This is a genomic window from Pseudomonas sp. Leaf48 (genome assembly GCF_001421885.1).
GTDB lineage: Bacteria > Pseudomonadota > Gammaproteobacteria > Pseudomonadales > Pseudomonadaceae > Aquipseudomonas.
In genome coordinates this window covers 346,030-400,252 of sequence record NZ_LMLH01000023.1, presented here as the reverse complement: position 1 = coordinate 400,252, position 54,223 = coordinate 346,030, and the positions used below count along the sequence as shown (strand labels likewise).

General features: G+C 60.7%; 34 protein-coding genes and 1 pseudogene (1 of these 35 cut by a window edge). 17 read left to right on the top strand and 18 right to left on the bottom strand.

Going from position 1 to position 54,223, the window contains the following annotated elements:
* From ASE98_RS15855 to acuI, 3 genes and pseudogenes are all read left to right on the top strand, one after another.
* Positions 1-2,051: pseudogene (locus tag ASE98_RS15855) on the top strand (ImcF-related family protein); the annotation flags it as partial.
* Between the two features lies 1 nt (position 2,052).
* On the top strand, positions 2,053-2,334 hold a 282-nt coding region (locus ASE98_RS27275), incomplete at its 5' end, for a type VI secretion IcmF C-terminal domain-containing protein (RefSeq protein ID WP_330219612.1).
* 107 nt (positions 2,335-2,441) lie between these two features.
* Complete coding sequence (gene acuI, locus ASE98_RS15850) at positions 2,442-3,425, top strand: acrylyl-CoA reductase (NADPH) (RefSeq protein ID WP_060542280.1); 984 nt, start codon at positions 2,442-2,444, stop codon at positions 3,423-3,425.
* Between the two features lie 32 nt (positions 3,426-3,457).
* On the opposite strand, the gene ASE98_RS15845 is transcribed toward acuI, so the two are convergent.
* The 7 genes from ASE98_RS15845 to ASE98_RS15815 all read right to left on the bottom strand — a co-directional run bounded on the left by ASE98_RS15845 (position 3,458) and on the right by ASE98_RS15815 (position 10,955).
* Entirely contained in the window at positions 3,458-5,110 is a 1,653-nt protein-coding gene (locus ASE98_RS15845) for a BatD family protein (RefSeq protein WP_060542279.1), read from the bottom strand.
* Positions 5,107-6,843, bottom strand: a complete 1,737-nt coding sequence (locus tag ASE98_RS15840; RefSeq protein ID WP_060542278.1) for a tetratricopeptide repeat protein — start codon at positions 6,841-6,843, stop codon at positions 5,107-5,109. Before ASE98_RS15840 ends, ASE98_RS15845 begins: the two co-directional genes overlap by 4 nt.
* Positions 6,840-7,922 carry a vWA domain-containing protein gene (locus ASE98_RS15835; RefSeq protein WP_060542277.1) on the bottom strand — a complete coding sequence of 361 codons (1,083 nt, stop codon included), beginning with the start codon at positions 7,920-7,922 and terminating at the stop codon, positions 6,840-6,842. The genes ASE98_RS15840 and ASE98_RS15835 overlap by 4 nt, the downstream gene beginning before the upstream one ends.
* Positions 7,915-8,409: a DUF4381 domain-containing protein gene (locus tag ASE98_RS15830; RefSeq protein WP_060542276.1), complete on the bottom strand. Its 495-nt coding sequence runs from the start codon at positions 8,407-8,409 to the stop codon at positions 7,915-7,917. The genes ASE98_RS15835 and ASE98_RS15830 overlap by 8 nt, the downstream gene beginning before the upstream one ends.
* On the bottom strand, positions 8,406-9,350 hold the full coding sequence (locus ASE98_RS15825; RefSeq protein ID WP_060542275.1) for a DUF58 domain-containing protein: 945 nt from the start codon (positions 9,348-9,350) through the stop codon (positions 8,406-8,408). Before ASE98_RS15825 ends, ASE98_RS15830 begins: the two co-directional genes overlap by 4 nt.
* A 5-nt stretch (positions 9,351-9,355) precedes the next feature.
* The gene (locus ASE98_RS15820) at positions 9,356-10,315 is read right to left on the bottom strand and encodes an AAA family ATPase (RefSeq protein WP_060542274.1); all 960 of its coding nucleotides are present in this window, start codon (positions 10,313-10,315) and stop codon (positions 9,356-9,358) included.
* 286 nt (positions 10,316-10,601) lie between these two features.
* Positions 10,602-10,955, bottom strand: coding sequence for a hypothetical protein (locus tag ASE98_RS15815; RefSeq protein ID WP_060542273.1), 354 nt, complete (start codon positions 10,953-10,955; stop codon positions 10,602-10,604).
* Positions 10,956-11,458: 503 nt separating this feature from the next.
* On the opposite strand from ASE98_RS15815, the gene ASE98_RS15805 reads away from it, so the two are divergent.
* From ASE98_RS15805 to ASE98_RS15795, 3 genes are all read left to right on the top strand, one after another.
* Positions 11,459-16,354, top strand: a complete 4,896-nt coding sequence (locus ASE98_RS15805; RefSeq protein ID WP_060542271.1) for an NAD-glutamate dehydrogenase — start codon at positions 11,459-11,461, stop codon at positions 16,352-16,354.
* 294 nt (positions 16,355-16,648) lie between these two features.
* Complete coding sequence (locus ASE98_RS15800) at positions 16,649-17,170, top strand: GNAT family N-acetyltransferase (protein WP_060542270.1); 522 nt, start codon at positions 16,649-16,651, stop codon at positions 17,168-17,170.
* 182 nt (positions 17,171-17,352) lie between these two features.
* Positions 17,353-17,847, top strand: coding sequence for a hypothetical protein (locus ASE98_RS15795; protein ID WP_060542269.1), 495 nt, complete (start codon positions 17,353-17,355; stop codon positions 17,845-17,847).
* A gap of 157 nt (positions 17,848-18,004) precedes the next feature.
* On the opposite strand, the gene ASE98_RS15790 is transcribed toward ASE98_RS15795, so the two are convergent.
* Entirely contained in the window at positions 18,005-18,430 is a 426-nt protein-coding gene (locus ASE98_RS15790) for a YciI family protein (RefSeq protein ID WP_060542268.1), read from the bottom strand.
* 362 nt (positions 18,431-18,792) lie between these two features.
* Here ASE98_RS15790 and tpx point away from each other — a divergent pair, with 362 nt between their 5' ends.
* The 7 genes from tpx to ASE98_RS15755 all read left to right on the top strand — a co-directional run bounded on the left by tpx (position 18,793) and on the right by ASE98_RS15755 (position 31,873).
* Complete coding sequence (gene tpx / locus ASE98_RS15785) at positions 18,793-19,293, top strand: thiol peroxidase (RefSeq protein ID WP_060542267.1); 501 nt, start codon at positions 18,793-18,795, stop codon at positions 19,291-19,293.
* 178 nt (positions 19,294-19,471) lie between these two features.
* Positions 19,472-20,788, top strand: coding sequence for an MdtA/MuxA family multidrug efflux RND transporter periplasmic adaptor subunit (locus ASE98_RS15780; protein WP_060542266.1), 1,317 nt, complete (start codon positions 19,472-19,474; stop codon positions 20,786-20,788).
* Complete coding sequence (locus ASE98_RS15775) at positions 20,785-23,889, top strand: MdtB/MuxB family multidrug efflux RND transporter permease subunit (protein WP_060542265.1); 3,105 nt, start codon at positions 20,785-20,787, stop codon at positions 23,887-23,889. Before ASE98_RS15780 ends, ASE98_RS15775 begins: the two co-directional genes overlap by 4 nt.
* Positions 23,886-26,993: an efflux RND transporter permease subunit gene (locus tag ASE98_RS15770; RefSeq protein ID WP_060542264.1), complete on the top strand. Its 3,108-nt coding sequence runs from the start codon at positions 23,886-23,888 to the stop codon at positions 26,991-26,993. Before ASE98_RS15775 ends, ASE98_RS15770 begins: the two co-directional genes overlap by 4 nt.
* On the top strand, positions 26,990-28,471 hold the full coding sequence (locus ASE98_RS15765; RefSeq protein WP_060542263.1) for an efflux transporter outer membrane subunit: 1,482 nt from the start codon (positions 26,990-26,992) through the stop codon (positions 28,469-28,471). The genes ASE98_RS15770 and ASE98_RS15765 overlap by 4 nt, the downstream gene beginning before the upstream one ends.
* Positions 28,472-28,757: 286 nt before the next feature.
* Positions 28,758-30,836 carry a putative bifunctional diguanylate cyclase/phosphodiesterase gene (locus ASE98_RS15760; RefSeq protein WP_060542262.1) on the top strand — a complete coding sequence of 693 codons (2,079 nt, stop codon included), beginning with the start codon at positions 28,758-28,760 and terminating at the stop codon, positions 30,834-30,836.
* A gap of 290 nt (positions 30,837-31,126) precedes the next feature.
* Positions 31,127-31,873 carry an SDR family oxidoreductase gene (locus ASE98_RS15755; RefSeq protein WP_060542261.1) on the top strand — a complete coding sequence of 249 codons (747 nt, stop codon included), beginning with the start codon at positions 31,127-31,129 and terminating at the stop codon, positions 31,871-31,873.
* An 18-nt stretch (positions 31,874-31,891) separates the two neighbouring features.
* On the opposite strand, the gene mapR is transcribed toward ASE98_RS15755, so the two are convergent.
* From mapR to ASE98_RS15740, 3 genes are all read right to left on the bottom strand, one after another.
* On the bottom strand, positions 31,892-33,301 hold the full coding sequence (gene mapR, locus ASE98_RS15750) for a GntR family transcriptional regulator MpaR (protein WP_060542260.1): 1,410 nt from the start codon (positions 33,299-33,301) through the stop codon (positions 31,892-31,894).
* Between the two features lie 534 nt (positions 33,302-33,835).
* Positions 33,836-35,248, bottom strand: coding sequence for a cytochrome c oxidase accessory protein CcoG (gene ccoG, locus ASE98_RS15745; protein ID WP_060542259.1), 1,413 nt, complete (start codon positions 35,246-35,248; stop codon positions 33,836-33,838).
* Positions 35,249-35,443: 195 nt separating this feature from the next.
* A complete protein-coding gene (locus ASE98_RS15740) occupies positions 35,444-35,677 on the bottom strand; it encodes a DUF3203 family protein (protein WP_060542258.1) in 234 nt (77 codons plus the stop codon).
* A 132-nt stretch (positions 35,678-35,809) separates the two neighbouring features.
* Here ASE98_RS15740 and ASE98_RS15735 point away from each other — a divergent pair, with 132 nt between their 5' ends.
* Positions 35,810-36,310, top strand: coding sequence for an MgtC/SapB family protein (locus tag ASE98_RS15735; protein ID WP_060542257.1), 501 nt, complete (start codon positions 35,810-35,812; stop codon positions 36,308-36,310).
* Between the two features lie 43 nt (positions 36,311-36,353).
* Here ASE98_RS15735 and ASE98_RS26640 read toward each other — a convergent pair whose 3' ends face one another.
* Together ASE98_RS26640 and ASE98_RS26960 are read right to left on the bottom strand one after the other, a co-directional pair.
* A complete protein-coding gene (locus ASE98_RS26640; RefSeq protein WP_156465516.1) occupies positions 36,354-37,235 on the bottom strand; it encodes an ABC transporter permease in 882 nt (293 codons plus the stop codon).
* A gap of 409 nt (positions 37,236-37,644) precedes the next feature.
* Positions 37,645-37,812, bottom strand: coding sequence for a hypothetical protein (locus ASE98_RS26960; protein WP_177336977.1), 168 nt, complete (start codon positions 37,810-37,812; stop codon positions 37,645-37,647).
* A 202-nt stretch (positions 37,813-38,014) separates the two neighbouring features.
* On the opposite strand from ASE98_RS26960, the gene ASE98_RS15720 reads away from it, so the two are divergent.
* The 3 genes from ASE98_RS15720 (at position 38,015) to glgB (ending at position 45,738) form a co-directional block, all read left to right on the top strand.
* Complete coding sequence (locus ASE98_RS15720; RefSeq protein WP_060542254.1) at positions 38,015-40,009, top strand: alpha-1,4-glucan--maltose-1-phosphate maltosyltransferase; 1,995 nt, start codon at positions 38,015-38,017, stop codon at positions 40,007-40,009.
* A 153-nt stretch (positions 40,010-40,162) separates the two neighbouring features.
* The gene (treS, locus tag ASE98_RS15715) at positions 40,163-43,504 is read left to right on the top strand and encodes a maltose alpha-D-glucosyltransferase (protein WP_060542253.1); all 3,342 of its coding nucleotides are present in this window, start codon (positions 40,163-40,165) and stop codon (positions 43,502-43,504) included.
* 2 nt (positions 43,505-43,506) lie between these two features.
* Positions 43,507-45,738: a 1,4-alpha-glucan branching protein GlgB gene (gene glgB, locus ASE98_RS15710; RefSeq protein WP_060542252.1), complete on the top strand. Its 2,232-nt coding sequence runs from the start codon at positions 43,507-43,509 to the stop codon at positions 45,736-45,738.
* Between the two features lie 106 nt (positions 45,739-45,844).
* Here the strand turns inward: glgB and ASE98_RS15705 are convergent, their stop codons facing one another.
* From ASE98_RS15705 to ASE98_RS15685, 5 genes are all read right to left on the bottom strand, one after another.
* Positions 45,845-48,436: an autotransporter family protein gene (locus ASE98_RS15705; protein WP_060542287.1), complete on the bottom strand. Its 2,592-nt coding sequence runs from the start codon at positions 48,434-48,436 to the stop codon at positions 45,845-45,847.
* Between the two features lie 274 nt (positions 48,437-48,710).
* The gene (locus ASE98_RS15700; protein ID WP_060542251.1) at positions 48,711-49,511 is read right to left on the bottom strand and encodes an endonuclease/exonuclease/phosphatase family protein; all 801 of its coding nucleotides are present in this window, start codon (positions 49,509-49,511) and stop codon (positions 48,711-48,713) included.
* Positions 49,512-49,754: 243 nt separating this feature from the next.
* Positions 49,755-51,914 carry a glycogen debranching protein GlgX gene (gene glgX / locus ASE98_RS15695; protein ID WP_060542250.1) on the bottom strand — a complete coding sequence of 720 codons (2,160 nt, stop codon included), beginning with the start codon at positions 51,912-51,914 and terminating at the stop codon, positions 49,755-49,757.
* Between the two features lie 90 nt (positions 51,915-52,004).
* Positions 52,005-52,352, bottom strand: coding sequence for a DUF2934 domain-containing protein (locus ASE98_RS15690; RefSeq protein ID WP_060542249.1), 348 nt, complete (start codon positions 52,350-52,352; stop codon positions 52,005-52,007).
* 21 nt (positions 52,353-52,373) lie between these two features.
* On the bottom strand, positions 52,374-54,223 hold the 3' portion of the coding sequence (locus tag ASE98_RS15685; protein WP_060542248.1) for a malto-oligosyltrehalose synthase. The gene runs 946 nt beyond the window's last position; the window shows 1,850 of its 2,796 coding nt (coding positions 947-2,796); the start codon falls outside the window, past its right edge — the gene reads right to left on this strand; the stop codon is at positions 52,374-52,376.

Sequence of the window (54,223 nt, the reverse complement as noted above, 5' to 3'; positions counted from 1 at the left end):
CCCTGGTCTGGGGCGCCGGCCTGCTGCTGTCGTTCATCAGCAACCGCGTGCAGATCAACCATTTGCAGACCTCACTCAGCGCCCTGCAGCAAGCCGCCCCCGGCGACGCGCAATTGAGCGCCCTCAACGAACTGACCCGCGAACTCGGCCGCCTGGACTACCGCGCCACCCACGGCACCCCGTGGTACCAACGTTTCGGCCTGAACCAGAACGATGCACTACTGGCCACGCTATGGCCGCGTTACGTCGAAGCCAACCAGCGCCTGCTGCGTGACCCGGCGGCAGCCACTCTCAAGGCCCGGCTCAACGCCTTGGTCAAGCTGCCCCCGGACAGCCCCGAACGCGCCAAGCGCGCCCAATCCGCCTACGCGCAACTCAAGGCCTACCTGATGCTGGCCCGCCCGGAAAAAACCGATCCAGCCTTCCTCGCCAAGGGCCTGACCGACGCCGAACCACAACGCGCGGACTTTTCCCCTGGCCTTTGGCAAGCACTGGCGCCAGCCCTGTGGCAGTTCTATGCCGAACAATTGGCCGCCCACCCAGAGTGGCGCATCGACGCCGATCCCAAGCTGGTGGCCCAGGTCCGCCAGGTGCTGATCAGCCAGCTAGGCCAGCGCAACGGCGAAGCGACCCTGTACCAAACCGTGCTCGACAACGCAGCCAATCACGCCCCGGCCCTGGGGCTGGCGCAGATGGTCGGCGACACCGAGGCGGCGGGGCTGTTTGCCACGTCGGCGCAGGTGCCCGGCGTGTTCACCCGTCAGGCCTGGGAAGGGCAGGTGCGCCCGGCCATCGAGGCCATCGCCGAGGCGCGGCGCGAGGAGATTGACTGGGTGCTCAGCGACAACCCGGGGCGTCTCGCCGCCGACCTCAGCCCGGAGCAGCTCAAGCAGCGCCTGACCGACCGTTACTTCCAGGACTACGCCCATGCCTGGCTGGATTTTCTCAACCAGCTGCGCTGGCAACCGGTCGACAGCCTCGGCGAGGTGATCGACCAGTTGGCGCTGATGAGCGATGTGCGCCAGTCGCCGCTGATCGCGCTGATGAACACCTTGGCCTATCAGGGCCAGGCCGGCACTCGTCGCCAGGCGCTTGGCGACTCCCTGGTGSAGTCGGCGCAGCAACTGCTCGGCAAAGAACCTACACCGCTGATCGAACAGGGCGTGCCTGGTACTGGCAGCCCGCTGGATGCCACCTTCGGGCCACTGCTGACCCTGCTCGGCAAAGACGCCGACAACCAAAGCGACAGCGAACGCCTGAGCCTGCAAGCCTTCCTCAATCGCGTCACCCGGGTGCGCCTGAAGCTGCAACAAGTGAGYAACGCACCCAACCCGCAGGCGATGACCCAGGCTCTGGCGCAAAGCGTGTTCCAGGGGCACAGCGTCGACCTCACCGACACCCAATCCTACGGCAGCCTGCTCGCCGCCAGCCTCGGYGCCGAGTGGGACGGCATCGGCCAGACGCTGTTCGTGCAGCCGCTGGAGCAGGCCTGGCARCGRGTSCTGCAACCCTCGGTGGCCGGCCTCAACAGCCAGTGGCAGCGGGCRATCGTGCGTGACTGGCAGGGCGCGTTTGCCGGGCGCTAYCCCTTTGCCGCCGCCGGCAGCGATGCCTCGTTGCCGATGCTCGGGCAGATGATCCGTGCCGACGCCGGGCGCATCGACCAGTTCCTCCAGCAGCAACTGGGTGGCGTGCTGCGCAAGGAAGGCAGCCGCTGGGTGCCCGACGCGCGGCACAGCCAGGGCCTGCACTTCAATCCGCAGTTCCTCGCGGCGRTCAACCAGCTCAGCCAMCTCGCCGACGTGCTCTACACCGATGGCGGCATGGGCCTGAGCTTCGAGTTGCGCGGCAAACCGGTGCGCGACGTGGTSCAGACCACCTTCATCCTCAACGGCGAAAAGCATGAATACTTCAACCAGAAGGAAAGCTGGCAGCGCTTCAGCTGGCCGGGTTTCAGCCATCACCCGGGCACGCGCCTGAGCTGGATCAGCGTGCAGGCCAACGAGCGCCTGTTCGGCGACTACGAAGGCACCTGGGGCCTGATCCGCCTGNTTCAGCCATCACCCGGGCACGCGCCTGAGCTGGATCAGCGTGCAGGCCAACGAGCGCCTGTTCGGCGACTACGAAGGCACCTGGGGCCTGATCCGCCTGCTCGAACAGGCGAAAGTCACCGCGCTGAACGACACCGACAGCCAGTTCCGCGTGCAGCTCAGGGCCCCCGACGGCCTCGACCTGACCTGGCACTTGCGCACCGAACTGGGTGCGGGGCCGCTGGCGTTGCTGAAGTTGCGCGGATTTGAATTGCCGGCGCAGATTTTTCTCGGCAAGGGTTGACGAGTGCTGCAACAGGGAAGGGGATTGGCTTAAAGTCGGGTACGGCAATAACAGGCTTTGTGTTATTCCAATCGCCCCCCCCTGATTGATTCCATTGAGAGGCAGTGATGTTCAAAGGCATTCTGGTCGACAAAGACGACAGTGGTTACCAGGCCACCGTACAAGAGATCGATGACGATCAACTGCCCGAGGGCGATGTCACGGTTCGCGTGACGTACAGTACGTTGAACTTCAAGGATGGCCTGGCAATTACCGGCAGCAGTCCGGTGGTGCGCAAGTTTCCGATGGTGCCGGGGATTGATCTGGCAGGGACTGTCGAAAGCAGCGAGCATCCGGATTACAAGGTCGGTGACAGTGTCCTGCTCAATGGCTGGGGCGTGGGTGAAGGGCACTGGGGTGGCCTGGCGCAGAAAGCCCGCCTGAACGGCGACTGGCTGATCCCGCTACCCAAGGCGTTCACCGCCGCGCAGGCGATGGCCGTCGGCACCGCGGGTTACACGGCGATGTTGTGCATTCTGGCGCTGGAGCATAACGGTGTGACGCCGGAGCAAGGCGAAGTGCTGGTGACTGGCGCCAACGGTGGTGTCGGCAGTTTCGCCATCGCGCTGCTGAGCCGACTGGGCTATCGAGTGGTCGCATCCACCGGGCGTACGTCGGAACACGATTACCTGAAGCGACTGGGCGCCAGCGAAATCATCGACCGCGCGAGCTTGTCCGGTCCAGGCAAGCCCCTGGCCAAGGAGCGTTGGGCAGCTGTCATCGATTCAGTCGGCAGCCACACATTGGCCAACGCCTGTGCCAGCACTAAAGCCAATGGCACCGTCGCTGCCTGTGGCCTGGCCCAAGGCATGGACTTTCCGGCTTCCGTCGCACCCTTCATTTTGCGCGGCGTGACCCTGGCCGGCATCAACAGCGTGACTCAGCCGAAGGCTAAACGGATCGAGGCGTGGAATCGCCTGGCCGAGGATCTGGATTTCGACCTGTTGTCGCTGATCAGCCATGAAATCGGTTTGAGCGAGGCCATCGACGCCGCTCCGCGCTTGCTCGCTGGCCAGTTGCGCGGGCGGGTGGTGGTCGATGTGAACCGCTGACAGCCCGGGATCGCGGTCTGGCGCTGCGATATTTACTTGGGGTAAAGCGGCGGCAGGCCACTGTCGCCGACCGGGTCCTGAACCCGTTCGGCAATCGGTATCGCCTTGATCGCCCGCCACAACTCGTCGCCTTGCCAGTGCTGGCCGGTTGCGCTGTACAGCGCGCCGTTGAGGCCGTCGAGGGCGTCGGACAGCGGCACGAAGCGCGCAGCCATGTCAGCCAGGGTTTCCGGTTGTTGCCGGGCCCAGGCATCGAGGGCCTGGCGGGTAGCGTGGGAGTCGTTGGCCTGGCAGGCACGCTTTAGATCGTCCAGCACGGTGCGCGGGCTCGGTCCGGTTTGTGCCGTGCGCAGCACCGCCGGTTGCCAGCGACCGCGCCACCACAGGCCGAAGCCGAGCAGGGTGGTACAGGCCAGAACCAGGGTGCTCAGTTGCCAGCGCCAGAGGGTGGCGCTGTCAACGCTGGCCTCGACCGGTGCCGCACCCGCCGGAGTGTCGACCACCAGGCTCGGATTGGCCGCAACGTGCAGGGTACGCGCCGGCAGGCTGCTGTGTTCCAGATGGTCTTCAAAGGTATTCCACCAGACCACTTCGACGGCCGGCAGCTCAATGGCGCCAGTGCGGGTCGGCACCAAGGCCTCGCGGTCCTCACGGCTACCGACCAGGCCACGTTCGCTGTTCTGGTGGCCCACTACCGGCTGATCCGGATAACGCCGCAGGCCGGCGACCTCGGTGCCCGGTAGCGGCGGCAGTTGCGTGCTGGCCAGGCCTTCGGCTTTTACCGTCAGGCTGCGCGTCAGCGAATCGCCGACCTGGGCGTGATCGGGCTCCGGGTTCCAGCTCTCGCTCAGCGTCAGGCTGCGGGCGGGCAGCCAAGGGGCATCGGCCGGGTAGGTGAGGGGCTTGGCCATGACTGTCAACAGCAGCTCGGTGGAGCTGATGCGCATCAGCTTGCCGGACTTGGCCCCTTGGCTGGCGGCGTTCGGTGCAGGTTGCGCCTCGACCAGCGCGGCATTGAAGACCTGTGCCGGAATGATCAGTTCGCCGCTGTGTTGCGGGTAGATCGCGTAACGCATTTCAATGACGCCGTGGCGCACATCGTCAATATCCTTCTCGTAGGTGCGCGACTCGCCCAGTTGTTCGATGCGCGCGTCGGGAATCTGCAGGGGGGGCAGGCTGCTGTCGTCGTACAGCGACACCGAATGGTAAATGCGCAAGGTCAGGATGGCCTGTGCCTGCACGTACACGCTGCTCTGGTCGAGGCTGGCGTCGATGAATACTGCAGCGCGTTTGTTCGGGTTGTCCGGCGTTGCGCTCTCGACCACTTGCAGGGTGATCGGCTGGCTCTGGATCTCACCCAATTGCAGGGGCGGGATCACCACACTGCCGTTCTGCCGGGGCAGCAAGGTAATGATCCAGCGCGTGGTCGCGCGATTGTCGCCACTGAGGGTGTTCAACTGGTTGACCTGGCGCGTGCCGCGCACTTCGAACAGCGGCTCCAGCGGTGTCATGTCAGGTTTGCCAAACTGCGTCACGTCGCTGGATTCCAGGGTCAACTCGACCGTCTCGCCGGAATTCAGGCGGCTGCGATCGACACTGGCGACCAGCTCCGCTGCCTGTGCCTGCAGGGTGCAGAGCAACAGGGCCGGGAGCAGGGCGAATAATGAGGCGGTGAAGCGGGTCATCGAATGTCTTCCTGATCCTGATGTTGCTGCTGTTCGTACCAGAATTTGCGCCTGAGCAATTCTGCGGGGTCGTCCGGGATCTGCCGCAGCCACTGTTCCAGCGCTTGGCGCTGTTCGCCTTCGATGCTGTCAGTGGCAGGACGCATGGGCGGCCTGGTGTGTTGCTCGTCGCCCAACTCGCTGCCAGGGACTTCGTTGGCGCCGGGCCCGGGAGGTGTATCCGGCGGTTGCTGGTCGCCTGGCTCGGCCTGCGGGCTTTCGGATGCCGTTTCGTTGCTGCTGGACGGCTCGCTGGTGGCGCCCGGCGGGGGCGCCTGCGTTTCGATTTCGGGCTGGGCGCCCGGGGTCGGCTCCGGCTCGGGCGGGGCACTGGCTTTTTGCTTGAGCAGACTTTCCACCAGTGCCTTGTTGGTCAATGCCGGACGCAGGTCCGGTTGCTGCTCCAGTGCCTGTTCATACGCGTCGACGGCCGCTTCCAGCTCGCCACTTCTGGCCAGGGCATTGCCTCGATTGTAGTGGGCGTGGGCGTCGTTGCCTTCCGCGAACCGCTCGGCGGCCCCGGCGTAATCACCAGCTTCGTAGAGGGCCACCCCTTGCCACTGATGATTCTGGAAATGTTGCGCCGCCTCGGCCGGGCGTTTTTTCTTGAGCAAATGCAGGCCCCTTTGGTCGGGACGCAACCACAAGTCCTGGAAGTCGAAGGCGTGGGCCGGTTGCGGCAATACCAGTAACAGCGGCAGGCACAGCAGCCAGCCGCGACGGCCGGCGCAGGCAGCCAGCAGCAACAATGGCAGTAGCAGCCAATAGCCTTGGTCGGCCCAGGTGTCGAGGCGCAAGGTCTGGCCGTCGTTGCGCAAGTGGCTTGGGCCGTCGAGCACGCCCAGGGCGCGCAGATCGGCATCACTCAGGCGCGCGTGGCGATAGCGACCGTCCAGGTCATTGGCAAATGCTTTCAGGCCAGGTTCGTCCAGACGAGGTACCAGAATCGCTCCCTGTTCGTCCTTGAGGAAGCTGCCGTCTTCCTGGGTGATCGGCGACCCTTCGGCGGTGCCGATGCCGAGCATCAGGAACTGCGTGGATTTGCCTGCCAAGGCGCGGCGAATCCCCTGGCGTTCCTGCTCGGTCAAGGATGAGCCGATCAGAAGGATTCGACCGTCACCCAGCGCAGCCTGGTCCAGCAACGCCAGCGCCTTGGTCACCGCCAGATCGGCGCGATGTCCGGCCTGGGGCATCAACGACGGTTTGAGCGCCTCCAGCAGATTGCGGCTGGTTGCCAGGTCATCGGACAACGGCACCAGCGTGTGCGCGCTACCGGCGTAGACGACGATAGCGGTCTGCGCATCACTGCGCACTTGCAGCAGGTCGAAGAGCTTGCGCCGAGCCTGCTCAAGGCGGTTGGGCATCACGTCGGTGGCGAGCATTTCCGGGGTCAGTTCCAGCAGCACCACCATGGGGTCGGCAGGTTTCTGGCTGGTTTGTTCAACCCGCTGCCAGCTCGGGCCCAGCAGCGCACCCATGGCCAACATCCACGCCACACCGAGGGCGATCCAGGGCAGCTTGCTTTCGCGGCCACTGCCGCCACTGAGCAGCGCGGCATGAAAGGCCGGTGGCAGAATCATCTGCCAGCGCCCGGCGCGCTTTTGCCGATGCCAAAGTTGCCAGAACAACCAGCCAAGCAGTGGCAGCAACAATAGCCACCAGGGACGGAACCAGTACGGCCACAGCGCACTCATCGTCGCCTCCGAAGACGCAGGCGTTTGAGACGCTGGCGCCAGTCCGGCAGCAATTGCGTTTGCAAAAACAGGTCCTTGTTAAACAGACGTTGCAGGGGGTGATCCGGCCAGAGCACCCGGGCTACCAACAGTATGCTCAGCAGCAGGGCCAGGGCCAGCGGCCATTGATACAGCGCCTGCGCCGGGCGCGCCTGGGTTGGTTGCTGGGCCACGGGCTCAAGTTGATCGAGGGTGTCCTTGATCGCTTGCAGCTCCTTGCCATCACGGGCGCGGAAATACTGGCCGCCGGTGGCCTCGGCGATCTCTATCAGCGAAGGTTCATCGAGGTCCAGGCTGGGATTGAGGCCAAGCAAACCCAGGGTGCCGCTTTCTTCCGGGTCGGCGCCGATGCCGATCGGGTAGATTTTCACACCTTCCCTGGCGGCCAGCCGCGCTGCCGTGAGCGGATCGATTTCGCCACCGTTGTTGGCGCCGTCAGTGACCAGAATCAGCACTCGACTCTGGGCCGGCCGCAGACGCAGGCGTTTGAGGGCCAGGCCGATGGCGTCGCCAATGGCAGTGTTTTTGCCGGCGATGCCGATGCGCGCTTCATCGAGCCAAACCCTCACGGTGCGCCGGTCGAAGGTCAGCGGCGCCTGGACGTATGCCTGGCTGCCGAACAGGATCAGGCCAACCCGATCACCTTCACGGCTTTCAAGGAAGTCGCCGAGCAACAACTGGACCAGAGTCAGGCGACTGACGTCCTCGTCTTGCCATTGCATGTCGGGAAAATCCATGGACCCCGAGACGTCCACCGCTACCAGCAGGTCGCGCCCACTGGCGGCAATCGGCACAGGTTCACCCAGCCATTGCGGGCGTGCCGTCGCCGCCAGTAACAGCAACCACAGCAGGATGAACGGCGCCTGCTGGCGCCAGGCCGGCAGGTTGGCACGGGCGCGGCGGCGTGCCAGGCCTTCCAGATCACTGAGAAAGCTGACTTTGAGCGCCGGTTCGCCACTGTCGGCCACCGGCAGCACCAGGCGCATCAGCCACGGCAATGGCAATAGGATAAAAACCCACGGCCAGGCGAATTCAAACATGCTTGCGAATCCATGTGTCGACGGCCTGGGTCAGGCCGGCGATGGCCTTGTCGTCGAGTTTGCATTCTGGTTTGTAGGCACCTTCGACCAGCACCATCCAGCGGGTCAGGCCGGCCGCCGGGCAGCGGTTGTCGAGGAACGCCAGCCATTTGCGGCCGTTGAGGGTATGGCTCTGGCTGTAGGGGTAATGGTTGCGGCACAGGCGCTTGAGCAACCCGTTCACTTGCTGCAACCAGGCACCGGCCGGTGCGCCGTCATAGGGCTTGGGCATCGCCTTCAGTTCCGCCAGTGCGGCGAGGCGCACCGGGTCCAGGGGTTGTTCGGTGCGGACCACGGGGCGCTTGATCGAAATAAAATGCCGCAACTTCCACAAGCCGAAACCGATCAGTGGCAGTAACAACAGCAGCAACCACCAGCCCGGTGCCGGCGGCCAGAAACCGATGGGGGGAGGGGAGATCAAAGGCTGCAGTTGTTCGAGTCCGTTCATCGTCCTTTCCCCGGCTTCTGTGGGTTCAGGTATTCGCGCAATTGCTCGACCATTTCGCTCTGGGTACTCAAGGGCATCAGCAGCACCCGCAGCTTTTGCGCGAGCAGTTCCCAGCGAGCGATGCGCTGTTCAGCCTGGGCGCGGTACGTCTGGCGCAGTTCGAAGTTGAGCGTATCGAGCTCAAGCTGTGCGCCGCGCTCGGCGAAGCGCAACAAGCCGGCGGCGGGCAGGGCGTGATCCAGCGGATCGGAGAGTGGCAGCAGCAACAGATCGCAATGGCGCGCCAGCAGGCTCAGCTGTTGCTCGGCACTGTCCGACAGCGCGCGTTCGTCGCAGATGACGATCACCAGGCTGCCCGGACGCGATACCTCCCGTGCACGGCGCAGGGCGATGCCAAAGGCGTCGCGGTCCGGCACGCTTTCGCTATGCAGCGACTGGTTGACCCGCACCAGGCGGTTGAGCAACTGCAGCAGGCTTTGTTTGCTGCGCCGGGGTTTGATTTCGTAATGCTCGTTGTCACCGTAAACCAGCCCGCCAACCCGATCGTTATGACCCAGGGCTGCCCAGCCGATCAGGCTGGCCGCCTGTGCGGCCAGCACCGATTTGAACATCAGGCCCGAGCCGAAAAACAGCCGGCGGCTTTGTTCGACCATGATGAAAATCGGCCGCTCGCGTTCTTCATGGAACAGCTTGGTGTGGGGCTCCTGGGTCCGGGCGGTGACGCGCCAGTCGATGGTGCGCACATCGTCACCGGCCTGATAGACCCGCACCTGGTCGAAGTCCACGCCACGGCCACGCAGCTTGGAGTGGTGCAGGCCGATCAGCGGGCTGCGCTGGCCTGGACCTGCGAACAGTTGTACTTCGCGCACGCGATGACGCATCTCGATCAGATCGGCGAGGCTGACGCGGATGCCCGGCTCGGGCGGCAGGCTGGCGTTCATCGGGGTCAAGCGACGGCTACGACGTCGAGAATCCGCTGGACGACCCGGTCCTGATCAATGCCGGCGGCTTCGGCTTCAAAGGAAAGAATGATGCGGTGACGCAAGACGTCAAACAGCACCGCCTGGATGTCTTCCGGGCTGACGAAGTCGCGACCGGCCAGCCAGGCGTGGGCCCGGGCGCAGCGGTCGAGGGCGATGGAGCCGCGAGGACTGGCGCCGTAGGCGATCCACTCGGCCATCTCCGGGTCGAACTTGGCCGGCGTGCGGGTAGCCATGACCAACTGCACCAGGTATTCCTCCACGGCGTCGGCCATGTACAAACCGAGGATTTCCTTGCGTGCGGCGAAGATCGTCTGCTGGGTAACCCTGCGCTCAGGCTTGGCTTCACCGTTGAGGGCTTCGCCGCGGGCCTGTTGCAGGATCTTGCGTTCAACCGCCGCGTCCGGGAAACCGATTTTCACGTGCATCAGGAAGCGGTCGAGCTGGGCTTCCGGCAGCGGATAGGTACCTTCCTGCTCGATGGGGTTTTGCGTGGCCATCACCAAAAACAGCGGCGACAGCTCATAGGTGCTGCGCCCGACACTGACCTGCCGCTCGCCCATGGCTTCGAGCAAAGCCGACTGAACCTTGGCCGGGGCACGGTTGATTTCGTCCGCGAGTACCAGGTTGTGGAAGATCGGGCCCTGCTGGAACACGAAACTGCCGGTTTCCGGACGGTAGATTTCCGTGCCGGTGATGTCGGCCGGCAACAGGTCGGGGGTGAACTGGATGCGATGGAACTGGGCTTCGATGCCTTCGGCGAGTTCTTTGATGGCCTTGGTCTTGGCCAGGCCAGGGGCGCCCTCGACCAGCATGTGGCCGTCGGCGAGCAGGGCGATGAGCAAGCGCTCGATGAGCTTTTCCTGGCCGAGAATCTGCGTTGAAAGAAAGGTTCGCAGCGCTAGCAGCGCTTCACGATGTTCCATCGATGACTGTTCCTGCAAAAGGGTGGCCGAGGACGTTCGAAATACGCCAGGGCTGGGGGCGTTACTTTAATCCATCGCAGGGGGCGGCGACTAACGGCATTTTGCGCAAAGTGCGGGAAATGATGGGCAATGGGTGTAGGAATTTTCTACAGATCAGACGGTGCGGTGCTCTCTCGGGCCAATTCGCGAGCAAGCCCGCTCCCACAGTTGACCCTGTTCTTCCAGTAAGAATGATCAAATGTGGGAGCGGGCTTGCTCGCGAAGGCGTCCGCTCAAACGCCGGGATTTAGAGCTGGCTGATATAAGTGCCGGTGCCTTTGAGAATGTTCTGCAAGGTTTCTTCAACTTCGGCCATTTCCACCATGTCAGGGTTGAAGGTGATCTCCAGCACATCGTCGCCATTGAGCACATCGGCATCCGTCGCAGCAATTTCGATCTTCAAAAGGGTAGCGCTCAGGGTGACTTTCACACCATCCAAGGTCGAAGGCTCGCCATCGAGGGTGATCTCCAGTTCATCTTCATCCGGATAGCGACTCATCAGGAACATTTCGCCCTTTTCGCTGTGGCAGCAGAGCATGGCCATGTTGTCTTCTTCGTCGTCGCAAGGGTTGACGATCAAGAGGGCGGTTTTCATTTTCATGGGAGTTTCCTGGCTCGGCGAGCGTGTTGGACGCAGTGAAGGACAATTCTGCCAGCCCGCAGGAATTTCTGCTCGTTCGGCTGTCTATGAGGCTGTCGTGACCAATGAGAGTGTTACTGGTCATTTCTAGTACGTACGTGCCGTAAAACCTGACGTAAAGCCGTCATTTTTCTGCGCGACTGCTAGTGTTAATCGATGCCCGCACCCGAAGCTGCGTACCGTTGACCGAATATGTCGCAGCACCGCAAGCATGGGCCTTGCCGCTCTCGTTAAGCTGCGCAACGGATGAACACCTGTAAAGACATTGTGCTGCACGCGGCCAGTCGTTTTTGCAGATGCCCATCCAGGTAAAGTGAATGTGACCCGAGTGTCTTGTTCAGCTTCACCCACCTGTCACCCTGTTTCCTCTGCCCGAGAATCAGGAGCCGGGTGACGGACCCGCCCCGCAAGGGGTTTTGCACGCGAAGCTTCCATCAATAACAAGCCCAAGCGGAGTACCACAGATGGCGTTCTTCACCGCAGCCAGCAAAGCCGACTTCCAGCACCAACTGCAAGCGGCACTGGCGCAGCACATCAGTGAACAGGCACTGCCACAAGTGGCGCTGTTCGCTGAACAATTCTTCGGCATCATTTCCCTTGACGAGCTGACCCAGCGTCGGTTGTCAGACCTTGCTGGCTGCACCCTTTCTGCATGGCGTCTACTTGAACGCTTCGATCACGCACAGCCACAAGTGCGGGTCTACAACCCGGATTACGAGCGCCACGGCTGGCAGTCGACCCACACCGCCGTCGAAGTGCTGCACCACGACCTGCCATTCCTGGTGGACTCGGTGCGTACCGAGCTGAACCGTCGCGGCTACAGCATTCATACCCTGCAAACCACTGTGCTGAGCGTGCGTCGCGGCAGCAAAGGCGAGTTGCTGGAAATCCTGCCGAAAGGCACCCAGGGCGACGACGTTCAGCAAGAGTCGTTGATGTACCTGGAAATCGACCGTTGCGCCAACACCGCCGAGCTCAATGTCCTGAGCAAGGAACTGGAGCAGGTGCTCGGTGAAGTGCGCGTGGCCGTTGGCGATTTCGAGCCGATGAAAGCCAAGGTCGAGGAAATCCTGAGCAAACTGGACAACAGCCAGTTCGCCGTCGATGCCGACGAAAAGAACGAAATCAAGAGTTTCCTGGAATGGCTGGTGGGTAACCACTTCACCTTCCTGGGCTATGAAGAGTTCGTGGTGCGCGATGAGGCCGATGGTGGCCATATCGTCTACGACCAGGACTCCTTCCTCGGCCTGACCAAACTGCTGCGCGCCGGCCTGACCTACGATGACCTGCGCATCGAAGACTACGCCGTGAACTACCTGCGCGAGCCGACCCTGCTGTCGTTCGCCAAGGCCGCGCACCCAAGCCGCGTGCACCGCCCGGCTTACCCCGATTACGTATCGATCCGTGAAATCGACGCCGACGGCAACGTCATCAAGGAATGCCGTTTCATGGGCCTGTACACCTCCTCGGTGTATGGCGAGAGCGTGCGGGTCATCCCGTTCATCCGCCGCAAGGTCGAGGAAATCGAGCGCCGCTCCGGCTTCCAGTCCAAGGCCCACCTGGGCAAGGAGCTGGCGCAGGTACTCGAAGTGCTGCCCCGCGACGATCTGTTCCAGACCCCGGTTGACGAGCTGTTCAGCACCGTGATGTCGATCGTGCAGATCCAGGAACGCAACAAGATCCGCGTATTCCTGCGCAAAGACCCGTACGGCCGTTTCTGCTACTGCCTGGCCTACGTGCCGCGTGACATCTATTCCACCGAAGTGCGCCAGAAGATCCAGCAAGTGCTGATGGATCGCCTGAAAGCCTCGGATTGCGAGTTCTGGACCTTCTTCTCCGAGTCCGTGCTGGCCCGCGTACAGTTGATCCTGCGCGTCGACCCGAAAAACCGCATCGACATCGACCCGCTGTTGCTGGAAAAAGAAGTCGTACAAGCCTGCCGTAGCTGGCAGGACGATTACGCCAGCCTGACGGTCGAGAGTTTCGGTGAGGCCAATGGCACCAACGTGCTGGCCGACTTCCCGAAAGGCTTCCCGGCCGGTTATCGCGAGCGCTTCGCTGCGCACTCGGCTGTGGTCGACATGCAACACCTGCTGAGCCTGAGCGAAAAAAATCCACTGGTGATGAGCTTCTATCAGCCACTGGGCCAGGTTTCGGGCCAGCGCATGCTGCACTGCAAGCTGTACCACGCAGACACCCCTCTGGCGCTGTCCGACGTGCTGCCGATCCTGGAAAACCTCGGCCTGCGCGTGCTGGGTGAGTTCCCGTATCGCCTGCGTCACACCAATGGCCGCGAGTTCTGGATTCACGATTTCGCGTTCACCGCCGCCGAAGGCCTGGAACTCGATATCCAGCAACTCAACGACACCTTGCAGGACGCGTTCGTCCACATTGTGCGTGGCGATGCCGAGAACGATGCATTCAACCGCTTGGTACTGACTGCCGGCCTGCCTTGGCGCGACGTGGCGCTGCTGCGTGCCTATGCCCGTTACATGAAGCAGATTCGTCTGGGCTTCGACCTGGGCTACATTGCCGCCACCCTGAACAACCATACCGACATCGCTCGCGAGTTGACCCGGCTGTTCAAGACCCGTTTCTACCTGGCGCGCAAGCTGTCGGGCGACGACCTGGAAGACAAGCAGCAACGTCTGGAACACGCAATTCTTTCCGCACTGGACGACGTCCAGGTGCTCAACGAAGACCGCATCCTGCGTCGCTACCTGGACCTGATCAAGGCGACCCTGCGCACCAACTTCTACCAGACCGACGCCAACGGCCATAACAAGTCGTATTTCAGCTTCAAGTTCAACCCGCACTTGATCCCTGAACTGCCGAAACCGGTTCCTAAGTTCGAAATCTTCGTCTACTCGCCGCGCGTTGAAGGCGTGCACCTGCGCTTTGGCAACGTGGCCCGTGGTGGCCTGCGCTGGTCCGACCGTGAAGAAGACTTCCGTACTGAAGTCCTCGGCCTGGTAAAAGCCCAGCAAGTGAAAAACTCGGTGATCGTGCCGGTGGGTGCCAAGGGCGGCTTCCTGCCGCGTCGCCTGCCGCTGGGTGGCAGCCGTGACGAGATCGCGGCCGAGGGCATCGCCTGCTACCGCATCTTCATTTCCGGCCTGCTGGATATCACCGACAACCTGAAGGACGGCGCGCTGGTGCCTCCGGCCAACGTCGTGCGCCATGACGATGATGACCCGTACCTGGTGGTCGCGGCGGACAAAGGCACTGCGACCTTCTCCGACATCGCCAACGGCATCGCCATCGACTACGGCTTCTGGCTGGGTGATGCGTTCGCCTCCGGCGGTTCGGCCGGTTACGACCACAAGAAGATGGGCATCACCGCCAAGGGCGCGTGGGTTGGCGTACAACGCCACTTCCGCGAGCGCGGCATCAATGTCCAGGAAGACAGCATCACCGTGGTCGGCGTTGGTGACATGGCCGGTGACGTGTTCGGTAACGGGCTGTTGATGTCCGACAAACTGCAACTGGTTGCCGCGTTCAACCACCTGCACATCTTCATCGATCCGAATCCTGAGCCTGCCAACAGCTTCGCCGAGCGTCAGCGCCTGTTCGACCTGCCGCGTTCGGCCTGGTCCGATTACGACACCAGCATCATGTCCGAAGGCGGCGGTATCTTCTCGCGCAGCGCGAAGAGCATCGCGATCAGCCCGCAGATGAAAGAGCGCTTCGACATCCAGGCCGACAAGCTGACCCCGACCGAACTGCTCAACGCCTTGCTCAAGGCGCCGGTGGATCTGTTGTGGAACGGCGGTATCGGTACGTACGTCAAGGCCAGCAGTGAAAGCCACGCCGATGTGGGCGACAAGGCCAACGATGCACTGCGCGTGAACGGCAACGAACTGCGCTGCAAAGTGGTGGGCGAGGGCGGTAACCTGGGCATGACCCAACTGGGTCGCGTCGAATTCGGCCTCCATGGCGGCGGCTCCAACACCGACTTCATCGACAACGCCGGTGGCGTGGACTGCTCCGACCACGAAGTGAACATCAAGATCCTGCTCAACGAAGTGGTCCAGGCCGGCGACATGACCGCCAAGCAACGCAACGAGTTGCTGGCGAGCATGACCGACGAAGTCGGCTCTCTGGTGCTGGGCAACAACTACAAGCAGACCCAGGCTCTGTCCCTGGCGGCCCGTCGCGCATTGCCGCGGATTGCCGAATACAAGCGTCTGATGAACGATCTGGAAGGTCGCGGCAAGCTGGATCGCGCCATCGAGTTTCTGCCCAATGAAGAGGCGATCAACGAGCGCATCGTAGAAGGCCACGGCCTGACCCGTGCCGAGCTGTCGGTGCTGATTTCCTACAGCAAGATCGATCTCAAGGAGCAACTGCTGGGCTCCCTGGTGCCGGACGACGACTACCTGACCCGCGACATGGAAACCGCTTTCCCGCCGACCCTGGTGAGCAAGTTCTCCGCCGCCATGCGTCGTCACCGTCTCAAGCGCGAAATCGTCAGCACCCAGATCGCCAACGATCTGGTCAACCACATGGGCATCACCTTCGTTCAACGACTCAAAGAGTCGACAGGCATGAGCCCGGCGAACGTGGCCGGTGCCTATGTGATCGTGCGCGACATTTTCCATCTCCCGCACTGGTTCCGTCAGATTGAAGCGCTGGACTACCAGGTCAGCGCTGATGTGCAACTGGAGCTGATGGACGAGCTGATGCGCCTGGGCCGTCGCGCCACGCGCTGGTTCCTGCGTGCCCGCCGCAACGAGCAGAATGCTGCCCGTGACGTTGCACATTTTGGCCCGCATCTGAAAGAGTTGGGCCTCAAGCTTGATGAGCTGCTCAGTGGCGAGATCCGCGAGAACTGGCAGACCCGCTATCAGGCGTATGTCGCAGCCGGTGTACCGGAGTTGCTCGCACGCATGGTGGCTGGCACTTCGCACTTGTATACGCTGCTGCCGATCATCGAGGCTTCCGATGTGACCGGCCAGAACCCTGCCGACGTCGCGAAGGCTTACTTCGCCGTGGGCAGTGCTCTGGACATCACCTGGTACCTGCAACAGATCAGCGCTCTGCCGGTTGAAAACAACTGGCAGGCCCTGGCCCGTGAAGCGTTCCGCGATGACGTCGACTGGCAGCAACGGGCGATCACCATCTCGGTCCTGCAACAGGGCGACGGCACTCAGGATGTGGAAACACGCCTGGCGTCGTGGATGTCGCAGCACGAAAGCATGATCGAACGCTGGCGCGCCATGCTGGTGGAAATCCGTGCCGCCAGCGGTACGGACTACGCCATGTATGCGGTGGCCAACCGTGAACTGCTCGACCTGGCGTTGAGCGGCCAGACGGTAGTGCCTGCCGCTTCCAGTGTCGAACTGGAGCCGGCTGCCTGATCAGGCGCTGAATGAAAAAGCCCCGTATCGAGAGATGCGGGGTTTTTTTTGTCTGAAGGTCCTGCAGTGATTGATCGGCCCCCTTCGCGAGCAAGCCCGCTCCCACAGTGATTTATGGAGATGCCGGGGTTTGTGCCTGACGGTGATCCCCTGTGGGAGCTGGCCTGCCAGCGATGGCGGTGTGTCAGGTGACATGAATGTTGAATGTAATGCCTTCATGGGGGGAATCTCCCACAAATTCACCCAGGCGTTATACAGTGAGGGGCCATGTCTGTATCAAGGATTGAATCACTCATGCCAGCTACCGATCCGGTCATCACTCTCGAACGCTTCAACGAATCCCACATCGAAGGCCTCGCTGCGCTTTACAACGATCCGCGCATCGCCCGGCAAACCCTGCAGATGCCCTTTCAGTCCACCGAGCTCTGGCGCAAGCGCCTGGAGCCGGATAACGAACGGCTGGTGAAAGTGGTGGCCCTGCACCAGGGCGCAGTAATCGGCAACATTGGCCTTGAGCAGTTTTCGCGCATCCGCCGCAGCCACGCCGGCAGCTTCGGTATGGGCGTGGCGGTGGAGTGGCAGGGCAAGGGGGTTGGTTCGAAGTTACTGGCGACAGCCCTGGATATCGCCGACAACTGGATGAATCTGCACCGGGTCGAGCTTGCGGTGTACGCCGACAATGAAGCGGCCATCGCGCTGTACCGCAAATTCGGTTTCAAGGAAGAGGGTCTGCTTCGTGATTACGCCGTGCGCGACGGTGTGCTGGTGGACACCTTGAGCATGGCGCGTCTGCGGTTTACGCCCACGTCCGGTTGAGTCATTCGCCCAGGGAACGGCACCGCCGACTGCGCCTGCAGTGCGGTGGTGTCGAGCAGGGCCGGAGTGAAGTGTGCGGATTTGATCAACAGAGTACCACTCACCCTTTTAGTCGTACGCCGGCCGCGCGCATCTGCCATGCTCAATATCCGCAGTACTGCTCCAATCAAAGGAACACCGCAATGGACGATGTACAGCAACTGGGTGAAATGCTACGCCACTACGCAGAAAGCGAAGCGCACAAAAAACAACTGTTTGAATCGCAGTCAACCGTGTGGGCGACGCGTATCAGTGAGCTTTTCGATCAGATCGGGCAATGGCTGGAACCGGTGCTGGCGCCCAACCTGCTGGAAGTGAATCGCGAAGTATATGTGGTTTCAGGGCCGAGCATTGCGCTCGATACTTCCCCCTTCAGGACCGAGAAGCTGTCCATTTTGATTGCCGGCAAACCGGTGGAGTTCGTGCCGGATGTGATGGGGGCGGGTGGGCAGATCACATTGGCAGTGATGGGGCTGACGGCGGCGCGCTTTGGCAGCGTTTCGCTGGTTTGCCAGCCACCGGCGAGCAGTTGGCAATGGCGCAAGACCAATGGACTGAAAGACCCGGATATCTTCCCGTTTGATGCGGGTTTTCTAGCGCAGCAGTTGCAGGGTCTGATTCCGCGCGACCGGGTGTGAGATCAAACGCGACCTCGTCCCGCACCTTTTCGGGAGAGGGGCGAGGGGGCCGACCTCACCGACACCCCTCACATTTCAATATTCCCCCAGCCCGGCTTCGCCTCCTCTGGCACGCGGACGAGATCGAGCTTCCATGGGTGGACCGGACTCAGAATGCTCAGTTTTTCTTGGCCTGCTCCCACACCCTCTCTTCCTGCTCGCGAAGTTCAGGGGTGAACTCAGCCCCGAAATCTTCGGCTTCGAATACCTGGCGAATTTCGATCTCGGCCTCGGTGTCGGGCATCGGGTTGGGGCAGCGTTTGACCCATTCGATGGCTTCTTCTTTCGATTTGACCTGCCATAGCCAGAAGCCGGCGATCAACTCTTTGGTTTCGATGAACGGGCCGTCGGTCACAGTGCGTTTGTCACCTGAAAAACGCACGCGGGCACCTTTGCTGCTCGGGTGCAGGCCTTCGCCCGCAAGGAGGATGCCGGCCTTGACCAGTTCCTCGTTGTATTGGCCCATGGCGGTCAGCAGTTCCTGACTGGGCATGACGCCGGCTTCAGAGTCCTGGCTGGCTTTGATGATGATCATGAATCGCATGGTTTTTTCTCCGGTGAATGTGGCTAATTCGCTTCTAGTCGAACGGGACGGTGCCAAATCGACAACGCTGCTGACGAATTTCATCCCCGGGTGCTACCGATCCTAATGGGCGCTGTGTGCCTTTCGTCATGAACAACGGATGGCGGGCCAGCGCAGGGGTAGGCTGGTCAATGGTAACTCCAACACGGACAGTCATACGCACACACATACATACACATGGGACAGACCGATTGCGAAGTTGTATCCAGTTTTACGCTTCGACACATCACAAATCATGTTTGACCGTAGGTCGTCGGACAATTTCGTGGTTAACTTCGGCCTCGTCAAAATTCTCCACACCAACGTTCAGAAGGACTCCGTTCATGGCTCAAGTCACCCTTAAAGGCAATCCGGTTCAAGTCAACGGCCAACTGCCACAAGCCGGCTCCAAGGCGCCAGCCTTTTCCCTGGTTGCCGGCAATCTGTCCGACGTCACCCTGCAGGACTTTGCCGGCAAGCGCAAAGTACTGAACATCTTCCCAAGCGTTGACACTCCGACCTGCGCCACCTCGGTTCGCAAGTTCAACGCCCAGGCTGGTGACGTGGCCAATACCGTCGTGCTGTGCATCTCTGCCGACCTGCCATTCGCCCAGGCCCGTTTCTGTGGTGCCGAAGGCCTGGAAAACGTGCAGAACCTGTCGACCCTGCGCGGTGCCGAGTTCATCGAAAACTACGGCGTAGCCATTGCTGATGGTCCGCTCAAAGGCCTGACCGCCCGTGCTGTCGTGGTTCTGGACGAAAACGACAACGTGCTGCACAGCGAACTGGTCAGCGAAATCGGTCAGGAACCGAACTACGAAGCGGCACTGGCCGTTCTGAAGTAAGTTATTCTTTAGAATTGTTAACGGCCTGGCCCTGTCCAGGCCGTTTTCATTTGTGCTTCAGTGTCTTAGATAAAACTCCTGCTACGTAAGCTGAAGGTAAATTGCCGGTAAAGGCGCTTTGCTTAAGACTCGCCAGTGCTTATCGTTCAGCCTCATGTAAAAGAAGCCCACGCGCCCAATGGTTGATCACTCAATGCAATCCTCCGCTTCCCGTAGTCCCCGTCGCTGGCTGTTTGGCCTGCTGGTCCTGTTGGTCATCGCAGCCCTGTGCTGGAAGTTCTGGCCCACCGGCGAGGCCCAAAAAGAAAGCAGCGGGCAAAAAGCCGTCGCCGGGCACACCGGCAAGTCGGGAGGGATGCGTCCGGGGTTCGGCGGCGCTTCAGGGCCGGTGCCGGTGCGTGTGGCGCCAGCGGTCAAGGGTGACTTCCCCCTGTATTACAAGGCGCTGGGCACGGTCACGGCGCTCAACACCATCAATGTGCGCAGCCGCGTCGGTGGCGAATTGATGAAGATCCACTTTGAAGAAGGGCAGATGGTCAAAGCGGGTGACCTGCTGGCCGAGATCGACCCGCGTCCGTACCAGAATGCCTTGCTCCAGGCTGAAGGCACCTTGCTGCAGAATCAGGCGCAACTGAAAAACGCCCAGGTCGACGTTGATCGCTATCGCGGCCTGTACCGCGAAGACAGCATTGCCAAGCAGACCCTGGACACCGCCGAAGCGCTGGTCGGTCAGTTCCAGGGCACGGTCAAGACCAATCAGGCGGCGGTCAACGACGCCCGGCTCAATCTGGAATTCACCAGGATCCGCGCGCCGATTGCCGGGCGTGTCGGCCTGCGGCAGCTGGACGTCGGCAACCTGGTGGCGGCCAATGACACCACGGCACTGGCGATCATCACCCAGACCCAACCGATCAGCGTCGCCTTCACCCTGCCGGAAAACAGCCTCGAAACAGTGCTCGCTCGCTATCGCAGCGGCGCCAAGCTGCCCGCCGAGGCCTGGGATCGTGGCGATACAAGGCTGCAGGCCACCGGTGTGTTGCAAAGTCTGGACAACCAGATCGATGTCACCACCGGCACCCTTAAATTCAAGGCCCGTTACGAGAACCGCGACCAGTCGTTGTTTCCCAATCAGTTCGTCAACGTTCGCCTGCTGGCTGACACCCTCAAGGATGTCGTACTCGCGCCCTCCGCTGCCATTCAGTTCGGCACCAATGGCACCTTCGTCTATGCCCTGGATGGTGACAAGAAGGTCAAGATCCGCCAACTGAAGGTCGGCGCCAGCGACGGTGAAAACACTGTGGTTACCGAAGGCCTGCAGCCTGGCGACCGGGTCGTTCTCGAAGGCACGGACCGCCTTAAAGACGGCAGCGAAGTTGAAGTGGTCAACGACAGCCAGGACGTGCCCTCTACGCCAACCGGGAATCTGCAAGGCAAATCGGCGGTCGACGCGCTTGAGCCGGCGGCCCGCGACAGGGCGAAAAAGGGCGGCGCATGAATCTCTCGCGGCTGTTCATCCTTCGCCCGGTAGCCACTACCCTGAGCATGCTGGCCATTATCCTGGCCGGTGTGATCGCCTATCGCCTGCTGCCGGTATCGGCCTTGCCTCAGGTCGATTACCCGACCATTCGCGTCATGACCCTTTATCCCGGCGCCAGCCCGGATGTCATGACCAGCGCCGTGACGGCTCCGCTCGAGCGGCAGTTCGGGCAAATGCCTGGTCTGACCCAAATGGCCTCCACCAGCTCCGGCGGGGCGTCGGTGCTGACGTTGCGGTTCAGCCTCGACATCAACATGGATGTCGCCGAACAGCAAGTGCAGGCCGCGATCAACGCAGCGACCAACCTGCTGCCCAAGGATCTGCCGGCACCGCCGGTGTACAACAAGGTCAACCCGGCAGACACCCCGGTGCTGACCCTGGCGATAACCTCCAAGACCATGCTGCTGCCCAAGCTCAATGATCTGGTCGACACCCGCATGGCGCAGAAAATCGCCCAGATCAGCGGCGTCGGCATGGTCAGCATTGCCGGCGGCCAGCGTCAGGCCGTGCGCATCAAGGTCAACCCCGAAGCCCTGGCGGCCAACGGCCTGAACCTGTCGGACGTGCGCACCCTGATCGGCGCCTCCAACGTCAACCAGCCCAAAGGCAATTTCGACGGCCCGACCCGGGTCTCGATGCTCGATGCCAACGATCAACTGACCTCGCCCAAGGACTACGCCAATCTGATCCTGGCCTATGCCAACGGTGCGCCGTTGCGGCTCAAGGATGTGGCGCAAATCGTCGACGGGGCGGAGAACGAGCGTCTGGCCGCGTGGGCCAACGAAAACCAGGCCGTACTGTTGAACATCCAGCGTCAGCCCGGCGCCAACGTCATAGAGGTGGTGGACCGGATCAAGGCCCTGCTGCCGAGCATCACCGACAACCTGCCGGCCGGTCTCGACGTCGTTGTGTTGACCGACCGCACCCAGACCATCCGCGCTTCGGTCAAGGACGTGCAGCACGAACTGCTGATCGCCATCGCGCTGGTGGTCATGGTGACGTTCCTGTTCCTGCGCCGGGCCAGCGCCACAATCATTCCTTCGGTGGCCGTGCCACTGTCGCTGATCGGTACCTTCGGCGTGATGTACCTGGCCGGGTTCTCGGTGAACAACCTGACCCTGATGGCCCTGACCATCGCCACCGGCTTCGTGGTGGATGATGCGATCGTCATGCTGGAGAACATTTCCCGCTTCATCGAAGAAGGTGACAGCCCGTTGAATGCGGCACTCAAGGGCGCCAAACAGATCGGCTTCACTCTGATTTCCCTGACCCTGTCACTGATCGCCGTGCTGATCCCGCTGCTGTTCATGGCGGACGTGGTAGGGCGGTTGTTCCGCGAGTTCGCCATCACCCTGGCAGTGGCGATCCTGATTTCCCTGGTGGTCTCCCTGACCCTGACGCCGATGATGTGCGCCCGGCTGCTCAAGCGTGAGCCCAAGGAAGAAGAGCAGGGCCGTTTCTATCGCGCCAGCGGTGCCGCCATCGACTGGATGATTGCCGCGTACGGGCGCAAGTTGCAGTGGGTGCTCAAGCATCAACCGCTGACCCTGATGGTGGCCATCGGCACCCTGGCGCTGACGGTGTTTCTGTACCTGATTGTGCCTAAAGGCTTCTTTCCGGTGCAGGACACCGGGGTGATCCAGGGGATTTCCGAGGCCCCCCAATCGATTTCCTTCGCGGCCATGAGCGAGCGCCAGCAGCAACTGGCCAAGGTGATCCTGGCTGATCCGGCGGTCGAAAGCCTGTCGTCCTACATTGGCGTGGACGGCGATAACTCGACGCTCAACAGCGGTCGCATGCTGATCAACCTCAAGTCTCACGGTGATCGGGACCTGAGCGCGACTGAAATCATCGCGCGCCTGCAGCCGGAGGTCGACAAGCTGGTCGGCATCCGCCTGTTCATGCAACCGGTACAGGACCTGACCATTGAAGACCGGGTCAGCCGTACGCAGTACCAGTTCAGCATGTCGTCACCAGACTCGCAGCTGTTGAGCCTGTGGAGCGGGCGCCTGGTAGACGCCCTCAAAGACCGGCCGGAGCTGACCGACGTTGCCAGCGACCTGCAGGACAAAGGCCTGCAGGTCTATCTGGTGATCGACCGCGACGCCGCCTCGCGGGTCGGTGTATCGGTGTCGAACATCACCGATGCCCTGTACGACGCTTTCGGCCAGCGGCAGATTTCCACGATCTACACCCAGGCCAGCCAGTACCGCGTGGTCCTGCAATCGCAGTCCGGAGAGAAGCTGGGGCCGCAGGCGCTGGATCAGATTCACGTCAAGACCACCGATGGCGGCCAGGTGCGCTTGTCCAGCCTGGCGCACATTGAGGAGCGCCAGGCGCAACTGGCGATCACCCACATCGGCCAGTTTCCAGCGGTGATGATGTCCTTCAACCTGGCGCCCGGCGTGGCGCTGGGGCATGCAGTAGAGGTCATCGAGCAGGTGCAGCAGGACATCGGCATGCCGCTTGGCGTACAGACCCAGTTCCAGGGCGCGGCCGAGGCTTTCCAGGCGTCGCTCTCGAGTACCTTGCTGCTGATTCTGGCGGCGGTGGTGACCATGTACATCGTGCTGGGCGTGCTGTACGAGAGCTACATCCATCCGATCACCATTCTCTCGACCCTGCCGTCGGCCGCGGTCGGCGCTTTGCTGGCGCTGATTCTCAGTGGCAATGACCTGGGCATGATCGCGATCATCGGCATCATCCTCCTGATCGGCATCGTCAAGAAGAACGCGATCATGATGATCGACTTCGCCCTCGACGCCGAGCGCAATCAGGGGATGGACCCGCAGACGGCGATCTATCAGGCTGCATTGCTGCGCTTCCGGCCGATCCTGATGACCACCCTGGCGGCGTTGTTCGGTGCGGTGCCGCTGATGCTGGCCACCGGTTCCGGTGCCGAGTTGCGCCAGCCGTTGGGGCTGGTGATGGTCGGTGGGTTGTTGCTGAGCCAGGTCTTGACCCTGTTCACCACGCCGGTGATCTACCTGTACTTCGACCGCCTGGGGCGGCGCTGGGGCCGCAAGCCTGAGTCAATGGAAGCGGTAGAACAGCCATGAACCTCTCCGGCCCCTTCATCAAGCGCCCGGTCGCCACCATGCTGCTGAGCCTGGCGATCATGTTGCTGGGCGGCGTCAGCTTCGGCCTGTTACCCGTGTCGCCGCTGCCGCAAATCGACTTCCCGGTGATCGTGGTCCAGGCCAGCCTGCCTGGCGCTAGCCCCGAGGTCATGGCTTCCACCGTGGCCACTCCGCTTGAACGCTCCTTCGGCACCATCGCCGGGGTCAACACCATGAGCAGCCGCTCCAGCCAGGGCTCGACCCGGGTGATCCTGCAATTTGACCTCGACCGTGATATCAACGGCGCGGCGCGGGAAGTCCAGGCGGCCATCAACGCCTCGCGCACGCTGCTGCCCAGCGGGATGCGCAGCATGCCGACCTACAAGAAGGTCAACCCGTCCCAGGCGCCGATCATGGTGCTGTCGCTGACCTCGGATGTGCTGGAAAAGGGCCAGCTCTATGACCTTGCCTCGACCATCCTGTCCCAGAGCCTGTCCCAGGTGCAGGGCGTCGGTGAAGTGCAGATCGGCGGCAGCTCCTTGCCCGCGGTGCGCATCGAGCTCGAACCCCAGGCGCTCAATCAGTACGGCGTGGCTCTGGATGATGTACGCAACACCATCGCCAATGCCAACGTGCGCCGGCCCAAGGGTTCGGTCGAGGATGATCAGCGCCTGTGGCAGGTCCAGGCCAACGACCAGCTGGAAAAAGCCAAAGACTACGAATCGCTGATCATCCACTACAACGGCGGCGCGGCGTTGCGCCTGAAGGATGTGGCCAAAGTCAGCGATGGCGTGGAGGACCGCTACAACAGCGGTTTTTTCAACGATGACGCAGCGGTGCTGCTGGTGATCAACCGGCAGGCCGGCGCCAACATCATCGAGACGGTGAACGAGATCAAGGCCCAGTTACCTGCGTTGCAGGCAGTGCTGCCGGCCAGCGTCAAACTGAACCTGGCCATGGACCGTTCACCGGTGATCAAGGCGACGCTGCACGAAGCGGAAATGACCTTGCTGATTGCCGTCACCCTGGTGATCCTGGTGGTGTTCCTGTTCCTCGGTAACTTCCGGGCGTCGCTGATCCCGACCCTGGCGGTGCCGGTGTCGCTGGTGGGTACGTTCGCGGTCATGTACCTCTACGGTTTCTCCCTGAACAACCTGTCGTTGATGGCGCTGATCCTGGCCACCGGGCTGGTGGTGGATGATGCCATCGTGGTGCTGGAGAACATTTCCCGGCATATCGACGAAGGCGTGCGGCCGATGAAGGCGGCGTACCTTGGGGCGCAGGAAGTGGGTTTCACCTTGCTGTCGATGAACGTCTCGCTGGTGGCGGTGTTCCTGTCGATCCTGTTCATGGGCGGCATCATCGAGAGCCTGTTCCGTGAGTTTTCCATCACCCTGGCCGCTTCCATCGTGGTGTCGCTGGTGGTCTCGCTGACCTTGACGCCGATGCTCTGCGCGCGCTGGCTCAAGCCGCATGTGCCAGGGCAGGAGAATCGATTGCAACGCTGGAGCCGGCGGGCCAACGACTGGATGGTCGGTAAATATGCCACCAGCCTCGACTGGGTCTTGCGTCATCGGCGCCTGACTTTGCTCAGTTTGTTCGTGACTATTGGCGTTAACATTGCGCTGTATATCATTGTTCCTAAAACATTTTTGCCTCAGCAAGATACCGGGCAACTGATCGGTTTCGTGCGCGGCGATGATGGTCTGTCGTTCAGCGTGATGCAGCCGAAAATGGAAATCTTCCGCCGTGCGGCACTCAAGGATGACGCGGTGGAAAGCGTCGCCGGTTTCATCGGCGGAAGCAACGGCACCAACAACGCCTTCATGCTGGTGCGGCTCAAGCCGATCAAGGAACGCAGCATTTCCGCGCAAAAAGTCATCGAACGCCTGCGCAAGGAAATGCCCAAGGTCCCTGGCGCGCAACTGATGCTGATGGCCGACCAGGACTTGCAGTTCGGCGGTGGCCGGGAGCAGACCTCGTCGCAGTACAGCTATATCCTGCAAAGCGGTGACCTGGGGGCGTTGCGCGAGTGGTATCCGAAAGTCGTCACCGCGCTCAAGGCCTTGCCGGAGCTGACGGCGATCGATGCTCGCGAAGGCCGGGGCGCGCAGCAGGTTACCCTGATCGTCGATCGCGATCAGGCCAAGCGCCTGGGGGTCGACATGGACATGGTTACCTCGGTGTTGAACAACGCCTACAGCCAGAGGCAGATCTCCACCATCTACGACAGTCTCAACCAGTATCAGGTGGTGATGGAGGTCAATCCGAAGTACGCCCAGGACCCGATCACCCTCAAACAGGTCCAGGTGATTACCGCCGACGGTGCGCGAATTCCGCTGTCGACCATCGCCCATTATGAGAACAGCCTGGAAGACGATCGGGTCAGCCACGAAGGCCAGTTCGCCTCGGAAAGCATTGCTTTCGACATGGCCGAAGGGGTGACGGTGGAGCAGGGCAGTGCAGCCATTGAGCGGGCGATTGCCAAGTTGGGTTTGCCGGAGGACGTGATCGCGAAAATGGCCGGCACTGCCGATGCCTTCGCCGCGGCCCAGAAGAGCCAGCCGTGGATGATCCTCGGGGCGCTGGTGGCGGTGTACCTGGTGCTGGGTGTGCTGTATGAAAGCTACATCCATCCATTGACGATTCTGTCGACCTTGCCGTCCGCCGGGGTCGGCGCGTTGCTGTCGATCTATGTATTGGGTGGCGAATTCAGCCTGATCTCGTTACTGGGGCTGTTCCTGCTGATCGGCGTGGTAAAGAAAAACGCCATTCTGATGATCGACCTTGCGCTGCAACTGGAGCGCCAGCAAGCCATGGCGCCACTGGAGTCGATTCGCAGTGCCTGCCTGCAACGTCTGCGTCCTATCCTGATGACCACCCTGGCGGCGATTCTGGGGGCCGTGCCGTTGTTGCTCAGCCGTGCCGAAGGGGCGGAAATGCGCCAGCCCCTGGGCCTGACCATCATCGGCGGGTTGATCTTCAGCCAGGTGCTGACTCTCTACACCACCCCGGTGGTTTACCTCTATCTCGACAAACTGCGCCATCGCTTCAACCACTGGCGTGGTGTGCGTACCGATGCTGCTCTGGAAACTCCGCTATGACTGACCGTTCGCTGTTCAACCTGGCTGCACCGCTGATCACCGCCCGAGGCTCGCGGTTGCTGAGCTTGTCGCTGTGTGTAGCGTTGCTCAGTGCCTGCGCCATCGGCCCGGACTACCAGCGTCCGCAAGCCGCCGCGCCGGCACAGTACAAGGCTGCGCCAGGCTGGCGTCAGGCCAGCCCGAGTGACGCTCTCGCTCGCGGTGCGTGGTGGGAGCTGTATGGCGATCGGCAACTCAATGGCCTGATCGAACGACTCAATAGCTCGAACCAGACCGTGGCTCAGTCCGAAGCCCAGTATCGCCAGGCTCAGGCCCTGGTGCGCAGCGCCCGTGGCGCGTTTTTCCCGACAGTGGATCTGACTGTCGGAAAGAACCGCTCCAGCCAGGGCACCGGCAGCAGCAGCTCCAGCCTCAGCAGTTCCTCCAGTGGCATCCGTGATACTTACACGGCACAGGCCGGAGTGAGCTGGGAAGCGGATATCTGGGGTAAGTTGCGCCGGGGCCTGGAAGCCGACACCGCCAATGCCCAGGCCAGTTTTGCCGACCTTGCGGCCATGCGTCTGAGCCAGCAATCGGAGCTGGTGCAGAACTACCTGCAATTACGGGTGATTGATGAGCAGAAACGCTTGCTCGAGGCCACCGTCGAGGCCTATCAGCGCTCGCTCAAAATGACCGAAAACCAGTATCGTGCCGGCGTTTCCGGCAAGGATGCCGTGGCCCAGGCGCAGACCCAGCTCAAGAGCACCGAGGCCGACATGATCGACCTGATCTGGCAACGCGCACAGTTCGAGAATGCCATTGCGGTGCTGATCGGCGTACCGCCAGCCGAATTCGGGCTGGGGCAAACCCAGGACATCCCGCAATTGCCGCAAGTGCCTCTGGCGCTGCCATCGCAATTGCTCGAACGACGCCCGGACATTGCTTCGGCGGAGCGCTCGGTGATTGCCGCCAACGCCAACATCGGCGTAGCCAAGGCTGCGTACTACCCGGACCTTACCCTGAGCATGAACGGTGGCTACAGCAGCAGCACCTCGAACAATCTGTTCAGCGTGCCGAACCGTTTCTGGTCGGTCGGGCCGCAACTGGCCATGACCCTGTTCGATGGCGGCCAGCGCTCGGCGGAAGTGGACCGCAGCGAAGCGGCCTATGACGAAACCGTGGCCAAGTACCGGCAGACGGTGCTCGATGGTTTTCGAGAAGTGGAAAACTACCTGGTGCAGCTCAAGGTACTGCAGGACGAGGCTGTCGTGCGCCAGCAGGCGCTGGATGCGGCCCGTGAGTCCTTGCGCCTGACCCGCAACCAGTACAAGGCCGGTCTGATTGCATACCTCGATGTGGTGGTGACCCAGGCGACGGCGTTGAACAACGAACGCAGTGCGCTGGACCTGCAGCAGAGCCGGTTGATTGCCAGCGTCCAGTTGATTGCAGCCTTGGGTGGTGGCTGGGACGGGCAGCTTGAGGACCGCGACAGCCAATGAACAAACTCCGCCAGGAGGGCCCGGTCGGTGGCGAGGGGGCGTATCGCAACGTTCCTTCACCTCAGTCAAACGCCCGGCAGCCCCTGCGCAAGAGTCACCTCATGCACGATTCGTACACACGGCCGCGCCATTCCCAACTTAACCCTCTACCTTAAAACAAACGTTTTATCGAAATGATGGCAGTTTGCTAGTTTTGTCGGTACGTTCATTCGCGTAATCTGTACAACCTAGATAGTTTTCAGGCGGTGAATGGCATTCATTCCCGGTGGCAATCGCGAGAAGACTCATGCTCATCGGTAACTATTCACCCACACTGGTTATCATTTCCCTCTGTGTAGCGATCCTGGCGTCATACACCGCACTTGATCTGTCCGGGCGTATCGCCACTGCCAAGGGCCGGGCCGCGCACTTATGGACGGTGGGCGGCGCGATTGCCATGGGCGTCGGGGTTTGGTCGATGCACTTTATCGGCATGCTCGCGTTCAAGCTCCCGATCCGACTGGGCTACGACATCCCCATTACGCTGCTGTCGTTGTTGATCGGCGTTCTTTCCTGCGGTTTCGCCCTATGGCTGGTCAGCCAGCCGCGACTGCCCGCCTGGCAACTGTCATTCGGTGCACTGGTCATGGGGGCCGGTATCTGTGCCATGCATTACACCGGCATGGCCGCGATGCGCATGCAACCGGGCATTGATTACGACCCGACGCTGTTCGGCGCATCGCTGATCATCGCGGTGGGCGCCTCGGGTGCGGCGCTGTGGATCGCCTTTCGCCTGCGCCAGCACGCACCTTACGTGCGTGTGATCCGTGCCGGTGCGGCGGTGATCATGGGTATCGCCATCGTCGGCATGCACTACACCGGCATGGCCGCGGCGCGCTTTGCCGACGGCAGCTTTTGCGGGGCGGCCGCCACCGGCCTGAATGGCAAGGGCCTGGATAACCTGGTGCTGATCACCACATTGGCGGTATTGAGCATTGCCTTGCTGACTTCGATCCTCGATGCGCGACTGGCCCGTACCGCGAGCCTTGCGCAGTCGCTGACCGTGGCAAACCGTGAACTGACCCAACTGGCCTCGCATGACACCTTGACCGGTCTGCCAAATCGTATGTTGCTCGCTGAGCGAATCGATCAGGCGATGGCGCGAGTGCAGGAGGAGGGCGGCTGCATTGCACTGATGTTCATCGACCTGGATGGCTTCAAACCGGTTAATGATGCCTTCGGGCACCACATGGGTGATCTATTGCTGCGCGAAGTCGCCCTGCGCCTGCGCGAGGATCTGCGCAGCAACGACACCCTGGCGCGTATCGGTGGCGATGAGTTCGTGCTACTGGTGCGACTGGCCAGACAGAATGACGCCTTGATTCTCGCCGCTCGACAGGTCGGTTTGATCGCTCGTTCGTTCCGGGTCAACGAACATGATTTGCAGATATCCGCCAGCATCGGGATCGCGCTCTATCCGGGCAATGGCCAGACCGCCCACGAATTGCTGACCAATGCCGATGCGGCGATGTATCAAGCCAAAGGCGCAGGTAAAAACGGCTACAGCTTTTTTGACGCTTCGATGAACAGTCTTGGGTGCGACCAACCGCAATTGCAGCAAGACCTGAGTCATGCCGTGGAACAGCAACAATTGCGCCTGCATTACCAGCCCAGGTTCGATGCCTCCAGTGGCCGCCCGGTGGGTGGCGAGGCACTGTTGCGCTGGGAGCACCCGACCCAGGGCTTGCTGCTGGCGGACAAATTCATCGACCTGGCGCAAAAGCCCGGCCTGATCATTTCGATCGGCGAGTGGATGCTCAATGAAGCTTGCCAGCAGATGCGCCAGTGGTACCTGCTGGGACACACCGGGTGGCGCATTGCGGTGAATCTTTCGGCTATCGAATTTTGCCACGCAGGTCTGGTTCAAAGTGTTGCCAAAGCGCTGGCCACCCATCAGTTGCCGCCCAATTGCCTGACCCTGCAAATCACTGAGACCACCGCCATGAGCGATGCCGATGCAAGTATGGTGGTGCTGCGGGAACTGTCGCAAATGGGTGTTGATCTGTGCATCAATGACTTTGGCTCCGGTTATTCGAGCCTTAAATACCTCAAGCGCCTGCCGGTCAACGAACTGAAGATCGACCGCAGCCTGGTCCGTGACCTGGAGCGCGACAGTGAGGACGCCGCCATTGTCTCGGCCATTGTCGCCCTCGGCCAGTCCCTGGGGTTGCGCATCGCCGCCGAAGGAGTGGAAACCGGATCGCAGCAGGATTTGCTGACCCGGCTCGGCTGCGAATCGCTGCAGGGTTGCCTGCTGGGACATCCGCTGCCGGCTGAGCGGTTCATGGTGGCAATTCATCGTGGGGAGCAGTTGGAGGCGGTTTGAACCTGCGCGTAATCTTTCATCGCGGCCAAGCCTCGCTACAGGTGACCGCATTCCCATGCAGGAGCGCGCATGCTCGCGATGGTGGTTAACGATTTCGCGGGGTGTCTGGTTCGCCGCGGTGGTCTTGAGTCCATCACGATCAGGCTCGCTTCAGGTTTTACATGGCCTGTAGCACCGAGGCTTGCCCGTGATGGCGTCAGCAGATGACATTGCTAGCGCCATGCAAAAACCTGAAATGGCGGTTATTCTTCCCCCGTACCGCTTAAGCGTTGATTGGGGAGAAAACTCACATGGATAAAGTCATCGTCATCACCGGCGGCAGCCGTGGTATCGGAGCCGCCACCGCGCTACTGGCTGCTGCGCAGGGCTACCGGATCTGCATCAACTATCTGGCCGACGAACAGGCGGCCCTTAGTGTGCTGGAGCAAGTGCGTGGCCTTGGCGCCCAGGCCATAGCCGTGCGGGCGGATGTCAGTATCGAAGACGAAGTGATCGCTTTGTTCAATCGGGTGGACAGTGAGCTGGGGCGGGTCACTGCATTGGTCAACAACGCCGGTACTGTCGGGCAGAAGTCCCGGGTCGACGAAATGTCGGAATTTCGTATTCTCAAAATCCTCAAGACCAACATTCTTGCGCCGATGCTTTGCGCCAAGCATGCGATCCTGCGCATGTCGCCCAAGCACGGCGGGCAGGGCGGCAGCATCGTCAACGTGTCCTCGGTGGCCGCCCGCCTGGGCGCGCCGAACGAGTACGTCGACTATGCCGCATCCAAGGGCGCACTGGACACCTTCACCATCGGCCTGTCCAAGGAAGTGGCGGGCGAGGGGATTCGGGTCAACGCGGTGCGTCCCGGTTACATCTATACCGATTTCCATGCACTGAGCGGTGATCCTGACCGGGTCAGCAAACTGGAGTCGGCGATCCCGATGGCGCGGGGTGGGCGTCCGGATGAAGTGGCCGAGGCGATTGTGTGGTTGCTGTCGGACAAGGCTTCTTATGCGACGGGGACTTTTGTTGATCTGGGCGGTGGGCGGTAGACAGACAACACCAAGCCTTCAGAAAGACCTGACTATCCTGCCCAAGGTCTCCATCGCCTTCTCGGCAGCCTCATCCCACGGGCTGCCATAATTCAACCGGATGCAATTGCTGAAACGCTGCGCCGGCGAAAAGATTGGCCCCGGCGCAATACTGATGCCCTGTGCCAGGGCCATCTGAAACAACTTCAGCGAATCCATCTGCGGCGGCAACTCCAGCCACAAAAAGTACCCGCCTGCTGGCTGGCTAACCCGCGTCTGTGCCGGGAAGTAGCGGGCGATGGCAGCGAGCATGGCGGTTTGCTGATCTTCCAGCGCTTGACGCAGTTTGCGCAGATGTCGGTCATATCCACCGTGCTGCAGATAATCGGCGATGGCAGCCTGGGCCGGCATCGAAGCGCACAGCGAAGTCATGAGCTTGAGCCGTTCGATCTTTTGCGCAAAGCGCCCGGCCGCAACCCAGCCGATGCGGTAACCCGGGGCCAGGCTTTTGGCGAACGAACCACAGTGCATCACCAATCCTTGGGTATCAAACGCCTTGGCCGGTTTGGGCGCCTGCTGGCCGTAATACAACTCGGCATAGACATCGTCTTCGATCAGTGGCACCAGGTGGCTGCGCAAGAGCTCCACCAGTTCCTGTTTCTTCGCCTCGGGCATGGTAGCGCCCATGGGGTTCTGAAAGCTGGTCATGCACCAGCAGGCTTTGATCGGGTGCCGCTCCAGGGTTTGCGCGAGTATGCCGAGGTCGATGCCGTCGCGCGGGTGTACCGGGATTTCCACGGCCTTGAGTTTCAAGCGCTCGAGGATTTGCAGGCAGGCGTAGAAAGCCGGGGCTTCGATCGCCACCAGATCACCGGGTTGAGTCACCGCTTGCAGGCACAGGTTGAGTGCCTCCAGGGCGCCGTTGGTGATCAGCAGTTCTTCCATGGGCAGCATCAGGCCGCCGACCATGTAGCGCAGGGCGATCTGTCGGCGCAAGTGCGGGTTTCCCGGGGACATGTCGGTGACCACCATGCGCGGGTCCATATCCCGCGTGGCACTGGCCAGCGAGCGTGACAGCCGTTGCAGCGGAAACAGGGTCGGGCTGGGGAAGGCCGAACCGAAGGGCACGGTATTGGGGTCCTTGATCGAATCGAGCACCGAGAACACCAGTTCGCTGACGTCGACTTCAGTGGTTTCGCTGACCTGACTGCTGATCACCGGCTCGGAAAACGGCATCGGCGCATGGGCGTTGACGAAATAGCCGGAACGCGGACGCGCACGGATCAGGCCGCGGCGCTCCAGCAGGTAGTAGGCCTGGAATACGGTGGAAGGGCTGACGCCGTAAGTCTGGCTGGCGTAGCGCACCGATGGTACGCGCTGGCCTGGGCCCAGGACGCCGCAGCGGATCAGTTCAGCGATGTCGTCGGCGAATTTTTCGTAGCGTTTCATCGGGGGCCTTGTTGCCAGTTGTGTTTGTGGTGTGTCAGGGGGAACTGCCCTCACCCTAACCCTCTCCCAGAGGGAGAGGGGACTGATCGTGGTGTTTGTCAGGAATACGGCGACCTGAATTATCCGGGCGAACTGAGGTTTAAAAAGCCCTCACCCTAACCCTCTCCCAGAGGTAGAGGGGACTGATCGTGGTGTTTGTCAGGAATAGGGCGACCTGAATTATCCGGGCGAACTGGGGTTTAAAAAACCTTCACCCTAACCCTCTCCCAGAGGGAGAGGGGACTGATCGTGGTGTTTGTCAGGAATACGGCGACCTGAATTATCCGGGCGAACTGGGGTTTAAAAAGCCCTCATCCTAACCCTCTCCCAGGGGTAGAGGGGACTGATCGTGGTGTTTGTCAGGAGTACGGCGACCTGAACTATTCAGGCGAACTCAGCTTTTGAAAACGCTGAAGATCGGCTCCCTTTCCCCTCGCCCCCTCTGGGGGAGAGGGATGGGCGGGCGGCGTTCCGATGAGGGGGCGGATTTTAGCCTCAACGATTCACCGGGGAAACAAACCGACTCTTCGCCACGCTGTAAATCTGCGGTTCGTCGCTGTCGATAACCTTGAAACTGATACTTTGTGAGCTGCTTCTCGGCCGTTCCGTGGTCATGGCCACCGACACCGGCACATCGACAATCTCCCCGGGAGCCAGGCTCAACCCGGTTTTGCCCTGCAACTCAAAGCCGTCGCCATCGACCAGTGTCAGCCGATAATCCTGACGCTGCTGTGTCTTGTTGATCACCTTCAGGCTATAGATATTCTCGATCTGCCCCTGGCTGTTTTCCCGGAACAGGCCGCGGTCCTTGCTGACGTCCAGCGACACCATCGGGCGCTCGACCAGTGCGACCACCAGTGCAGCGATCATCACCAGCAACACGGCGCCATAGCCAATCAAACGCGGACGCAGCAGGTGAGTCTTGCCACCCTGCAACTGATGCTCGGAGGTGTAGCTGATCAGCCCGCGGGCATAGCCCATCTTGTCCATGATCGAGTCGCAGGCGTCGATGCACGCCGCACAACCTATGCATTCCATTTGCAAGCCGTCGCGGATGTCGATGCCGGTCGGGCAGACCTGCACGCACAGTTGGCAGTCGATGCAATCGCCGAGGCCGACTTCGGCGGGTTTGACTTCGCGTTTGCGCGGGCCTCGGTTTTCGCCACGGGCCACGTCGTAGGAAATGGTCAGGGTGTCTTTGTCGAACATCACGCTCTGGAACCGTGCATAGGGGCACATGTGCATGCACACCGCTTCGCGCAGCCAGCCGGCATTGATATAGGTGGCGCCGGTAAAAAACAGCACCCAGAACAGGCTAGCACCGCTCATCTGCAGGGTCAGCAACTCTTCGGCGAGCGGGCGGATCGGTGTGAAATAGCCGACGAAGGTCAGGCCGGTCAGCAAGCTGATAGCCAGCCACAGCGTGTGTTTGGCCGAGCGGCGCATCAGCTTGTTCAGGCCCCAGGGCGCTGCTTGCAGTTTGATTCGCTGATTGCGTTCGCCTTCGGTGACTTTCTCGCACCACATGAAAATCCAGGTCCACGAACTCTGCGGGCAGGTGTAGCCGCACCAGACTCGGCCGGCAAACACCGTGATCGCGAACAGGCCGAACGCGGCGATGATCAACAGCGCCGAGAGCAGAATGAAATCCTGCGGCCAGAAGGTCGCACCAAATATGTGGAATTTGCTTTCGCCAAGATCCCATAGCACCGCCTGACGGCCCCCCCAATTCAGCCATACCGTGCCGAAAAACAGCAAAAACAGCAGGCCCGCGCCGCTGATGCGCAAGTTACGGTAAAGGCCGGTGAAACTGCGGGTGTGGATCAGGTTGTCGCTGGTTGCGGACTTCTTTTTCGTGCGTGAAGGCTCATAGGTTTCAACGGTTCGGACGGGGATTCTCTCGCTCATGGTCTTTCGCTCATCAGCCTCCATCAGGCATGAGCACTATGGGCGGTGATCTGTTTGCATAACAGACTCAGGTAAAGCAATAAAAAGCGGATCAGATGGCCTTTGAACGCTTGCCTGCGGCAAGTTGAAGCACCTTTTACTAGCAAGTACAGACGCCTGTATCAGACGTCTGCGTCGGGTGTTGATCAAGGTCCGTCAAACCACCGAATCACCGTCCGTTTCCTTCAAGTGCCGGCGGCCATCCACTGCGCCTGCTACGGTCAATGCGTCGGCTTCAGCTTCGGTGATGTAGATGCGCTGGCCGTTGAGATCCACCGCCGACATGGCTTTTTCTCCGTCGGTGATGATGGTCACATCGGGGCACAGGCGAATCTCTTCGCCATTTTCAGTGGTCAGGAAACAGGTCTGGTTTTCGATGCGCACGGTCATGGCGTGATCCTTTTTTTACAGGGGCCTGAAACATTAGGGCGTCAGCGCGGGTCATCGTTCTATGCAGCCGATTAATGGTCACTGCGATCACTCTCCAAGGCCCTCCAAGGCCCTTCATACAAGGACAACAACATGAACGCCTGGTGGCATGAAGTCTGGGCAACCCTGCAAGCGGAGTTCGCCGACATCGGCGATGCCTCACAGCTGACCCGGGTTACCGTGCGCCTGTTGACCGCTGCAGTGCTCGGCGGAATTCTAGGTTTCGAGCGTGAACACAAAGGCAAGGCTGCCGGGGTTCGTACCCACATGCTGGTAGCGATCGGTGCCGCATTGTTTGTGTTGGTCCCGCAGATGTCCGGCTCCCAGGCCGACGCCATGAGCCGGGTGATCCAGGGCGTCATCGCCGGCATCGGCTTCCTCTGCGCCGGCACCATCCTGAAAAACAACGAGGGCGACGAAGGCCACGTCCAGGGCCTGACCACCGCCGCCGGCCTGTGGATGACCGCCGCTATCGGTGTATCGGCGGGGTTGGGCAGGGAAGCGACGGCGGTGCTCAGTACATTGTTGGCGTTGGGGGTTTTCAGTGTGATGCCGAGGATCGTGAAGATGCTCGACAAAAATCCGCCCGTGTAGGAGCAGCCCTCGACAGTTCCTATACGGGCTAAACCATCACTGGTCAATGGTAGCGATTGTATTGTGAATGTGCGGTTAGTAGTTTGATTGTTGTTGCCAGTGTGCAGATAAAGAATAAGCTAATACAACATGCGATAGACATGCTTGTAGCCGGGTCGTCGGTCATTAAATGTTTTGCCAAGCTTAGAGGGTTCGTCCAGCTTATAAAATCTGTGATGTTGTTGGTGTCGGCGTCTGCCATGACCCCGGTTAGAACCAAGCATAATATTATGATAGCGGACAGTTCTCGAAAATGCCCTGTGCTTATGGGGAGAAATGTGATCAGTAAGCCGATACCGCAAAACATCAGAAAGCAAATGTATGAGCGTGCGACGATACTTGATAACTCTCCGAGTTCGAAGGCCCCGAAAGGCAGCTTTGTGGTCAGGTAAAAAATCAGGCAATAAAGAATTGATATTATAGAGTAGGCCACAAAATGGTTGATGATAAACGAGGCTTTTAATTTTTTACTGCAAAGGAAACAGCGAATGAATACGCTTTCTCGACATTTCACAACATCAGATGAATATCCGGAGAGTGCAAGGCTTAATGAGATGTAGGCATAAAACCAGCCTGTCTCCAAGGCGTAATCACTTTGAAGGCGGCTTGTGTCTTGCGCGAAGATCGTCAACAAGCAGAACAACGCGCAGGGTAATGCCAGAGCCCAGACAGCAGTCGCGGGATCCTTTGTGCATTCTTTTATAAGTCGTATCGAACGCGGAAAAACTAACGGCGCTTTAGGGGTTCTCATTGCAAGTCTCGCACTGATGGATTTTTTGTTGCTCCAGTGATTCAGTAGTCGAATGCGTGGAAGCTTGTTCGCGAGAAAGTGGGAGGCTTTTTGAAAGCTCATTTTTATTGAAATCGAATTGTCTGTGGTGTGCATGATCTTCCAGGTTTTTCAGGATCGAACTTTTTTCGATTTTCTCAGCAGGGTTTAACTTCGCATGGAAGTATAAAAGCTCGTAGTTGTATATTTTCAAGGTCAGCCCAACCTTCAGTCCAATACTCATTGGGCGCATATGTCAGTGCGCTCTCTGTCCGACTTTTCATCAAGCTAAAAAAATCATGGCTGTACGCTCAGGGCGGGTGCTGGCCTATGTAAACTCATGCAACATATTTTCGTAAGAGGCCAAAGGGTGAAAAGTGCAGTACCAGATTGGTACTACAAAACTTTAGGAAAAGTCGCACGGATATTGAAAGTGGAATTAATTCCTACAGGGGCAGGTGTAGGAACTACCGAAAGCTACCCAAGCTTGCGGCGGTTCCTACTGGGACTCATTCATCAACTGTCTTTAATTGGGCGTAACAATCACTGGCGGCATCGTTGTCGGTGGCTCTTCCCTGGGCGGCGGGACGGTGCCTGGAGGGTCCTGCTCCGGGACCGGTTGCGGATCGGTGGGGGGGATCACCGGGTCGTCGATGTTCGGGTCGGGTGTTTCGGCCGGGAATGGATTGGTCATGATTCGAGCCTCCAGTGGCACATGGCGTGAGTCGTGCTTAAGTTGGTTGACCACAACGGCAAGGATTTGATTCCGGCAATTTGCGCTGAACTTTTTCCGGCGCCAGCCGCTCGGAACCTAAGTGAGTCCATTACGGTGCACTCCGGCGGGGACTGACGACCAGACACAAGAGCGTCCTTGGGGCGTACAGGAGAGATGCTCGATGACGGCTGAAAAACCTGATGAGTTGAGCTACAACCCGCATATACCGCTGTCCCAGGCGCTGTTGTTACCGCGCATTGTCATTGAAAACATCATGCCGACCCTCGATGCCGGGCAGTTTGCCGTGAAGGCGGTGGCTGGGCAGGACGTGGTGGTGACGGCCAAGGTCTTTGCCGACGGCCACGACAAGTTGGCGGTGCGGGTGCGCTGGCGTGGCGAAGGCGAGGAAATCTGGCACAGCGAAAGACTGAGCGATCTGGGCAACAATGGCTGGCAGGGGCAGTTCAGGGTCCAAAGCCAAGGCCGATATCTGTACTGCATCGAAGCCTGGATCGACCAGTTCGCCAGTTTCCGTTATGAGTTGGAGAAGAAACACACCGCCGCTGTGCCGGTCAGCCTGGAATTGCAGGAGGGCCGGCAACAGGTGCAACAAGCCGCCGAACGCGCTGAAGGGCAATTGAGCGAACAACTGGCAGCGTTGCACCATGAATTGTCCGGCCTGCTCGAAACCGAGCAGGTCGCCCTGTTTTTGCACCAGCGTAGCGCAGACCTGATGGCCCAGGCCGATCACCGGGCTTATTTGAGCCTCAGTCCCGAGTTCCCGGTGGACGTCGAGCGCCAATTGGCCGAGTTCGCCAGTTGGTATGAGTTGTTCCCCCGCTCAATCACCGATGACCCGGCTCGACACGGCACTTTCAATGACGTGCATTCGCGCCTGGCGATGATTCAGGACATGGGTTTCGATGTGCTGTATTTTCCGCCGATCCATCCTATCGGGCGCAGCTATCGCAAAGGCCCCAACAACTCCTTGACCGCCGGCCCTGATGATCCGGGCAGCCCCTATGCCATTGGCAGCGAAGAGGGCGGGCACGAGGCGATTCATGCGCAACTCGGTAGCCGCGAAGACTTCCGGCGCCTGGTGGCGGCAGCCGCGGCCCATGGGCTGGAAATCGCCCTGGATTTTGCCATTCAGTGTTCCCAGGATCACCCCTGGCTCAAGCAGCATCCCGGTTGGTTCAATTGGCGGCCCGACGGCACAATCAAATACGCTGAGAACCCGCCGAAGAAGTACCAGGACATCGTCAACGTCGACTTTTATGCGGCCGAGGCGATTCCCAGTCTGTGGGTTGAACTGCGCGACATCGTGGTCGACTGGGTGCTGGAGGGCGTGAAGATTTTTCGCGTCGACAACCCCCACACCAAGCCGTTGCCGTTTTGGCAATGGCTGATCGCCGATGTGCGGGCTTTGTACCCCGAGGTGATCTTCCTCGCCGAAGCCTTTACCACTCCGGCGATGATGGCGCGCCTCGGCAAGGTCGGTTACTCCCAGAGCTACACCTACTTCACCTGGCGCAACACCAAGACCGAACTGGCGACCTATTTCACCGAGCTCAACGCGTCGCCGTGGCGCGAATGCTACCGGCCGAATTTTTTCGTCAATACGCCGGATATCAACCCGGGGTTCCTGCACGAATCCGGGCGTCCCGGTTTTCTCATTCGTGCGGCGCTGGCGACCATGGGGTCGGGGCTGTGGGGCATGTACTCCGGTTTCGAGCTGTGCGAATCGGCGCCGGTGCCGGGCAAGGAGGAATACCTTGATTCGGAGAAGTACGAAATCCGCCCCCGGGACTTCAACGCTCCGGGCAACATCATTGCCGAAATCGCCCAACTCAATCGCATCCGCCGACAGAACCCGGCGTTGCACACTCATCTGGGCTTGAAGGTCTACAACGCCTGGAACGACAACATTCTGTATTTCGGCAAACGCAGCGCCGATGGCAGCAATTTCATTTTGGTGGCGGTGAGCCTCGACCCGTACAACGTGCAGGAAGCCAACTTCGAGTTGCCGTTATGGGAAATGGGCTTGCCTGACGACGCCAGCACCCAGGGCGAAGACCTGATGAATGGCCATCGCTGGACCTGGCACGGCAAGTACCAGTTCATGCGGATCGACCCGGCTTATCAGCCGTTCGGAATCTGGAGGATTACCGCCTAGACCTCAAACCTGTGGGAGCGCGCCTGCTCGCGATAGCGATCAAATATTCAACATGGATATTGCCTGAACCACCGCTATCGCGAGCAGGCTCGCTCCTACAGGAAAATCGTTGCGCCAGGCGCTGCGACTTACCGAATTCAGCAGGAGTTTCAAATGGCGAAGAAACCCAAGGCAGCCACGTTCATCAAGGATCCGCTCTGGTACAAGGATGCGGTGATCTACCAGGTTCACGTCAAGTCATTTTTCGACTCAAACAACGACGGTATCGGCGACTTTCCCGGCCTGATCGCCAAACTTGATTACATTGCCGATCTGGGTGTCAACACCATCTGGCTGTTGCCATTCTACCCCTCGCCACGGCGCGATGACGGCTATGACATTGCCGAGTATCGCGGCGTGCACAGTGACTACGGGACCATGGCCGATGCCAAGCGCTTCATCGCCGAGGCGCATAAACGCGGGCTGCGGGTGATCACCGAGCTGGTCATCAATCACACCTCCGACCAGCACCCCTGGTTCCAGCGTGCGCGCAAGGCCAAACCGGGTTCGGCCGCCCGGGACTTCTACGTCTGGTCCGATGACGACCAGAAATACGACGGCACCCGCATCATCTTTCTCGACACCGAAAAGTCCAACTGGACATGGGACCCGGTCGCCGGCCAATACTTCTGGCATCGTTTCTACTCGCACCAGCCGGACCTGAACTTCGATAACCCGCAAGTCATGAAAGCGGTGCTGTCGGTCATGCGCTATTGGCTCGACATGGGCATCGACGGCCTGCGCCTGGACGCCATCCCGTACCTGATTGAGCGCGACGGCACCAACAACGAGAACCTGCCGGAAACCCATGTCGTCCTGAAGCAGATCCGCGCTGAAATCGACGCCAATTATCCCGACCGCATGTTGCTGGCCGAGGCCAACCAATGGCCCGAGGATACCCAGCTGTACTTCGGCGACACCGATAAAAAGGGCTTGAATGGCGACGAATGCCACATGGCCTTTCATTTTCCGTTGATGCCGCGCATGTACATGGCCCTGGCGCAGGAAGATCGCTTCCCGATCACCGATATCCTGCGCCAGACACCGGATATTCCCGCCAATTGCCAGTGGGCGATCTTCCTGCGCAACCATGATGAACTGACCCTGGAAATGGTCACCGACAAAGAGCGCGATTACCTGTGGAATTACTACGCCGCGGACCGCCGTGCGCGGATCAACCTGGGGATTCGCCGCAGACTTGCGCCATTGCTGGAGCGCGACCGGCGTCGGGTGGAACTGCTCAACAGCCTGCTGCTGTCGATGCCCGGAACCCCGACCCTGTATTACGGCGATGAAATCGGCATGGGCGATAACATCTACCTCGGCGACCGCGACGGTGTGCGCACGCCGATGCAATGGTCGATCGACCGCAATGGCGGTTTCTCCCGCGCCGACCCGGCCAGCCTGGTGCTGCCGCCGATCATGGACCCGCAATACGGCTACCTGTCGGTCAACGTCGAAACCCAGGCCGGCGATCCTCACTCGCTGTTGAACTGGACCCGGCGTCTGCTCGCCGTGCGTAAACAATCGAAGGCCTTCGGCCGTGGCACTCTGAAGATGCTGTCGCCGAGCAACCGCAGAATCCTCGCCTATACCCGTGAGTACACCGGCGCGGACGGCAAAACCGAGGTCATTCTGTGCGTGGCCAACGTATCGCGCAGCGCCCAGGCCGCCGAGCTCGATCTGTCGGCCTATGTCGGCATGGTTCCGGTGGAAATGCTCGGTGGCAATGCGTTCCCGCCCATCGGCCAATTGAATTTCCTCCTGACCCTGGCACCTTATGGTTTCTACTGGTTCGGCCTCGCGGCGGAAAACCAGATGCCGAGCTGGCACGTGGAACCGGCGCAAAGCCTGCCGGACTTCACCACGCTGGTGCTGAAAAAACGCATGGAAGAATTGCTCGAAAGCCCATCGCGCGACACCCTGGAGCAGGGCATCCTGCCGAACTGGCTGCAGAATCGCCGCTGGTTCGCCGGCAAGGACACCGCCATCGATCGGGTCGATCTGGCCTATGGCGTGCGCTTCGGTGACGCGCAGCATCCGGTGCTGTTCGGTGAAATCGAAGTCAGCAGTGGCGGTCAGACCAGTCGCTACCAACTGCCGTTCGGCTTCCTCCCGGAAGATCAGGTCGGCGCCGCGCTGCCGCAGCAACTGGCGTTGTCCCGGGTCCGGCGCGGGCGTCAGGTCGGCTTGATCACCGATGCGTTCAGCCTGGAAACCTTTGTGCACGCGGTGCTCCAAGGCATCCAGAACGGTACGGTGTTGCAAACGAACGATGGCGACATTCGTTTCGTGGCCACCGCTGAACTGGACAAACTCGGGCTCAACGCAGAATCGCCGGTGCGCTACCTGTCCGCCGAGCAGTCCAACAGCTCGGTGGTGATCGGCAACAGCCTGGTGCTGAAGCTGATCCGCAAGGTCGCCTCAGGCGTGCACCCTGAACTGGAAATGAGTGCTTTTCTGACCGAAGCCGGCTTCCACAATATTTCACCGCTACTGGGCGCTGTGGTGCGTCGGGACGCGGCAGGCGATGACAATTTGCTGATGATCGCCCAGGGCTATCTGAATAATCAGGGCGATGCCTGGGAGTGGACGCAGAACAACCTCGAACGGGCGTTGCGTGATGAGCTTGCCGATGCCATGTCCGAACAGGAGCAACACTACAACGCGCTGGGTGAACTGAAAGATTTCGCTGGCATGCTCGGGCAGCGCCTGGGTGAAATGCATCAGGTCCTGGCCTCCGGCAGTGGCAACCCGGACTTCGCGCCGCAGGTCACTTCGCACAAAGAAGCATTGGCCTCGGCCAAGGACGTCGCCGGACAGATCGAGCATGCGCTGAAACTGCTCAAGCAGCATCAACACGAACTGAACCCGGGGGACAAGACTAAGGTCAGCCAGTTGCTGGACAACAAAAAAGCCATCCTCGCCCACGTCCTGGAACTGGGAAAACACACCGTCGGTGGCTTGAGGATTCGGGTGCACGGCGACCTGCATCTGGGCCAGGTGCTGGTGATCAAGGGCGATGCCTACCTCATCGACTTCGAAGGCGAGCCTGCACGGCCGTTGCACGAACGGCGGGGCAAACACAGCCCGTACAAAGATGTCAGCGGCGTGCTGCGCTCCTTCGACTACGCTGCGGCCATGGCGATCAACGTGCATAACGTCGACAACACGGCGTTGGCCGACGCCGCCCGCTTGCGGGTCACCGATCGTTATCTGAGTGAAGCGCGACAGGCATTTGTCGACGCTTATCGGCTGGCGGCAGCCAGCCTTGACCATGCGTGGCAAGATCGTGAAGGCGAAGATGCCGCGCTGGCGTTGTTCGGTCTGGAGAAGGCGGCGTATGAAGTGGCCTATGAGGCGGAAAATCGCCCCACCTGGCTGCCCGTGCCTTTGCACGGTTTATATGGATTATTAAGTGGACTTGAACCCTTTTCCGGTCTTGGTGGAGAGTAGTCATGAGTGTCACGAACAAGGAACAGGGTCAGCACAAGGAAGCGCTGCTACCCAAGGCGCGTGATATCGATGCGCTGGTGCGCGCCGAACATACAGATCCCTTTGCCATCCTCGGCCCCCACGACGATGGCGCTGGTGGGCAATTTATCCGGGCTTATCTGCCGGGTGCCCTGAGTGTGCAGGTTGTCGCCAGGGACTCCGGCGAAGTACTCGGCGACCTTGAGGACACGCAGACACCGGGATTGTTTGTCGGCCATTTCGACCGGGCGCAGCCGTATTTGCTGCGCGCCCGTTGGGCCGGTGGTGAGCAACTGGCCGAGGACCCGTATAGCTTCGGGCCGTTGCTGGGCGAAATGGATATGTATCTGTTCGCCGAAGGCAATCACCGCGACTTGAGTTCGTGCCTCGGTGCCCAGCTCAAAAACATGGATGGCGTCGAGGGCGTGCGTTTCGCAGTGTGGGCACCCAATGCACGGAGGGTGTCAGTGGTCGGCGACTTCAATGTCTGGGACGGACGCCGTCATCCGATGCGCCTGCGTCATCCAGCCGGAGTCTGGGAGTTGTTCATCCCGCGCCTGCAGGCCGGCGAGGCATACAAGTATGAAATTCTTGGCGCCCACGGCATTCTGCCGCTGAAGGCCGACCCGGTGGCGCTAGCCACTTCTTTGCCTCCGGATACCGCGTCGAAAGTCGCTTCGCCGCTGCAAGTCGACTGGCAGGACCAGGCGTGGATGCAGTCCCGGGGCGAACGTCAGTGCTCGAGCGCGCCGCTGTCGATCTATGAATTACATGCCGGGTCCTGGCAATGCGAGCTGGACGATCTGGGCGAAGTTGCCCGCCAGTACAGCTGGCCAGAACTCGCCGAACGGCTGATCCCCTACGTCAAGGACCTGGGTTTTACCCACATCGAACTGATGCCGATCATGGAGCATCCGTTCGGCGGGTCCTGGGGTTACCAGTTGCTGTCGCAATTCGCCCCGAGTGCGCGCTATGGCTCGCCGGACCAGTTTGGCGCATTCGTCAACGCTTGCCATCAGGCTGAAATCGGCGTGATTCTTGATTGGGTGCCGGCGCATTTTCCGACGGATACCCATGGCCTGGCGCAATTCGACGGCACCGCGCTGTACGAGTATGGCAATCCCCAGGAAGGCTTCCATCAAGACTGGGACACGCTGATCTACAATCTGGGGCGCACCGAAGTACACGGCTACATGCTGGCGTCGGCGTTGCACTGGCTCAAACATTTTCACATTGATGGCCTGCGGGTCGATGCGGTGGCGTCGATGCTGTACCGCGACTACTCGCGCAAGGCCGGCGAGTGGGTGCCGAATCGGCATGGCGGCAGGGAGAACCTGGAAGCCATCGACTTCCTGCGCCACCTCAACGACGTGGTAGCCCTGGAGGCGCCGGGCGCGCTGGTGATCGCCGAAGAGTCCACGGCATGGCCGGGCGTGAGCCAGAGCACCCAGCAGGGCGGCTTGGGCTTTGCCTACAAATGGAACATGGGCTGGATGCACGATTCGCTGCATTACATCCAGCAGGACCCCATGTATCGCGCCCATCACCACAACGAACTGAGTTTCGGGCTGGTGTATGCCTGGTCCGAGCGTTTCATCCTGCCGATTTCCCACGATGAGGTGGTGCACGGCAAGCACTCGCTGATCGACAAGATGCCCGGCGACCGCTGGCAGAAATTTGCCAACCTGCGCGCCTACCTGAGTTTCATGTGGACCCATCCGGGCAAGAAGCTGCTGTTCATGGGCTGCGAGTTCGGCCAGTGGCGCGAGTGGAACCACGATCAACAGCTGGACTGGTACTTGCTGCAGTATCCGGAACACAAAGGCGTGCAGAAACTGGTGGGTGACCTCAACCGCCTGTACCGCGAAGTACCGGCGCTGCATCAGCAGGATGATGTGCCACAGGGCTTCCAGTGGTTGATCGGTGACGATGCGATCAACAGCGTTTATGCCTGGCTGCGCTGGAGCAAAGAGGGCGAGCCGGTGCTGGTGGTGGCGAACTTCACGCCGGTGCCGCGAGAGGCTTATCGCGTTGGCGTGCCGCTTGCCGGGCACTGGAAGGAGTTGCTCAACAGTGATTCGGCCACCTATGCCGGCTCCAATTATGGCAACAGTGGCGGCACCTCCACCGAGGCCATTGCCAGTCATGGGCAGGCGATGTCGCTGGTGCTGAACCTGCCACCGTTGGCCGTGTTGATTTTGCACCCGCAGGGTTGAACCGGGCCGCACCGCCGCTCCTACAGGGACCATCGGGTCTTTGCGGGAGCGGCGCAGCAGCAAGCCGGCGGTCACGGAAACCGCGCGCCAGAGCTTTTCATCAGCATTACCAGCTGCCCCTGAGCCCCATGTTGACGAACGTTCCGCGCTGCTGGTTGCTGTCGATATTACTGGTGTAGTCGACACCGGTGTACAGACTGACCGAATCCGAAAGACGCACTACCACACCGGCGCCGAGATCGGCCGATGAGCTGCGTTGTTGGCTGTCGATCTTGTCCCGGTGATCAAATGTGGTGGTATCGGTTGCGGAAAAAGTGTGCCAGAGATTGGCGCGCAGATAGGGTTCCACCGGCCGGCCACTGACTTCGTAACGCCCCTTCAGGCGCGCGCCGACACGTCCGGTCCAAGCGCTGTCGGAGTCGAACGAGACATGGGAAATGCCATCGTCCTGGCTGTCGAGCTCGACCTTCTGATAGATCGCCTGCACCTGGGGTTCGACTACCCAGTTGGCGGCCACCGGGAATGGGTGACCGGCTTCTGCTGAAAGCGTTACCACCTTGCCTTCGTTGTCGATCTTCAGGCCGCGCTCGGAGCGATTGTCGCCGTCGAGCCAGGTGTACATCGCCACGAGGTCCAGGTAGGCACCACGAGGATCAATCAGGGTCCAGTACCCACCAAGGTAGTCGCCTTCAAGATCCATCTTGCCGGCATGCTTGCCTTCGAAACCCTCGTTGAAACCAAAGACGTCGCCTTTGAGACGGCTGTGACCGACGAAAACACCGCTGCGCTGGGTTTGTCCGCCGGCCCATTGCGAACTGTACACATCGTTACCGACCTGAAAACCCTTGATCGATCCGTCGACTCGCGGGTTGACGGTGCCGGCCCATGTCTGGTCAAGGTTCTTGCCATAGATCCGGCCCCAACCAGCACTAAAGGCGCCGGTTTCGGTGAGCAGGCGCTGGTCGCCCTGGCGGTCATGGAAAGTGCCGAGGGCGTTGAGGGCCAGTTGTGCAGCGGCTGGCGGCATCACCGACCAGACCGGGACTTCCGGTCGGTACAGGGGAATCGGCGCAGCACCTGGTTGCGCCGCAGGCAGCACCGGCGCTTGAATGGCTATAGCCTCTTGATCTCCCGTACCTCCAGTATCCACCACGATTGGCGCCGCCACGGGGACAGTCACTATCGGTACCAGGATCGGCGGCAATGCCGGGTTCGGATTGGGCACGGCGACCACGGGTGGCGCGACCACGGAGGAGCGCAGGTACCAGCTGTTTTCGCTGCCGGCGGTCACGCCGCCCTTGAACAGGTAGTACTGGTAGGCTCCCACCGACAGCGGGCCTTTGAGCGCGAAGGCCTTACTGTCGCTCACGGCCTGGCCCTGCGCCTCTACTACCTGTATGCCGTTTTGCTGGGTCAGGGCCCCCAGACCTCCGACGTTGTTCACGGTAATCAGGGTGTTGCCGGTCAATGTCCCGTCGCTGACCACCAGCTTGTCGCTCGGAGAGCTGTCATCGCCCAAGCTGGCTTGCAGGAGCAACTTGCCATTGTTGCCCACGTAATTGCCGTGAACGGTGAAGGTGTCGCTGGTGCCGGAGGTGGCTCTGGCGAGGTCGATGGTCCCGCCGTTGTTCAAGGTGGCGAGCTGTCCGGCAGTGAACGGAGTCAGGCTGCCGTTGGCGGACGTCAGCGTACTACTGCCGTCAATGTTGAGTACACCGGTGCCGCTGGTGTTGTCGCCCAGTTGCAAGGCCCCGTCGAGGTCCAGGTGCGAGCCGTTGTTGAGATTGACCGTTTCCCAGTTGATGTAGCGCTCGACGCCGGACGAGGTCGTGTTGTCGAAGGTCAACTGGTCGTTGTCGCTGCCACCATCGACGCTTGGCGTGTGGGCCAGGACGCTGTTGTCGAGATTGCTCAGGGTTGCACGATCATTACCCGCACCCATGAGGATGGCGGAGAGGATGGTCCCGCCACCGCTCCATACAAAGGTGTCATCGCCGTTACTGGCGCGGATCTCGCCGGCAATTTCACCTCCTCTCACCGTGATGCTGTCATTGCCACCGCTGACACTGACATTGCCACCAATCTGGCCCCCGGAAATGATAATGGTGTCGGTGCCGAAACCGGTGACCAGGTTGCCGAGGATCCGCCCGGCTTTGAGGTCGAAAATATTGTTGTCGAGTTTCATGTCGACCCGACCAATGCTGCCGCCGGTCATTTGAGCGACGTCGCCGTCCTCGAAGGCGCCAACGATAGTGCCACCAGTCATCTGGAAGGTATCGCGACCGTCTCCCTGGGCCAGGGACTTGATGGTGCCGCCGTTCATGACGAAATCGTCGACGCCATTGCCCTGATTGACCGCCCCGGTGACCTGCCCGCCGTCGATGGTGAGAGTGTCGTTGCCGTCACCCTGATCGAGGGTGCCATCCAGAGTGCCCGAGCCGATGGTCACGCGGTCGGCGCCGGCACCGAAGGCTACATTGCCATCGATGGTGCCGGTGCCTGTGAGGGTCAGGCTGTTATTGCCGAACAGATCGGTGAGCGGCCCGCTGGTGCCGCTGTCACAGGTGAAACTGTCATTGCCGGCGCCGGGGGTGAGGGTACAGGCCGCCTGGCTTGGCTGAGACCAGCTGGCACATAACCAGATTGAAAACAGGCAGGTGATGTAGCGGTACTTGGGCAGGTCGGACGAAATTTCCATGTTTGTCTCCGCGAATGGTTCGGCGCCGCTTTCCGTCATCTTGGCGAGAGTGAGCGGCCGCCCTCGGCAGCACCAGTTGCGAGACAACATCAACGGGACAACATGAACCCGGACAACAAACTTCAGCAACGCAGGCTACAAGTGAGTCGCAAGCCTTTTTCGATAGTCGATTCAGGCTCGAAACCAACGTAGCAACTTGAGCAGGGTTCAACAACTGTCAGAAATTACAGGTCGGGTGTGGGAGGTGCGCCTGAAACAGTCGATTGATATTCGATCAGAGATGAACTTCCACCGTCAGGGGCAAATGGTCAGACAGGTGCGTCCACGGCTTGTTTCCGAGGATTTGCGGGGCATGGCTGCGGGCGTTACGCAGGTAAATCCGGTCCAGACGCAACAGCGGAAAGCGCGCGGGATAGGTTTTGGCGGGGCGCCCATGATGACGCTCGAAGGCTTCGTGCAGGTAATCGCGGCGGGCGAGGGCGGCGTTACCTTGCAGTTTCCAGTCGTTGAAATCACCGGCAATGATCACCGGTGCGTCATCGGGCAAGGATTCCAGCAGTTGACAGAGCAACTGCAGCTGCAACTGGCGATGGCTCTCAAGCAGGCTCAGGTGGACGCAGATCGCATGGACCTCTGCGTGACCCGGTACATCCAGCACGCAGTGCAGCAGGCCCCGGCGTTCCGGGCCGGTAATGGAGACGTCGAGGTTGCGGTATTCGCGGATCGGGTATTTCGACAACAGCGCGTTACCATGATGACCGTCCGGGTAGACGGCGTTGCGGCCATAGGCGAAATCGCTCCACATGCTGTCGGCGAGGAACTCGTATTGCGAGGTTTGCGGCCAATCGTCGTAGCGCGAAGAGTGGCGCTCATGTTCGCCGACGACTTCCTGCAGAAACACCAGATCGGCCGAGGTACTGCGCACCGCTTCCCGCAGCTCCGGAAGGATGAAGCGGCGGTTGAACGCAGTGAAGCCTTTGTGGGTATTGACCGTCAGAACGCGTAGCAGGTGAACCGCTGGCGGGGAGTTCAATGGCGCGGCCTCGGCCGCCTGAGACTTCGAATTGCTGGCCACATTCACTCCTCTGTTTCACGCTTGCCTATGCATGCGACTGATGCCCCGGTGGGCAGTTCAGTTTTGTCTCGATAAGTGTAGGCGTTGCCGCAAGCCGTTCCACACAGATGCCACATCACACGACACAAGACTTGTAGGAGCAGGCTTGCCAGCGATGACGCCCGAACGGGCAACACAAAGTTCAAGACCGCATCGCCAGCAAGCCGGCTCCTACAGGCACTGTGATTGGTTGAAGAGCCCTGTTTATTCCTCTTCCTCATGCTGTAATTCGAACAGCAGCAATGACCGGCCAGTGACCGAGTATTGGTGACCGAACTCGAAGCGTTCCTGGCCGCGGATCGACGGTTGATGGGTGTCGATCATGCATGTCCAGAACCCGCCATCCGGCACTTGCGGCAGCTCGAAGTTGACTACGTCGTGGTGGGCGTTGACCACCAGCATCAGCGTGGCGTCGCCACCTTTGCGGCGGATACCGGTTTCCTGCGCGCGGCCGTCGAGCAGCATGCCCAGGCAGCGATTGTGCGCGTCATGCCAGTGTTCGGTGGTCATTTCGCTGCCGTCCGCCGCCAGCCAGGTCACGTCCTTGACGCCAATGTCCTCGTTGTAATTGCCTACCAGAAAGCGCCCGCGTCGCAGGATCGGATAGGTCAGGCGCAGTTTGATCAGGCGTTTGACGAACTTGAGCAGGGCCTTGCCATCTTCGCTGAGGTCCCAGTTGACCCAACCGATTTCGCTGTCCTGGCAATAGGCATTGTTGTTGCCATCCTGGGTGCGGGCGAACTCATCGCCGGCCACCAGCATCGGTGTGCCCTGTGCCAGCAGCAGGGTCGCGAAGAAGTTGCGCATTTGGCGGTGACGCAGCGCGTTGATCTCGGGGTCGTCTGTGGGGCCTTCGACGCCGTGGTTCCACGACAGGTTATTGTTGCTGCCGTCCTGATTGTTTTCGTCGTTGGCTTCGTTGTGCTTGTCGTTGTACGACACCAGGTCGTTGAGGGTGAAACCGTCATGGGCGGTGACGAAGTTCATCGATGAATAGGGACGCCGACCCCGTTGGTTGAACATCTCGCCGGAGGCGGTCATGCGGCTGGCGAAGTCCGCCAGTTGGCCGTCGTCGCCTTTCCAGAACGCGCGCACGGTGTCGCGAAATTTGTCGTTCCATTCAACCCAGCCCGGCGGAAAACCACCGACCTGATAACCGCCAGGGCCGCAATCCCAAGGTTCTGCGATCATTTTTACCTGGCGCAGCACCGGGTCCTGGCGGCAGGCGACGAGGAAGCTGTGGCGTTCATCGAAACCGTCGTGATAGCGCCCCAGAATCGTCGCCAGGTCGAAACGAAAACCGTCCACGTGCATTTCCGTGGCCCAGTAGCGCAGCGAATCGGTGACCATTTGCAGCACGCACGGGTGGCTCAGGTCCAGGGTGTTGCCGGTCCCGGAATCGTTGATGTAGAAGCGTTTGTCGTCGGGCATCAGGCGGTAGTACGAAGCATTGTCGATGCCACGCATGGACAGGGTCGGGCCTTGTTCGTTGCCCTCGGCGGTGTGGTTGTAGACCACATCCAGGATAACTTCCAGATTGGCTTCGTGCAGGTGCGCGACCATTTCCTTGAACTCGGCAATCTTGCCGCTGGCCAGGTAGCGCGGGTCGGGGGCGAAGAAGGCGATGCTGTTGTAACCCCAGTAATTGGTCATGCCCTTGTGCAGCAGATGCTGATCGTTGACGAAGGCGTGGATCGGCAGCAGCTCCACGGTCGACACCCCCAGCTTGCGGATATGCTCTACCACATCGTCGACCATCAACCCGGCAAAGGTGCCACGCACGTTTTCGGGGACAGAAGGATGGCGCATGGTGAAGCCGCGCACGTGGGTTTCATAGATGATGGTTTTGTCCCAGGGCACGCTGACACGATGGTCGTGGCCCCAGGTGTGCGCCGGGTCGATCACCTTGCATTTGGGCACGAACGGGGCACTGTCGCGCTCATCGAAACTGAGGTCGGCATCGGGGTGGCCGATGGTGTAGCCGAACAAGGCTTCGGACCACTTCAACTTGCCCACCAGTTGCTTGGCGTAGGGATCGATCAGCAGCTTGTTATGATTGAAGCGATGGCCGTTGGCCGGGTCATACGGGCCGTAGACCCGATAGCCGTAGATCAACCCCGGATGGGCGTCGGGCAGATAGCCGTGATAAATCTCGTCGGTGTATTCGGGCAGTTCGATGCGCTCGAGTTCCACCTCGCCGGTGTCGTCGAACACGCAGAGTTCGACCTTGGTGGCGTGGGCGGAAAACAGCGCGAAATTGACGCCCAGACCATCCCAGGTCGCCCCTAGCGGGAATGGCAGGCCCTCGCGGATTCGCGAGGGTTCGGATTTAGGCGCGGGTGCGTTTTTTTTTGGATGGGTCATAGGTGCTCCCAGCAGTATTTATTCGGGCGCACGGGCCCACGCTGGCGCTTGAATGCGCCATGAATACAGTCAAGACAATCCGCTTAAGCGTCAGGACGCCGGAGGCTTTTTCGCGGTGCGGGGCTTTTTCTCTGCCACTTTTTCCCCCGGTGGAATCACTTTCGAAGCCGCGGCCGGTTTGGCTTTGGCCTTGGCAGTGGACGCGGCGGGGGTGCCGTCCAGCTTGCCGTTGAGCTTGCTGTTGGACTTGCCCGCTGCGGGTTTGGCAGCGGTGCCCTTGACGGTCGCGGCCTTTGGCGATTTGCTCGGTGCAAGGGCTTCGGCTTCCGCCAGTTTGCGCGCCATCTCCCAGTGGCGGGCTTCCTGGCCTTCGGGTTTGCCTTCCGATTCCCAGATCTGATAAGCGAATTCGCGGATGCGTTTATCGTCGGTACTCATCGCAATGCTCCTGAACTGAACTCAAGTGTGGGTAGTTTGGATAATGAGATTGACCGGGAAATCCCCCAGCGCGGCGCTGATCATCAGCTCCCTGTGTTCTGTGACTGCAACGCCTGAAAAAAATCCCTTCAGATTTTCCCCAGGCCGGGTGAACGGCAATATGACCCGGGTATCGCCCCACAGCGGCGCGTCAACCTGTGGCCCGGCACTGTTTTCCAGCAGTCCGGCGCAGCGTATCGGCACAAGGACGATGGCACGCTTTGCCTCGTATTCCCGTACAAAACCCAGTACTCGATGGGCCTGGCTGCCGAGCACTTCCAGGGCCCGATAAGTGCCATGCATGAACAGCCCAGCGTTCGCGGCACGCAGGTTCAAGGTGCGGGCTATCAAGGTTTGCTTGATGCGCCCGTCGTGCCAGTTCGCCAACAGGTCAGGCAGTTCAACCGCCTGCTGCAGGGCCTGTTCACGACTGGCGTAATCCACTGCCCGGCGATTGTCCGGATCGACCAGGCTGAAGTCCCAGAAGTCATTGCCTTGATACAGGTCCGGTACCCCCGGCACGGTCATTCGCAGCAAGGTTTGCGCCAACCCGTTGAGCGCGCCTGGCGCGGCGATCGCACGCACCGCCTTGGCGATGGCAGTGCGCAGCAGGTCACCCTCGGGGCACAGTAGCAGGCGCTGGATAAAGTCCTCGGTTGCCTGCTCGTAGGCTTCATTGGGGGCACTCCAGCTGCTTTGCAGTTTGGCTTCGCGCAGGGCTTTGCGTTGCCATTGCCAGAGGCGTTTGGCGTACTCCTGCAAGGCCGTCTGATCGTCGACTTTCAGTGTCAACGGCCAGCTGCCGAGCAGGGCTTGATAGAGAATCAACTCATCGCCGGCCGACGGCATTTGCTCGTCATTGCGCAATGGGCGGGCAAGGGCGCGCCACAGCTCGACCTGATCGGCATACCAGGCACTGCGTTCGCTCAGCACCGCCAGCCGTGCGCGCGTGTCTTCGCCACGTTTGTGGTCGTGGGTGGCGGTGGCGAGCAAGTTGTCCGGGAAGCTTGCAAGACGATCGAGGCAGGCCCGATGGAAGTCCGCCACCGGGGTGCTGAACTGCTCGGTGCTGAACCCCACGTCGTTGCGTGACAGCAACACGGCCGAGCGATAAAACGCAGTGTCTTCCACCGCCTTGGCCGCTGCCGGAGAGGTCAACTGTTGAAAGCGCACGCAGGCATGTTTCAGGCGCTTGCGCTGGCGTCCCGCAGGGCGCTTACGCCAGGGTTCGCCTCCGAGCCAGTTGGCCAGGCAATCGAGCACCGGCCAGTCGGCTTCGCCCAGGATCTGCCGTGCACCGTCCATGGCCTGCTGGAAAAATCCTTCGTCCTGGGGCGAGCGGCCCAGGGGGCTGATGTAAGTGCGGTACACCGGGAAATGCACGATCAACGCTTGCAGTGCCCGGCGAATCGCACCCAGGGTCAAATCGCGGGTCATCAGGTCATCCCGGGCCACCTGCAACAACGCCTGGGCAACACTTTCGAAGTCGCCGGCCAGGGAGCCGTTGAGGATTTGCTGGCGTGCCAGTTGGGCTTCCTGTGTGAAGTCGGCGGGCCGCTGACTGTGGTGCTGCCACAGCGCACCCAGCACCTGCGCGCCCTCGGGGTCGTGTTGCAGCAACGACACCTGGTTCATGAATTCGTAACCAGTGCTGCCGTCAACCGACCAGTCGCGGTGCAGGGTTTCGCCTTCGCCGAGGATCTTTTCGACGAAGATGGGCAGGTGCCGACCGGGCGTCAGGCTATCGACCCGGCGCCTTAACTTGCGGCAATAACCGCGCGGGTCGGCGAGACCGTCGATGTGGTCGATGCGCAAGCCGTCGACCAGGCCGT

Excerpts from the sequence above, each read along its gene's own strand:
- acuI (WP_060542280.1), top strand. The coding sequence starts at position 2,442 with ATGTTCAAAGGCATTCTGGTCGACAAAGACGACAGTGGTTACCAGGCC.
- ASE98_RS15845 (WP_060542279.1), bottom strand. The coding sequence starts at position 5,110 with ATGACCCGCTTCACCGCCTCATTATTCGCCCTGCTCCCGGCCCTGTTG.
- ASE98_RS15840 (WP_060542278.1), bottom strand. The coding sequence starts at position 6,843 with ATGAGTGCGCTGTGGCCGTACTGGTTCCGTCCCTGGTGGCTATTGTTG.
- ASE98_RS15835 (WP_060542277.1), bottom strand. The coding sequence starts at position 7,922 with ATGTTTGAATTCGCCTGGCCGTGGGTTTTTATCCTATTGCCATTGCCG.
- ASE98_RS15830 (WP_060542276.1), bottom strand. The coding sequence starts at position 8,409 with ATGAACGGACTCGAACAACTGCAGCCTTTGATCTCCCCTCCCCCCATC.
- ASE98_RS15825 (WP_060542275.1), bottom strand. The coding sequence starts at position 9,350 with ATGAACGCCAGCCTGCCGCCCGAGCCGGGCATCCGCGTCAGCCTCGCC.
- ASE98_RS15820 (WP_060542274.1), bottom strand. The coding sequence starts at position 10,315 with ATGGAACATCGTGAAGCGCTGCTAGCGCTGCGAACCTTTCTTTCAACG.
- ASE98_RS15815 (WP_060542273.1), bottom strand. The coding sequence starts at position 10,955 with ATGAAAATGAAAACCGCCCTCTTGATCGTCAACCCTTGCGACGACGAA.
- ASE98_RS15805 (WP_060542271.1), top strand. The coding sequence starts at position 11,459 with ATGGCGTTCTTCACCGCAGCCAGCAAAGCCGACTTCCAGCACCAACTG.
- ASE98_RS15800 (WP_060542270.1), top strand. The coding sequence starts at position 16,649 with ATGCCAGCTACCGATCCGGTCATCACTCTCGAACGCTTCAACGAATCC.
- ASE98_RS15795 (WP_060542269.1), top strand. The coding sequence starts at position 17,353 with ATGGACGATGTACAGCAACTGGGTGAAATGCTACGCCACTACGCAGAA.
- ASE98_RS15790 (WP_060542268.1), bottom strand. The coding sequence starts at position 18,430 with ATGCGATTCATGATCATCATCAAAGCCAGCCAGGACTCTGAAGCCGGC.
- tpx (WP_060542267.1), top strand. The coding sequence starts at position 18,793 with ATGGCTCAAGTCACCCTTAAAGGCAATCCGGTTCAAGTCAACGGCCAA.
- ASE98_RS15780 (WP_060542266.1), top strand. The coding sequence starts at position 19,472 with ATGGTTGATCACTCAATGCAATCCTCCGCTTCCCGTAGTCCCCGTCGC.
- ASE98_RS15775 (WP_060542265.1), top strand. The coding sequence starts at position 20,785 with ATGAATCTCTCGCGGCTGTTCATCCTTCGCCCGGTAGCCACTACCCTG.
- ASE98_RS15770 (WP_060542264.1), top strand. The coding sequence starts at position 23,886 with ATGAACCTCTCCGGCCCCTTCATCAAGCGCCCGGTCGCCACCATGCTG.
- ASE98_RS15765 (WP_060542263.1), top strand. The coding sequence starts at position 26,990 with ATGACTGACCGTTCGCTGTTCAACCTGGCTGCACCGCTGATCACCGCC.
- ASE98_RS15760 (WP_060542262.1), top strand. The coding sequence starts at position 28,758 with ATGCTCATCGGTAACTATTCACCCACACTGGTTATCATTTCCCTCTGT.
- ASE98_RS15755 (WP_060542261.1), top strand. The coding sequence starts at position 31,127 with ATGGATAAAGTCATCGTCATCACCGGCGGCAGCCGTGGTATCGGAGCC.
- mapR (WP_060542260.1), bottom strand. The coding sequence starts at position 33,301 with ATGAAACGCTACGAAAAATTCGCCGACGACATCGCTGAACTGATCCGC.
- ccoG (WP_060542259.1), bottom strand. The coding sequence starts at position 35,248 with ATGAGCGAGAGAATCCCCGTCCGAACCGTTGAAACCTATGAGCCTTCA.
- ASE98_RS15740 (WP_060542258.1), bottom strand. The coding sequence starts at position 35,677 with ATGACCGTGCGCATCGAAAACCAGACCTGTTTCCTGACCACTGAAAAT.
- ASE98_RS15735 (WP_060542257.1), top strand. The coding sequence starts at position 35,810 with ATGAACGCCTGGTGGCATGAAGTCTGGGCAACCCTGCAAGCGGAGTTC.
- ASE98_RS26640 (WP_156465516.1), bottom strand. The coding sequence starts at position 37,235 with ATGCACACCACAGACAATTCGATTTCAATAAAAATGAGCTTTCAAAAA.
- ASE98_RS26960 (WP_177336977.1), bottom strand. The coding sequence starts at position 37,812 with ATGACCAATCCATTCCCGGCCGAAACACCCGACCCGAACATCGACGAC.
- ASE98_RS15720 (WP_060542254.1), top strand. The coding sequence starts at position 38,015 with ATGACGGCTGAAAAACCTGATGAGTTGAGCTACAACCCGCATATACCG.
- treS (WP_060542253.1), top strand. The coding sequence starts at position 40,163 with ATGGCGAAGAAACCCAAGGCAGCCACGTTCATCAAGGATCCGCTCTGG.
- glgB (WP_060542252.1), top strand. The coding sequence starts at position 43,507 with ATGAGTGTCACGAACAAGGAACAGGGTCAGCACAAGGAAGCGCTGCTA.
- ASE98_RS15705 (WP_060542287.1), bottom strand. The coding sequence starts at position 48,436 with ATGGAAATTTCGTCCGACCTGCCCAAGTACCGCTACATCACCTGCCTG.
- glgX (WP_060542250.1), bottom strand. The coding sequence starts at position 51,914 with ATGACCCATCCAAAAAAAAACGCACCCGCGCCTAAATCCGAACCCTCG.
- ASE98_RS15690 (WP_060542249.1), bottom strand. The coding sequence starts at position 52,352 with ATGAGTACCGACGATAAACGCATCCGCGAATTCGCTTATCAGATCTGG.